Annotated in this window: 48 protein-coding genes and 8 pseudogenes; 31 read left to right on the forward strand and 25 right to left on the reverse strand. The window is 57.0% G+C overall.

Annotation, left to right across the window (positions count from 1 at the left end):
• Positions 1 to 481: 481 nt before the first annotated feature.
• The 3 genes from ASB65_RS15145 to ASB65_RS15155 form a co-directional block, all read right to left on the reverse strand.
• Entirely contained in the window at positions 482 to 898 is a 417-nt protein-coding gene (locus ASB65_RS15145; RefSeq protein ID WP_060724490.1) for a hypothetical protein, read from the reverse strand.
• A complete protein-coding gene (locus ASB65_RS15150) occupies positions 895 to 1161 on the reverse strand; it encodes a type II toxin-antitoxin system prevent-host-death family antitoxin (RefSeq protein WP_060724491.1) in 267 nt (88 codons plus the stop codon). The genes ASB65_RS15145 and ASB65_RS15150 overlap by 4 nt, the downstream gene beginning before the upstream one ends.
• A 132-nt stretch (positions 1162 to 1293) precedes the next feature.
• Positions 1294 to 1968 carry a type IV toxin-antitoxin system AbiEi family antitoxin domain-containing protein gene (locus ASB65_RS15155; RefSeq protein ID WP_060724492.1) on the reverse strand — a complete coding sequence of 225 codons (675 nt, stop codon included), beginning with the start codon at positions 1966 to 1968 and terminating at the stop codon, positions 1294 to 1296.
• A gap of 102 nt (positions 1969 to 2070) precedes the next feature.
• On the opposite strand from ASB65_RS15155, the gene ASB65_RS15160 reads away from it, so the two are divergent.
• Positions 2071 to 2604 carry a hypothetical protein gene (locus ASB65_RS15160; RefSeq protein ID WP_236734559.1) on the forward strand — a complete coding sequence of 178 codons (534 nt, stop codon included), beginning with the start codon at positions 2071 to 2073 and terminating at the stop codon, positions 2602 to 2604.
• Positions 2605 to 2625: 21 nt separating this feature from the next.
• On the opposite strand, the pseudogene ASB65_RS15165 reads toward ASB65_RS15160, so the two are convergent.
• Both ASB65_RS15165 and ASB65_RS28735 read right to left on the reverse strand, forming a co-directional pair.
• Positions 2626 to 3848, reverse strand: a pseudogene (locus ASB65_RS15165) (ATP-binding protein).
• A 242-nt stretch (positions 3849 to 4090) separates the two neighbouring features.
• Positions 4091 to 4195 (reverse strand): annotated as a pseudogene (locus tag ASB65_RS28735) (transposase); the annotation flags it as partial.
• A 179-nt stretch (positions 4196 to 4374) separates the two neighbouring features.
• Here ASB65_RS28735 and ASB65_RS27380 point away from each other — a divergent pair.
• From ASB65_RS27380 to ASB65_RS15180, 3 genes and pseudogenes are all read left to right on the forward strand, one after another.
• Positions 4375 to 5340, forward strand: coding sequence for a hypothetical protein (locus ASB65_RS27380; RefSeq protein ID WP_065695146.1), 966 nt, complete (start codon positions 4375 to 4377; stop codon positions 5338 to 5340).
• Between the two features lie 171 nt (positions 5341 to 5511).
• Positions 5512 to 5649: pseudogene (locus tag ASB65_RS28900) on the forward strand (type II toxin-antitoxin system RelE/ParE family toxin); the annotation flags it as partial.
• Positions 5642 to 5935: an addiction module antidote protein gene (locus ASB65_RS15180; RefSeq protein WP_060724532.1), complete on the forward strand. Its 294-nt coding sequence runs from the start codon at positions 5642 to 5644 to the stop codon at positions 5933 to 5935. The pseudogene ASB65_RS28900 and the gene ASB65_RS15180, both read left to right, overlap by 8 nt.
• A 200-nt stretch (positions 5936 to 6135) precedes the next feature.
• On the opposite strand, the gene ASB65_RS15185 is transcribed toward ASB65_RS15180, so the two are convergent.
• On the reverse strand, positions 6136 to 7128 hold the full coding sequence (locus tag ASB65_RS15185) for an alpha/beta fold hydrolase (RefSeq protein ID WP_060724495.1): 993 nt from the start codon (positions 7126 to 7128) through the stop codon (positions 6136 to 6138).
• 170 nt (positions 7129 to 7298) lie between these two features.
• Here ASB65_RS15185 and ASB65_RS15190 point away from each other — a divergent pair, with 170 nt between their 5' ends.
• From ASB65_RS15190 to ASB65_RS15210, 5 genes are all read left to right on the forward strand, one after another.
• On the forward strand, positions 7299 to 7718 hold the full coding sequence (locus ASB65_RS15190) for an Rrf2 family transcriptional regulator (RefSeq protein ID WP_060724496.1): 420 nt from the start codon (positions 7299 to 7301) through the stop codon (positions 7716 to 7718).
• A gap of 135 nt (positions 7719 to 7853) precedes the next feature.
• Entirely contained in the window at positions 7854 to 8867 is a 1014-nt protein-coding gene (locus ASB65_RS15195; RefSeq protein ID WP_060724533.1) for an IS110 family transposase, read from the forward strand.
• A gap of 385 nt (positions 8868 to 9252) precedes the next feature.
• Complete coding sequence (locus ASB65_RS15200; RefSeq protein ID WP_141681091.1) at positions 9253 to 9657, forward strand: hypothetical protein; 405 nt, start codon at positions 9253 to 9255, stop codon at positions 9655 to 9657.
• A gap of 105 nt (positions 9658 to 9762) precedes the next feature.
• Positions 9763 to 10152 (forward strand): antitoxin Xre-like helix-turn-helix domain-containing protein, encoded by a 390-nt coding sequence (locus tag ASB65_RS15205; RefSeq protein WP_060724498.1) that lies wholly within the window; start codon positions 9763 to 9765, stop codon positions 10150 to 10152.
• The gene (locus tag ASB65_RS15210; protein ID WP_060724499.1) at positions 10149 to 10844 is read left to right on the forward strand and encodes an RES family NAD+ phosphorylase; all 696 of its coding nucleotides are present in this window, start codon (positions 10149 to 10151) and stop codon (positions 10842 to 10844) included. Before ASB65_RS15205 ends, ASB65_RS15210 begins: the two co-directional genes overlap by 4 nt.
• A gap of 121 nt (positions 10845 to 10965) precedes the next feature.
• On the opposite strand, the gene rpsU is transcribed toward ASB65_RS15210, so the two are convergent.
• From rpsU to ASB65_RS15235, 5 genes are all read right to left on the reverse strand, one after another.
• Positions 10966 to 11196, reverse strand: a complete 231-nt coding sequence (gene rpsU, locus ASB65_RS15215; RefSeq protein ID WP_060724500.1) for a 30S ribosomal protein S21 — start codon at positions 11194 to 11196, stop codon at positions 10966 to 10968.
• 494 nt (positions 11197 to 11690) lie between these two features.
• On the reverse strand, positions 11691 to 11888 hold the full coding sequence (locus ASB65_RS15220; protein ID WP_060724501.1) for a hypothetical protein: 198 nt from the start codon (positions 11886 to 11888) through the stop codon (positions 11691 to 11693).
• Positions 11889 to 12010: 122 nt separating this feature from the next.
• Positions 12011 to 13360: a chloride channel protein gene (locus ASB65_RS15225; RefSeq protein WP_060724502.1), complete on the reverse strand. Its 1350-nt coding sequence runs from the start codon at positions 13358 to 13360 to the stop codon at positions 12011 to 12013.
• 420 nt (positions 13361 to 13780) lie between these two features.
• Positions 13781 to 14431 carry a glutaminyl-peptide cyclotransferase gene (locus tag ASB65_RS15230; RefSeq protein WP_060724503.1) on the reverse strand — a complete coding sequence of 217 codons (651 nt, stop codon included), beginning with the start codon at positions 14429 to 14431 and terminating at the stop codon, positions 13781 to 13783.
• Positions 14432 to 14440: 9 nt separating this feature from the next.
• A complete protein-coding gene (locus ASB65_RS15235) occupies positions 14441 to 15661 on the reverse strand; it encodes a hypothetical protein (RefSeq protein WP_060724504.1) in 1221 nt (406 codons plus the stop codon).
• Positions 15662 to 15776: 115 nt separating this feature from the next.
• Here ASB65_RS15235 and ASB65_RS27390 point away from each other — a divergent pair, with 115 nt between their 5' ends.
• The 3 genes from ASB65_RS27390 to ASB65_RS28520 all read left to right on the forward strand — a co-directional run bounded on the left by ASB65_RS27390 (position 15777) and on the right by ASB65_RS28520 (position 17296).
• Complete coding sequence (locus ASB65_RS27390) at positions 15777 to 15995, forward strand: hypothetical protein (protein ID WP_236734558.1); 219 nt, start codon at positions 15777 to 15779, stop codon at positions 15993 to 15995.
• A 62-nt stretch (positions 15996 to 16057) separates the two neighbouring features.
• A complete protein-coding gene (locus ASB65_RS15245; RefSeq protein ID WP_060724506.1) occupies positions 16058 to 16750 on the forward strand; it encodes a DUF899 domain-containing protein in 693 nt (230 codons plus the stop codon).
• Positions 16751 to 16804: 54 nt separating this feature from the next.
• The gene (locus tag ASB65_RS28520; protein ID WP_162266783.1) at positions 16805 to 17296 is read left to right on the forward strand and encodes an MFS transporter; all 492 of its coding nucleotides are present in this window, start codon (positions 16805 to 16807) and stop codon (positions 17294 to 17296) included.
• On the opposite strand, the gene ASB65_RS15250 is transcribed toward ASB65_RS28520, so the two are convergent.
• The 10 genes and pseudogenes from ASB65_RS15250 to ASB65_RS15290 form a co-directional block, all read right to left on the reverse strand.
• Positions 17245 to 17556, reverse strand: a complete 312-nt coding sequence (locus ASB65_RS15250; RefSeq protein ID WP_060724507.1) for a type II toxin-antitoxin system RelE/ParE family toxin — start codon at positions 17554 to 17556, stop codon at positions 17245 to 17247. The two genes, ASB65_RS28520 and ASB65_RS15250, sit on opposite strands and share 52 nt — an antisense overlap.
• Entirely contained in the window at positions 17553 to 17804 is a 252-nt protein-coding gene (locus ASB65_RS15255; RefSeq protein WP_060724508.1) for an antitoxin, read from the reverse strand. The genes ASB65_RS15250 and ASB65_RS15255 overlap by 4 nt, the downstream gene beginning before the upstream one ends.
• A 360-nt stretch (positions 17805 to 18164) precedes the next feature.
• Positions 18165 to 18359, reverse strand: a pseudogene (locus ASB65_RS15260) (alkene reductase); the annotation flags it as partial.
• An 815-nt stretch (positions 18360 to 19174) separates the two neighbouring features.
• On the reverse strand, positions 19175 to 19492 hold the full coding sequence (locus ASB65_RS15265; RefSeq protein ID WP_060724510.1) for an ATPase inhibitor subunit zeta: 318 nt from the start codon (positions 19490 to 19492) through the stop codon (positions 19175 to 19177).
• 81 nt (positions 19493 to 19573) lie between these two features.
• Complete coding sequence (locus ASB65_RS27395) at positions 19574 to 20053, reverse strand: pyridoxamine 5'-phosphate oxidase family protein (RefSeq protein WP_080868652.1); 480 nt, start codon at positions 20051 to 20053, stop codon at positions 19574 to 19576.
• 884 nt (positions 20054 to 20937) lie between these two features.
• Positions 20938 to 22152 carry a low temperature requirement protein A gene (locus ASB65_RS15275; protein WP_060724512.1) on the reverse strand — a complete coding sequence of 405 codons (1215 nt, stop codon included), beginning with the start codon at positions 22150 to 22152 and terminating at the stop codon, positions 20938 to 20940.
• A 14-nt stretch (positions 22153 to 22166) separates the two neighbouring features.
• The gene (locus ASB65_RS15280; RefSeq protein WP_060724513.1) at positions 22167 to 22436 is read right to left on the reverse strand and encodes a hypothetical protein; all 270 of its coding nucleotides are present in this window, start codon (positions 22434 to 22436) and stop codon (positions 22167 to 22169) included.
• 52 nt (positions 22437 to 22488) lie between these two features.
• A complete protein-coding gene (locus ASB65_RS15285) occupies positions 22489 to 24714 on the reverse strand; it encodes a mechanosensitive ion channel family protein (protein WP_162266784.1) in 2226 nt (741 codons plus the stop codon).
• A 38-nt stretch (positions 24715 to 24752) separates the two neighbouring features.
• Positions 24753 to 24893, reverse strand: coding sequence for a hypothetical protein (locus ASB65_RS28240; protein WP_153464147.1), 141 nt, complete (start codon positions 24891 to 24893; stop codon positions 24753 to 24755).
• A 72-nt stretch (positions 24894 to 24965) separates the two neighbouring features.
• Positions 24966 to 25739: an SDR family oxidoreductase gene (locus ASB65_RS15290; RefSeq protein ID WP_060724515.1), complete on the reverse strand. Its 774-nt coding sequence runs from the start codon at positions 25737 to 25739 to the stop codon at positions 24966 to 24968.
• Positions 25740 to 25882: 143 nt separating this feature from the next.
• Here ASB65_RS15290 and ASB65_RS28905 point away from each other — a divergent pair.
• Positions 25883 to 26070, forward strand: a pseudogene (locus tag ASB65_RS28905) (helix-turn-helix domain-containing protein); the annotation flags it as partial.
• Positions 26071 to 26269: 199 nt separating this feature from the next.
• On the opposite strand, the gene ASB65_RS15295 reads toward ASB65_RS28905, so the two are convergent.
• Positions 26270 to 29857 (reverse strand): autotransporter outer membrane beta-barrel domain-containing protein, encoded by a 3588-nt coding sequence (locus ASB65_RS15295; protein WP_060724516.1) that lies wholly within the window; start codon positions 29855 to 29857, stop codon positions 26270 to 26272.
• 342 nt (positions 29858 to 30199) lie between these two features.
• Here ASB65_RS15295 and ASB65_RS29220 point away from each other — a divergent pair, with 342 nt between their 5' ends.
• Both ASB65_RS29220 and ASB65_RS29225 read left to right on the forward strand, forming a co-directional pair.
• A complete protein-coding gene (locus ASB65_RS29220; protein ID WP_060724517.1) occupies positions 30200 to 30523 on the forward strand; it encodes a hypothetical protein in 324 nt (107 codons plus the stop codon).
• A gap of 117 nt (positions 30524 to 30640) precedes the next feature.
• A pseudogene (locus tag ASB65_RS29225) lies at positions 30641 to 30799 on the forward strand (ATP-binding protein); the annotation flags it as partial.
• Between the two features lie 107 nt (positions 30800 to 30906).
• Here the strand turns inward: ASB65_RS29225 and ASB65_RS15310 are convergent.
• On the reverse strand, positions 30907 to 32043 hold the full coding sequence (locus ASB65_RS15310; protein WP_060724519.1) for a sensor domain-containing diguanylate cyclase: 1137 nt from the start codon (positions 32041 to 32043) through the stop codon (positions 30907 to 30909).
• Between the two features lie 267 nt (positions 32044 to 32310).
• On the reverse strand, positions 32311 to 32940 hold the full coding sequence (locus tag ASB65_RS15315) for a TetR/AcrR family transcriptional regulator (protein WP_376905195.1): 630 nt from the start codon (positions 32938 to 32940) through the stop codon (positions 32311 to 32313).
• 67 nt (positions 32941 to 33007) lie between these two features.
• Between ASB65_RS15315 and ASB65_RS15320 the strand changes: the two genes are divergently transcribed.
• Entirely contained in the window at positions 33008 to 34201 is a 1194-nt protein-coding gene (locus tag ASB65_RS15320) for a serine hydrolase domain-containing protein (protein ID WP_060724535.1), read from the forward strand.
• Positions 34202 to 34597: 396 nt separating this feature from the next.
• Positions 34598 to 34720: a hypothetical protein gene (locus ASB65_RS29110; RefSeq protein ID WP_269085683.1), complete on the forward strand. Its 123-nt coding sequence runs from the start codon at positions 34598 to 34600 to the stop codon at positions 34718 to 34720.
• 603 nt (positions 34721 to 35323) lie between these two features.
• Here ASB65_RS29110 and ASB65_RS15325 read toward each other — a convergent pair.
• Positions 35324 to 35629: an NIPSNAP family protein gene (locus ASB65_RS15325; RefSeq protein WP_060724520.1), complete on the reverse strand. Its 306-nt coding sequence runs from the start codon at positions 35627 to 35629 to the stop codon at positions 35324 to 35326.
• 294 nt (positions 35630 to 35923) lie between these two features.
• Here ASB65_RS15325 and ASB65_RS15330 point away from each other — a divergent pair, with 294 nt between their 5' ends.
• The 14 genes and pseudogenes from ASB65_RS15330 to ASB65_RS15390 all read left to right on the forward strand — a co-directional run.
• Positions 35924 to 36712, forward strand: a complete 789-nt coding sequence (locus ASB65_RS15330) for a GntR family transcriptional regulator (protein ID WP_236734557.1) — start codon at positions 35924 to 35926, stop codon at positions 36710 to 36712.
• 30 nt (positions 36713 to 36742) lie between these two features.
• Entirely contained in the window at positions 36743 to 37858 is a 1116-nt protein-coding gene (locus ASB65_RS15335; protein WP_060724522.1) for an ABC transporter ATP-binding protein, read from the forward strand.
• A complete protein-coding gene (locus ASB65_RS15340) occupies positions 37855 to 38784 on the forward strand; it encodes an ABC transporter permease (RefSeq protein ID WP_060724523.1) in 930 nt (309 codons plus the stop codon). Before ASB65_RS15335 ends, ASB65_RS15340 begins: the two co-directional genes overlap by 4 nt.
• 11 nt (positions 38785 to 38795) lie before the next feature.
• Positions 38796 to 39677, forward strand: coding sequence for a carbohydrate ABC transporter permease (locus ASB65_RS15345; RefSeq protein ID WP_060724524.1), 882 nt, complete (start codon positions 38796 to 38798; stop codon positions 39675 to 39677).
• Between the two features lie 60 nt (positions 39678 to 39737).
• The gene (locus tag ASB65_RS15350; protein WP_060724525.1) at positions 39738 to 41267 is read left to right on the forward strand and encodes an extracellular solute-binding protein; all 1530 of its coding nucleotides are present in this window, start codon (positions 39738 to 39740) and stop codon (positions 41265 to 41267) included.
• 71 nt (positions 41268 to 41338) lie between these two features.
• A complete protein-coding gene (locus ASB65_RS15355) occupies positions 41339 to 43669 on the forward strand; it encodes an alginate lyase (protein WP_060724526.1) in 2331 nt (776 codons plus the stop codon).
• Between the two features lie 16 nt (positions 43670 to 43685).
• Entirely contained in the window at positions 43686 to 44435 is a 750-nt protein-coding gene (locus ASB65_RS15360; RefSeq protein WP_060724527.1) for an SDR family NAD(P)-dependent oxidoreductase, read from the forward strand.
• A gap of 16 nt (positions 44436 to 44451) precedes the next feature.
• The gene (locus ASB65_RS15365) at positions 44452 to 45621 is read left to right on the forward strand and encodes an SGNH/GDSL hydrolase family protein (RefSeq protein WP_060724536.1); all 1170 of its coding nucleotides are present in this window, start codon (positions 44452 to 44454) and stop codon (positions 45619 to 45621) included.
• Positions 45618 to 46652, forward strand: a complete 1035-nt coding sequence (locus ASB65_RS15370; RefSeq protein WP_060724528.1) for a hydroxyacid dehydrogenase — start codon at positions 45618 to 45620, stop codon at positions 46650 to 46652. The genes ASB65_RS15365 and ASB65_RS15370 overlap by 4 nt, the downstream gene beginning before the upstream one ends.
• On the forward strand, positions 46649 to 47446 hold the full coding sequence (locus ASB65_RS15375) for a sugar phosphate isomerase/epimerase family protein (RefSeq protein WP_060724529.1): 798 nt from the start codon (positions 46649 to 46651) through the stop codon (positions 47444 to 47446). The genes ASB65_RS15370 and ASB65_RS15375 overlap by 4 nt, the downstream gene beginning before the upstream one ends.
• Complete coding sequence (locus tag ASB65_RS15380) at positions 47446 to 48693, forward strand: glucarate dehydratase family protein (RefSeq protein WP_060724530.1); 1248 nt, start codon at positions 47446 to 47448, stop codon at positions 48691 to 48693. Before ASB65_RS15375 ends, ASB65_RS15380 begins: the two co-directional genes overlap by 1 nt.
• A gap of 189 nt (positions 48694 to 48882) precedes the next feature.
• A pseudogene (locus tag ASB65_RS15385) lies at positions 48883 to 49276 on the forward strand (IS110 family transposase); the annotation flags it as partial.
• A gap of 130 nt (positions 49277 to 49406) precedes the next feature.
• Positions 49407 to 49535 carry a hypothetical protein gene (locus tag ASB65_RS29115; RefSeq protein ID WP_262567170.1) on the forward strand — a complete coding sequence of 43 codons (129 nt, stop codon included), beginning with the start codon at positions 49407 to 49409 and terminating at the stop codon, positions 49533 to 49535.
• A 33-nt stretch (positions 49536 to 49568) separates the two neighbouring features.
• Positions 49569 to 49907 (forward strand): annotated as a pseudogene (locus tag ASB65_RS15390) (helix-turn-helix domain-containing protein); the annotation flags it as partial.
• Positions 49908 to 50034: the final 127 nt, after the last annotated feature.

A 50034-nucleotide genomic window follows, 5' to 3' on the forward strand; every position in this document is an offset into this window, starting at 1 on the left:
TATTACGATCGATCGCCATCAATTTTCACCACCTTTTCAATTCATTTTCCAATCAGATTCCCTCCGGTTCCACCTATAAATAAATCCATTAAACTATAAAAACCTATATAAAATCACCTGTTTATAACAGTGCCAAATTAGCTGCGCACAAACAGGCGGACTCCTTCAGTAAATCTCTCATCCCTCCCACAGCAATGGTGCGTTTTAATTATTTATATGTTTTGCGTTCACCCTCACATAAATTATATATTTTATCAGCCCTCTTCTTCCCCTGATTCAATTACAATCACCCAATCGTCGAACAGGTATTCTATTCCGTCAAATAAGTATAAATATAGGGATATATGTATTAATGTCGTACAGATAGGTAAAATATTTCAAGGCGCGGACTTGCCAGATCTGCCGAACGTGACACGTCAAGCGTGTATATTAAGGATCTGTCCGCTTTGTCGGATTGAGTTACCGAACATCGCACGGATCTTTATCGGCCACGGTAAACCTCGCTGGACGACCGACGACGTGCAATAAACTCCCGAAGGACGGGGAGAAAAAAAGCTTTACTGAACCGTCCCACAGGTGGCTCCGGCTCCAGGTAGAAAGAATGTCCGATAATGTCGCTGTTATACTCATCCAGAATGATCCAAAGCCGCATATCTGCATCAAGACCGGCCCGGCGCTTTTCAATCGCAGGGATCTCAATAGCAAAACGATCAGTTTCCGGATGCTTCGTCGTGATAGGAAAGAAAAGAACCATGTCGCCGTCCGCACGGGCGAGCCTCACGCCAACAACAACAGGTCGCCCCTTCCGACCTTCGGTTTCACCGCGGGAAGCCTCCCGGCTCCACAGATAAGGGTAGCGGATTACGACTGCAGTCTCGATCTCATCGAAACCGCTCACCGAACCATCTCTTCAGTTTCCGCATAAACCTCGACTGCTGCCTCAAATTCGTCCAGCAAAGCGTCAGGCATATTATCAATAGTGCCAACCGCACGCAGATCAGACTGCCGCATCAAACGTTCATAATCCTCAATATTAAGAAGGACCAGACGAGGCTTGTTGCGCTGGGTGATCGTCACCGGATGACGAAGTGCCTCGGCAATAATATCACCCGACTTTCTGGAAAGATCACTCGTCGTATAGGAATTACCTGAACCTGCCATCAATCGCACTCCCATCTTGCATCGCGACGATAGCACAGCCTCAAAAGAAAATCCATGAAATACAGCAATCCTGTAAATGCTGCATTAATTGCGCGCCGTAATGACTTGTCACCGCATTCGCTCAATCTCAGCTCACGAGTTTCTTTTCAGTGGCCTGACAGGCACAACTGTGCTTTCCAGCGCCCGGAGAAAGGCATTCGCAGCCTTGTGCTTGTACACCGGCTTCAATGCTGCAAAATCCTTACGTCGCAACCCGAAAAGGGCATCTTCCTTGATCCTCATACCAATCGTCAGCCATTCAAGCCCGCTCCACTCCACCTTGCGAAGCGCTACCAGATCCATAAGTGCCCGAAGAGGTCGGGCAACGAACGCAATCGAGCCGTTGAGCGGAACACGGTCAACACTCGTCATGAACCGATAATCGTTGATCGCCAGAGGATGATAGCTGAAGGTCCCGAACCCGGGCGTCGAAAAATCCTGGCTTTTGCGTCCGGGTGAAACACTGGCGGTAACAAACACCGCCTCCGGAATCCATCCATGGAACGACAGTGCTGTTTCGAAGGAGATATAGCTGCCCGGCACGAGGTTTTGGCCGACGGCAAACGGATGAACCGGGTAACGTCGATAGCGTCGCGCCAGCACATAACAACCACGCTTCAGGCGGATGAGGGACCCGTCTTTCAAAGCGCGGTTGACAAGGCCATAACGGCGCGCGTCACTGCCGCCCAGCAACTCGGCGAGTTGCCGGTCATTCAGAAAACTATCAGCCAATCCGGCTGCAGAAATCTGGTCCACCAACGAAGACATAATTCTTGATACTTCCAATTTGTGAAAGTTTCACGAATTTTTATAATTTTGCTACAGGTGCCGGAACCCGTTCCCGCCAGGACGCACCTGTTCAAGTATCGAGTGTTTTATGGCAAGGGTGGCAGGCGTATCGTCGGTTTCGACACGAACGCGGCAAAGGCGATCATCGTCATCTCGACGGCGCCGAGAGCATCCTTACCTGTTCACAACGACCAGTGCCCTCCTGTCCGATTTTCGGAAGGAGATAATCAAGAAGAGGCAGAAACCATGAGAGAAGCCTTGATTCAAATCAGAGCAGACAGCGAAACTGCCCTCGATGAGGCCTTTGACAGGGCAACCAGCGCCATGCGCTCAGGTAATCCCTCAGAGCCCGTGGCAGTCTTCACCTTCTCGTCGCCTGCACAGCTTTTTTCTGTCATCACACCCAAAAGGTGGGAGTTGATTGAACATCTTCAGAAGATCGGCCCATCCAGCATACGCGGACTTGCCCGATCCGTCGAACGTGACGTCAAGCGTGTACATGAGGACGTGTCCGCGTTGTCGGACTGGGGTATCTTCGAACAAACCGAAGACGGAAAGGTTCACGTACCCTACGATGTGATCCACGCGAATTTCGACCTCAGAGCGGCAGCCTGATCAGAGCGCTGATTGCTGCGCTCACCTCCACAAAACGGATAAAGGCGCGGCGGCTAACCTCTCGCCGAAGGGCACGAGATCAGAGCTGTCGTAAAGCACAACGCCATAGGCAAACCGATCCTTACACGCTTCGGCCAAGGTCCGCAGTCCAGCAAAATCGCTCGATTTCACCGTCGCGGACGCCTTGACCTCGATCCCGACGATCATGCCGTCGTCCCGTTCCAGGACGATATCCACCTCATGCATTTGTTGGTCACGAAAATGATATGGTGTCAGCCGCAGGTCGGACGCAGTCATGAGTTTCAGGACCTCGGCGAACACGAAGCTCTCCAGAAGCGCACCAAATACACCGCGGTCCGCCTTCACCCGATCAACGGTCAACCCACGCGCCGTAGCGAGGAGGCCGGAGTCGAGGAAATGCAGCTTCGGCGTTTTGGCGATCCGCTTCAGCACGTTCGTATACCAGGGTTGCAATGTCGAGACGAGAAAGACCTGCTCCAGTAGCGCGACATAGCGCTGTCCCGTTTTGTGACTGACGTTAATGCTGGAGCCGAACTGCGAATAATTGACCAATTGCCCGGAATGCTCCGCAAGCAGTCGAACGAATTTTGGCAGCTCGGTCAGCTTCTCGATCTCGGCAATGTCTCTGAGGTCGCGTGTCAGAACCGACGTCAGATACGATCTGGCCCAATCCTGCCGTCGCCATTCGCTCTCACGGCTGATCGCCTCGGGAAAACCGCCCAACAGCACAAGTTTGACAAGATCATCACCGACAATCGCCTCACGGTCCCCATGCAGTTTCCCTGCAAACAGGCGCTCAAGGAAATTCGGCGCCTGGCCTGTTATTTCCGCGCGAGCAAGAGGGAGCATCCGAATGGTTTCCATCCGGCCCGCCAGACTGTCCGCAACCCGCGGCAACGTAAGCACATTCGCAGACCCGGTCAGGAGGAAACGGCCGGGCCGATAGTCTTCGTCAACCGTCTTCTTGATTGCCAGCAACAGATCAGGCGCGCGCTGAATCTCATCGATGATGGCACGATCGAGACCGCGAATGAAACCAACCGGATCGGACCGCGCGGCATCAAGCACCGTCTGGTCATCGAGTGTGATATAGCTCCGCCCAGCCTCACCCATCTTCCGCACAAGGGTGGTCTTGCCCGCCCGGCGTGGCCCTACGATTTTAGGACCACCGGGGTGTCTGAAAGGGCCTCCACCACCCGATTCTCAACCAGACGCTCAAACATATCCGTTGCCAATTCCTTGCCGATTGGAATTATCAATCATGATAATTGGAAGTCAATGCCTCACCAATTGGTAATGGAAGAGCTGAAATCAGCCATCCGTCGCATCAGATCGGCTCGAGAACAACCGCAGCGACGCATGCGATAGCAAACCCTGCCGCATTCAGGATGCACATCATGTCCTTGCTCAGAACACGAGGGCAAAGTGCCAGATCGGCGCCCACGAAAGTGGAGATGCCCTACATGCCCGTCGCCTTGACGAGGTCATCGACGGATCTGGTCGAGACGCCCTGGATATAGACCTCCTGGATCACCGCCGCCAGAGCCTTCTTGGCCATGCGGCGCGGTTCGGTCCATGGGTGTTGATCAATGAGGGTTGGTATAGGCTCCGCCATTAAATCAGAGGCGAGAAATCGCACTTCAATTACCCTGCTGCACCGCAATAATGCTGGAGACGTTTATTGAATTTTCCGGTGACTGAAGTCTTTTCTGCCGGTGAGCCTTAAGCGTAATTTGCAAAGGGCTGAGAATGTTTGCCACTCCCAAGTCGAAGTCGGAAGACCTTGAAGCAATCGCGCGCTCGGGTGGGATGCTCCGCCGCATCATGGTGCGCATACCGACTTATCTTACCGACTTGCGCGAAAATCCGGCATGGCTACCGATGTTTATTCTTGCCCGAACGACCCTGTTTCGGCGGGCTCATTGGTTGTTGGCCAGGCCAGTTCCGCCCGTCAATGTATCCAAACCTTCCATCTTCGGCTCCCTCAAAGGGCAAGCCATTGCGCAAGAGCTGAAAGAAACAGGCATCTTTACCGGCCTTGTCCTGCCGAAGGAGATAAATCAGGAGATTGCCCGCTTTGCCGAAGAAACCCCGTGTTTTGGCAATTTTGACCGCAAGCTTGAATTCCGGTCCGGAGATCATGAGGAGGCCGAGCGCCGGTTTGGCCGCTCGATCCTGAGCGGTCACCATTTTGAACGAGTTCTCAATTGTAAGGCAGTGGCTGCCGTACAACAGGATCCACTCCTCCTCGACGTCGCAAGGCACTATCTGGGTGGTGAAGCTAAACTGATTACCACCCGAACATGGTGGAGTTTTCCGACAAAGACTGCTTCCGATACCGACCTCAGCCGTGCGTCGTTTAAGTATCATTTTGATCTCGATGACTGGCGTATGCTAAAATTTTTCTTTTATCTCTCTGATGTCGATGAGGGTGCAGGCCCACATGTGTATGTCCGCGGCAGTCATAGACGTCGGCGTTTGAAACATCAGTTGACCATGCTGGTTGGCCATCCGTCGGAGGAGGTCATCGAATACTACGGTGCTGACAGTCCCTTGACTGTGGTGGGGGGTGCCGGAACGGGTTTTGTCGAGGATCCTTTCGGCTTCCATATGGGTACTTTGGCAAAAGAAACCCCACGCCTGATGATGGAAGTGGGATTTGGTGTATCCAGGCCTTCGAGACGCCGCTATCACGGCGAACCGGTTATCCGATGATCGAAAGCCCTGGAGAAGATCACGACAGTTCAGCCAAAGAGGGCAGTCTCGCCTGCTGTCAGCCCCAAGCAGGGATAGACCTTGAATCAGGGAGGCGCTTCAGCAATCCCCGATGTCGCGTTCGTTCAACGCATCGTATTTCCGGATTTCGCCTCGCATTTTAACGCTCCCCCCGGCTCTCGCGTCTACTTTCAGAGACGGGGCAATGTTCTCATTGTGCTTTTATGCGGTGGCGACAAAGGATCGCAAGCCCGTGATATTGCCGCCGCGCATAAACTCGCCAGGGAATGGAGCGAAAAAGATGACTGAAAAACTGACCACCTATGATCCTGCTGCCGCTTTGGTCGACGATGAAGAAATCGCCGCGTTCATGGCCGACGCCTTCGAAACCGGCGATGCTGCCTATGTTGCAAAGGCGCTCGGCGTCGTCGCGCATGCTAAAGGCATGACCGAAATCTCGCGCAAAACAGGCCTGTCTCGCGAACAGCTTTATCGATCGTTCAGCGAGCGCGGTAACCCAACGCTCAAAACGACGTTGGCCGTTATGAGAGCACTCGGTGTTGATGTGACCGCCAAGGCCCATGCCGCGCAGTAACACGGTGGTCCGCATACGCGGCGGCAGAAACAAGCTACTGACAAAGCATCCGCTCGCCTGAGCCTTCCGCATCGAGCGGCAAGGATCAAGCGCGAAAGGTTCCCCTTTGGAGCCCCACCCCTCGTCGCCACGACGGCTTCCGGTCCCAGGTTGGACAATGCCGTCGCCTGAAGCGAATGACCGCAATTGGCGGATACCGTTCAAAAACTCGCAATGTCGCCTTGAACCCTTTCCAGAAACCTCAGGATCGCTTCCGAGACCTCTTTTGGCTTCTCTTGCTGAAGCCAGTGGCCTGCCTCAGGTATGATAAGCGATCCGCGGAGATCGGGAACAAGCGTAGGCATTTCCCCGATAATCTTGTCCATTCCCGGAATGCTGAGACCAGTGTCCCTTTCGCCGATCATGAACAGCACAGGAACCTTTATCGGTAGACCGGCGACAACATGCTGTAGCTCCCAATTCCGATCAAGATTGCGGTAGTAGTTCAATCCCCCTCGGAAACCCGATGCCTCGAAGTCCTGGACCAGGCGGTCGAACTCGGGGGCGGGCAACCAATCCGGCAGCGCAGCGGGCTCCGGCAGGCTATTCAGCAGACCTGTAGATCGGGAGACCATGCCAAAGGGATTGGGGGTGCCGTCGCCGGGCAAGCGGGGACCGGCATCGCCACTGGCCGCGAAGATCAGCTTGCGTAGCGTCAGCGCGACATCCTTATCGAATTCAGTCTCAGCTCCGTCGGGGTCTTGGAAGTAGAGGGTGTAAAGCAGGCTCTTCTCATCTTGAGGGAATATCCGCGAAGGAGGAAGTGGCGACAACCCCATCATTGGCACGCTCGAGGCGACAACAGCACGGAACCTGTCGGGCCGTATTAGCGCCGCCTGCCAAGCGATTGTCGCGCCCCAGTCATGGCCGACCACGACCGCTTGCTGTTCGCCGAGAGCGTCGAGAAGTGCCACAAGGTCACTTACTACGTGGAGAGCTGTATACTGGTCCGGACACTCTGGAGATTCTGTCTTGCCATATCCCCTCATATCCGGGGCGACGGCGCGATATCCTGCCGCTGCGAGGGCACCGATTTGGTGACGCCAAGCATATTTATTTTCAGGAAAGCCGTGGCAGAGCAGGACCAGTGGCCCTTGCCCGGCCTCAATGATGCTCATGCTGATTGTGGCAGTCGAAATAACGGTCTCTTCCATAGGAGCCTCCTGGATAAATGTCTGCCGGAACCAGGACAACATGTTGCACTGACAGGGCGAGAATGGACGAGCGAAGCTTACGATTCACCTCCCTTTTCGTAACTAGACATGTTACACAATAAACCTAAGGTCAAGTTACCGTAACAAATATTGTTGCAGAAAGATTAGGAATGAAGACCGACGGCCGTCTTGCAAGAATGCTGCACGTCCTAGTCCACATGGGTTTGCTAGGAGGCAGGGAGACATCTGAGCGGATTGCACAGATGCTGAACACAAACCCAGTTGTCGTTCGCCGCACTCTCGGTGCACTTCGCGCGAGTGGCATCGTAGAATCGGAAGGTGGTCGCGGCGGAGGGTGGAAGCTGATCCGTTCGCTTGATCAGATCACCGTGCTTGATGTTCAGCGCGCCTTGGTCGAAGGTCAAATGCTTCCCGCACCGCTGTCGAAGGACCATCCAAATTGTCCCGTCGAACGCGCCTCGAACGCCATCCTCGAACGGGCACATAGCCTCGCTGAAGCTGCGTTGGAAAAAGCCTACTCGGAAACAACGCTAGCACACATCGCTGAAACAGCCGTCGCAACAAAGTAGGCAGCGCTAGTCATGACCGCAATTGGCGCTTTGGAGCCACGACTGTCTGAACTGATGGGGTGGATGCCCCCTCTGGCCGGCATAGGCGTATGATGCCTGCCTAGCGCCATGGTGGCGCTCACGGAGGGAAAGCAGATGACACAGGTGCATATCCTTGCGATCGACCTCGCGAAGCGTAGCTTCCAAGTCTGTGGAACGGATCGCGGCGGGGCGGTTCTATTTAACCGGGTTCTCTCGCGAGCCCGATTACTACAGCTTTTGAACGAGCAGTCGCCATGCATCGTCGCGATGGAGGCTTGTGCCACCAGCCATTTCTGGGGCCGCTTTGCTCAAGGCTGTGGCCATGATGTGCGACTAATTCCGCCGATCTATGTGAAGCCGTTCGTCAAACGACAGAAGAACGACGCAGCCGATGCAGCGGCGATCGCGGAGGCTGCACAACGACCGAACATGCATTATGTCGAGGTCAAGAGCGCTGAACATCAAGCGCGTGCGGTGGCGTTTCGAACGCACCAGTGCTTCGTGCGCCAGCGTACCCAGCTCATCAATGCGTTGCGTGGGCATCTTGGCGAATTCGGGATCATCGTTGCTCAAGGACCCGCTAATCTCACTGCGGTAGTGGGCATTCTGGCCGATGAGGCAAATGATCTTCCTGCTGGAGTTAGAGAGATTGGCCAGCTTTATCTGGACCAGATCAGGCTGCTGACCGAGAAAATCGACGGGCTGATGCTGAAGCTTCGAGAAGCAACCAAGGCGAATAAAGATATGCGTCGACTTTGCACCGTTCCCGGCGTCGGACCCGTGACTGCCGGAGCGATCCTCGCGTTTGCTCCAGATCTTCGCGCATTTAGAAGTGGCCGGAATTTTGCTGCCTGGCTCGGCCTTGTACCCCGCCAGCATTCAACCGGAGGAAAGACCCGGCTGGGAGGCGTGAGCAAGATGGGGCAAACGGATATCCGTAAATTGCTCATCGTCGGAGCCATGAGCCTGATCCGCTGGATCGTGCGTAAGGGCGTGTTGCCGGACAATTGGCTGGGAGGCGTTCTGGGACGAAAGCCTCGAATGGTCGCGGCTGTTGCACTCGCAAACAAGATGGCCCGCATCATTTGGGCGATGATGACGAGGGAGCAGAATTACAGAATGGCGTGATCCGCTGTTTTTTTTCGAAGAGCAAGGCGGTGAATGCCTGGGGCCAAAAGCCCCGGTGAGAAGATCGACTGATGGAACGATGCGGAAAGGACTTCAATGTTCAGAATGGGGTAAACCAGTCCCGGCGCTCGAGCACAAAGCTCTCTGAACCGATGTGGCCTCTGTTCTTCGAACTGCATCCCGGCCCGTGGCTATTCAGGCCACATCAAGAGGCCTGACACACGACCGATAGAATTCCTCGTTCGCGGACTACCGTCAAAAAAATCTTCTTGCCAAACCGGGGGCATCCACACACGCCCCGCCGCGATCCGTTCCACAGACTTGGAAGCTACGCTTCGCGAGGTCGATCGCAAGGATATGCACCTGTGTCATCTGCTTTCCCTCCGTGAGCGCCACCATGGCGCTAGGCAGGCATCATACGCCTATGCCGGCCAGAGGGGGCATCCACCCCATCAGTTCAGTCTACACCATGCCGAGCGGGCGAGAGTTCTTCATAGGCTATCGAGATTTCAAAGATTTTTCCTACTCGCTCTGCGAACTCAACTTCGTTATGGCCCTCGCAAAGGTTGGTGAAAAAGGGATGATTTGTACGGCCGACCAGTTTATGGCCTTCGAGATGGCTCTATCTCAAGGCTCCGAAAACAAGGTCACAAAGGAGATCAGGACCAGTGGAACTGCTTTCCTTGTAGAACGGCCGAATAATACCTGGATGACGGTGATCCTCGCTGCCACCATGGGGCCGCAGAAACCGTTCAACGTGTGGGTCGAAACTTCCTCGCTCAAAAGGTGACAGCCAAGGCTCTTGCAGCGGGAGCCACTTCCCGATCAAATATCAGGCCATATGATCTTTACTTTAAGATCATATGGCCTATATTACGAATATCAGGAGGCCACTATGCAAATCGCCGTCAAGCCCCACAAACCTGCGGAACTCAATGCCGTTGCACTCAAGGCCTATGCCAAGGTCGCCGATGCATGGTCGCTGAGCCTGAGGGAAGCAGCGGGCCTCGCCGACATGTCGGAGAGCACATGGAAGCGCGCGCGCAAACCGGGGTTTACCGGCGAATTGACGAAGGACCAGTTGCTGCGCCTCAGTGCCGTGATCGGCATCTACAAGTCGCTCGAACTCTACTTCTCTGAGCAACTCTCCAGAAGCTGGTTCACGCGCCCGAACACGGGCCCGCTCTTCAGCGGCGCGCGGCCGGTCGACACCGCCATCGATGGCGGCCTTCCGCAAATTCTGGCGATCCGAACCTATCTCGACGCGCTGCGGGGCGGCGCATGAAGAAAACCGAACTGTCGGTTCGGGGACTGGTCCGCCTGCTGCCCGCAACCTACCACAAGCCGCCGGCGCTTCGCGGTCTGGTCGACAGCGACGAGGAACTGGAGGTTCTGGCCGAGATCGAAGGGTTGACCAGCGCCCGGTTGCTCGCCGAGCGCGGCCGCAATCCGCATCTCGATCCGCGAGAGCTTGCCTGGCGGCGGCGCAACCGTGATCTCAGAATCTACGGCGACACGCACGTCAATGCGGCCTTCACCTATACGCGGACAGGTGGCAACCGCTTCAACTCCGAAGATCGCGGTGCCTGGTATTGCGCCTGGGACGTGATGGTATCGGTTGCGGAGGTCGCATGGCACAGAACCCGCGAGCTTCGTTTCACCGGATCGTTCCACGACAACGCCCGTTATGTCGAACTGATCTCCGACTTCATCGGAGAATTCGACGACCTGACCGATGAACCCGAACACGCCGCGCTCAACCCGGACCCGGAGGTTGGCTATCTCGAGGGACAGGAACTGGCCGCCCGGTTGCGAAGAGATGGAAGCCGCGGCCTCATCTATCCCTCCGTCCGTGCGCCCGTCGGAAACTGCCTGGTTTGTTTCGATCCGGGGGCTGTCCAGAACGTCCGGCCCGGCGCATCCTGGAATCTGAGCTGGCAAGGCACGCCGGACTATTCGATCGTCGCTATCTCGTAGCAGCGACAAAGCACAGGTTTCCGGGAAATCATGCCGCGTCCTCGTTCTCTGCGTTCGTAGAGTACTCCAGCCTTGGTCAGGACGGCTCGAAAGGATGATCGAATGGCCACCGCAATCGTGGTCACTTGCCTTTTCCAGGCTTCGAGGGAAAAAGGCCTTCACGCTGCATCTGCTTACGGGCGAGCTTCCTTTGACGGCCGATTGCTTCAGCTTTTTCCCGCGCTTTCTTGATGGATGGTTTCTCGAAAGCTTCACGCAGACGCATTTCGCGGAAAACGCCCTCGCGCTGGAGCTTCTTCTTCAGAATACGCAACGCCTGATCGACGTTGTTGTCGCGTACTAAAACCTGCATATGGTCCTCACGAGGTCGTAAAAAACGGTGCGCCACCATACGCAATCTGACGTCGAATCCAAGGTCAACAGTCAATCAGTAATGACATTTTTTCGGTCCACACTTTCTGATCTTCAATCAAGGCGATCGCCCCTCATAAGACAACAGCGAAGAGCCTGCTTTCCCGATTCTGGCATAAGAAAGCGCCAGCGTAATGTCGCGGCCAACGCGTCGAACGAAATGTCAAAACCCGTCCCAAACTGTGTTTCGCCCGAAACATCCGCTTTGAATTTCCCGCCTCCGGCATGATGCATGGTTATGTCAGCACGTTTGAAGAACTCGTCGCTGTATGTCGTGACAAGTCCAGGAGCTTCCCACTAGTCCTCATTGGTCAGGGCGTTGCGAGTTCCCTCCCCCCTGAATTCGACGTGGAACCCGTCGAGAGAACGGTAGTCGCGGTTCTGAAAGCGTTTCAGCGGGATAGCGAGCCACTGTGTGTCACGGCCGGGGTTCAGTCACTGGGCGAAATCATCCTCCGGATCATTATGCGGATCGAAGAAAAACTTCGGGGACGTCAGCTTCAGGTTCAACCCTATGGAATCGCCCAGAGTCTGGCCGGGGAAGGGACCGGATACCGCCCTGAGCACGATGCCCTCTTCCGCTATTGGCAGATCAAGCGAAAAAACCTGATAAACAATTCTAAAATGTCCCATACGCTCTCCGGTCTATCGAGCGCGCTACACTCCGACGATGAAAGGCTGGAGGATGTCAGTCGTCTTTGCAAGGGTCTTCTTCCATACGCCACCCTATGCACGATGCCTCTACAGGCAGAAAATCAGGTGGCCGTCTGCTCCTTCTGGGCTGACCGGCGCGCGCGGATTGCTGCTGCGATGAACACTCGCGACAGGCCGTGATATAAGGGCTCGTGCGACAGAATTCTCGACGTCACGTACCCGATCATGGACACTGCCATGATCGGGATAACGGCCTGATGGTCACCCGTCATTTCCAGGATAATCACGAACGCGGTCATCGGTGCCTGAACGACACCGGAGAAGTAGCCTGCCATCCCCAGGATCGAGGCAAGCGCAATGCTCGTCCCAAGTAGTGTTCCCACTGAACTTCCTAATCCGGCGCCCACGGCCAATGAGGGCGCGAAGATGCCGCCCGGGATGCCCGAGAGCATCGACAGGAAGCTTGCCCCCAGCTTCCCGGCAAAGAATAACGCAGGCAGGGCATGCCCTTCGACAGCGTCTCTGGCTTGCTCGTAGCCGGTTCCGAAGGTAGTACCATTCGATGCTATGCCGATAGCAGCGACAGCCAGGCCGCAGAGCCCCGCCGCCGCCACTGCGCGACCGAGTGGCTGCGGATGTAGCCAACGCCGGATGCGTTGGCCAAAGTGCAAGGCAAAGCCACTGAAGCAAGCCCCGAGTGCGCCACCGCCGAATCCGCAGATGAGTACAAGGACCCAGTCCCTTGCTTGTGCAGGGGCAACCGACGCCTCTCCAAAGTAGTTGTAGCTGCCCGCGAGGCCGAGGGCTGCAAGGCCGGAAAGAATTACGGCGGTCAAAACGATACCGTTCGCACGCGCTTCGTAGTTCCTGCTCATCTCCTCGATTGCGAAGACAATTCCTGCGAGTGGCGTGTTGAACGCCGCCGCGATACCAGCCGCCGACCCGGCGAGAATCAATCCCCGCGCTTGCGTCATACCGCCGAACCGGGCAACGGCGAGCATGATCGACCCGCCGACCTGAACGGTTGGCCCTTCACGGCCAATCGAAGCGCCGCAAAACAAGCCCAATACGGTCAAAACGATTTTACCAAACGCAATCGGGAGCGACAGTAGCCGCCCCCGGTCTTCGTCCTCGTGAAGATGACGTGCGGCAATTGCCTGCGGAATTCCACTTCCCTGGGAGTTGGGAAAGAACTTCGCCGCAAGACAGGCAGACAGCATGAAACCCAGCGGAGTGATAAAAAGCGGAAAGAGAAAAGCGAATTCGCCGGATGATGTGAGTGAAGCGAATCCCTTTTGGGCAAGGTCTGCCATTTTGGCGAACGCAACGCTCACCACGCCGATCGCGATCGCGCCGAGCCAGAAAATGAACCTTGGTCGCCAGAGCGAAAACGATCCCCATATCACACGAGAACGACGGAAAAGCTTCGACTTGCGGTAGGTGACAGGCATCGGCGGCTCAGTATTAAGAACGGGAAAATGTCTTCTACGCCTATAGATACGAAACGTCACCCCGACGCGGTCGTTCTCGCCAGTGGTGCAGGAAAAAGGGTAGCATGTTTCCAGGTTGCGCCTGGCACTCATCTCTACCGCCAGCGGTGATGGGTGCTGCCTGTAAGCAAAACCTGATAATTCCACGGCGCACTGCTGTCACCAACCGAAACTTGCCATTTGATCGGTACCACGAACGGCAGAGCCGCTGTGGGGGCGGACTGTCGGCGACCCGGAACGACAGCACATGCAGGTGTCCCCGGCTGGCAACATCGTTCGGGCTGACGCTGCAAAGCGACAACCACTCTCACGCAGGCCAACGGTTACCGCCAAAAGGACGATAGAATAAAGATCGCACAAACCGGCGACCTGCTTCCTGTTTCACATTGCGGCTCCAGATCGCTTTGGCCTGCGTATCGCGCGAACTTTGGGACTATCCCCGGCCCCGCAGAAAAAACGATCCCGTCCGTCGGATTCAAGTCCGGAAACTGCCATTTCCGCTGGCATCTCCAACCGCTCCAGCACTTCACCGGTCGAAGGATCGATGCGGCGGACATCGCTTTGGTCGTTCTCCCATGTACCGTGCCAGAGTTCGCCGTCGACCCAGGTGACCCCGGTAACGAAGCGATCGGTTTCGATCGTGCGTAGTACCTTTCCCGTCTCGGGATCGATTTGATGGATTTTGCGGCCGCGATGTTGCCCGACCCACAGCGAACCTTCAGCCCAGGCAAGGCCGGAGTCGCCTCCATTGCCGGGGGCGGGAATCGTGGCAATCACCTCGCCGGTCCTGGGATCGACCTTCCGAATCACCGCTTCAGCAATCTGGAACAGGTACTCGCCATCGAATGCCGTGCCGGCATCGGCGGCAATATTGAGCGAGATCAGCATGTCCCCGCTGTCGGGATCAAACGCGTCCAGTTTTGCGCCTGTCGCCATCCAGACCCGGCGACCGTCAAAGCTGACCCCATGGACGTGATCCACTCCGGGAAAAGGGCCATATTCACGGATAATTTCGGCGGCTGTGTGTTTCATGCCCTCATCCTAGCCCAAAACGTCAACGGCGGGGAGTAACAAGCTTGTCGGGAACCCCGGTACACTCCTCGCAATCCAGCGACGGGCGCGTCCGTGGCCGAACCACTCCACCTTGTCATTTTTCACAAGGGTATCGAGCGCCCGCTGCACCGTGCGCGGGCTGACGTCGAGCGCCAGCGCCAGCGCGGAGCTGGACCAGGCCTCGCCATCGGCGAGAAGCGCCAGCACGTCGCCATGCTTGTCTTCGACGGGCGGCGCAAGCACCGCGACCGCGCCGCTGTCATGGGGCTCCAATACGAATCCCCGCGTGGTGGCGCGTATCTCCGTCAAGGGCCCGATTGCCTCACGCAGACGTCCGATCTCGACCCGCAGCCGAGCGCGATGCGATTCATCCGCCTCCCTTGCGCGAAAGGCACGGACGAGAAGCTCTTCCCGCGTGACATCTTCCGGCCAAGCTTCACCCAGCACGCGGATGAGCGCGAACAGCACCGGACGACTGGCGAGACGGACCATGGCTTTATCGACGCGCAGAACGTTCCGGCAAACATCGATGACGAGCGCGTTCGATGCAATGATCGCCTCGACCTCGTCGAGCTGAAGAAGCCGTTCTCCATCGCGCCCGACCAGACGCGCGGCTGGCACCTCGAAGGCCCGTACGGCTCTGTCGACTTCGGCTTTCAATGCAGCATTTCCAACGGCGGCCGCGGCGCTTTCTGCGCGACCGAGCGCATCATGAGCCGGCTTCGCGCGTATGCGGCGCATCGCGATGCCCGCGACTGCCAATTCGTAGCCTGCCCGCGATGTCATCGGCAACGCACCAGCATCGAGGCTGCCCAGAACCCGCTCGGCCTCGTCGAGACGGCCGATCAACAGCAAACGCCTTGCTTCGAGATAGCCGGCATGCGCGGCGTTCGCGACGTCTCCGAATGCCTCCAGCGTTGTCCGGGCGGCGGCGAGCCCGTCCATGGGACGGCCAAGGTCACGCAAGACCAACGCGATCTCTGCCTCCGCGACGTTGCATCGCACACGGGCCATGGGCTCCCGGCTGCCGAAAGCGCGCGCCGCGTTTCCCAGCAGTTCCTTCGCGCGTGCAAGGTCGCCGAGCTGCGCCATGGCAATGCCGCGCAGGGCGAGCGCCGGCGCATCGCCGCGAAGGGCGATGCGTTTGAGCGCTGCAAGCGGATCACCCGCCGCAAGCGCCCGCGCCGCGAAGGCCATCAGAGAGTCCATTGAAATCCCGTCACACTTGTTACTCACGTTCTCCCGCCGTTCGGACATATATTTTTGTCAGGTTAAGCGTCGCGGGACGGAATGTCGAACCTCAAAAGGGAATCCAGGAATGACAATGTCCCAACCAACGGGAAAACGCCCTTCGGAGACCTGGCGATCAGGCAATGTCTCAGGGTGGCTCGTTCTTGCAGCTTCACCAGCCTTCGCGTCGATGGCCTGGATTTCGGCGAACGACATGCAGGCGGGGATCTGCGCGTCCCCACCCGGCACGCTGCCCATCAGCGGCATGGCCTTCATGTACCTGCTGATGAGCCTCTTTCACCTGTCGCCCTAGCTGAAGCTCGCTTCCGCTTGCTGGCGGCAATATCCATCCCCAAAAACCCGAGGAGACTGACAATGAACCGCAAAATCGTTTCAGCCAAAGACTGGCTCGCCGCCCGGCGGGATTTTCTGAAAGCAGAGAAAGAGCTTACTCGACACCGGGACGAGGTTGCCCAAAAGCGGCTGGCACTGCCATGGGTACGGATCGAGAAGGAATATGGGTTCGATACGCTCGATGGCCCCCGAACGCTTGCCGATCTGTTCGATGGCCGATCGCAGCTTCTGGTGCAGCACTTCATGTTCGCGCCGGGATGGAAGGAGGGTTGCCCGAGCTGCTCTTTCATGGCCGATCACACCGATGGCATGAACAAGCATCTGGCGCATCACGACGTTACCATGATCGCCGTATCGCGGGCACCGCTCGCCGACATCGAGCCCTACCGTAAACGGATGGGCTGGCAGTTCAAATGGGTGTCGTCCTTCGGAAATGACTTCAATCACGATTTCCGTGTCAGCTTCACACCTGACGAAGTCGCCTCCGGCAGGATCGACTACAATTTCGGAGAGTGGCCGGAGCTGGGAGAGGAGTGGCCGGGCATCGGCGCCTTTTACAAGGACGACGCTGGCCAGGTCTTCCGCACCTACTCCACCTATGGGCGCGGCGTCGAGGCGATGATGGGTGCCTATCAGCTGCTCGATCTCGCCCCGAAGGGACGCAATGAAGCCGAAGGAATGGACTGGGTGCGCCGCCACGATCGGTACGAATAGCAGTCCTTGCGTTTGCCCGTGCGATTGCCGCGAGCGGTGACTGGAGGGGATATAATGCCCGAAACGGTTTCAAGGAAAAGCTCCTGGCCGATCTCGACATGCCTGTCGATCAGCTCACTGCCCGTCGTCAGCTTTGCCCTGATCAGCAGCGAATTGCGGCCAATGGCAATGCTCACGCCAATGGCCCGCGATCTCGGCGTTACGGAAGGCGCGGCGGGTCAGGTGGAGGTCCTTACACTGTTTCCGGGTATCGCAGCGCCGACGGTGGCGGTCGTCATCCCCCAATCTGGACCTTTGCGTTCTGGTTACCGATGGCGGCAGGGCACAGGCCCGGTTCCGGCGGGGCGGCTTCGGCCGCCTCGAACTGCAACGTTCTTCGAAGCGGAACAAGTCCTGGCTCTTGAAGGGATCAGAACTGGCGCCCCGCTTTTTGGCCACGCGATAACAACGATTTGTCGATTTCGCATTCAGGTAATCTCGCCTCCGTCCAAACGTCATTCGTTCAGACGATCAACCAAGCGCTTCATGAGATCCATTCGCTCATGAAGAATCGCCACGATGAGGGCGGGCGCATCCTCTCGAGGCAGGCAAAAGACGTAGTGATGTTGGCATCGCGCCATTCGTAACGCCGGATGAAGCACACTCATATCCTCGAAAGAACCTTTGCCCTCGGCGAGGGTTGCGATACCTCGCTCCAAACCCGAGACGTAGCGACGTACCTGGGCAGCACCCCATTGCGTACGTGTGTAGCGGATTACCGAACGTAGATCTGATTCCGCCTCCGCGGTAAGAATGTAGGCAGTCAAGCACGACCCTCGGCAATCTCCTCGTCGAGGATCTCACCTACGGTTTTGGTCGACAGTCTTCCGGCGAGCCCTTCATTGACGCGCCTGTTCACCAAGGTTTTCAACTCCTCCCAGGCTCGTTCTGCGTCTGTGTCACCTGGGAAGAGGCGCTCAAGTGCATACTGTTTGATTGTCTTGCCCTGCAAAGCGGCCAGCGCCTTCAGGCTTTGATGTTGTTGATCCGTTATGTCGATCGTCAATCGGCTCATGTGACGCACTCCTAAACTGAGAAAACCCACATTAACACATATGTTGGCATGTGGCCACCGCCGCCACCTCGGATCCGGTATCGCTTGGAGGGATATGTTATTTCGGAGAAGGCGCCGATGCCTCTATTTAATTTCCGCTCAAGCACAGGTCGCTAGACGTGCGCGTTGCAGGCAGAACCCAGCCGGTTCGGCGTGCCCCTTTCGGCCAGCCATCAAGACAAGGAAAAACTGAAAGCTGATTTAGCCCTCACTCGCTCCTTCTTCTCCAACTCTTGAATGCGACTTGTGACGCTTATATCCACCGCCCGGGGAAGCCTTCGAGTTCCACAAGGCCTGACTTGATAACACTCAGCACCGACAGCCCTGACCTTGTCGGCTGATCTGGGTGCCTTCGCTGACGATCAGTCCGGCTGACGCACGCTGCGCATAATATTCGGCCGTCGCCACGTCGCCGGCAGCCGCTCGCGAACGGGTCATGGGCGGCATGACGATACGATTGGGCAGATCAAGAGCACCGAGCTTATAGGGAGTAAACAGCACGAGGTTACCTTTCATTGTCGGGATAACTGAGGATTTGGAACCAGAACTCGATCTTACCGCCATTTGCGACGAGCAAGTCCCGATCACGCGCATCAAAGGCGACTGCTTCATCCTGAAGATCAGGCGCGATCATATTGGCGTGACAAGCCCGATAAACCGGGCATGCGGCAAATCATCTATTCTTCAAAGGGCATAATCAGAACCACTCGCTTTTGGCGAGACTGGCCCCGGCAGATAAACAGGCGCCCTCGCCCAATACCAGCGATGACGCCTGCCTGCTTTTACCTCATTCCGGCAGCAACCCTTTACTTGGCCGAAAACGGAAAGCGCCAGATGTTGGACAGTTCGCCACCCGGCTTCTGCGAGAATCAATAAATTCGCAAGTGATCCGCATTGACGGCAACGCCGACGTTCGCCGCACCAATGCTGGGTTCGAAGTCGAGCGCATCGATAATGTTCTGCCGCAAAGTATTGTCGTTCATGACCATTCTCCCTTTGCTCGTTATGAACCCGGTCATGATCGGAGAACTTGCGAGAACTGACATTGACCACGGTCAACCCGGCAACAGATTCTGGCCGCCCACGGGCTCCGGTTCGGCAAGTTTTCTCCTTTGCCAAAGCGGGCGCGAAACGACGAGCCCGCCAGCATATATCAGGCAAGGCGTGTGGAGACGCCGCGACGATCGGGATAAGGCACGGGCCCCGTCAGCGGCAACAAAAGAACGCGACAGTAAACAGTTTTAGGCCTGCTGCGTCCGCGTGGTGAGACAGACGAGTGCTGGCGGATCCGGCGAGTCCATGTGTCGTCGTAACGGCAACCGGCACCTGTGCTATTGCCCGATCGACGCTTCGACCTCGCGCACGGCATCGGCGAGATATTTATGCATTTTCTCTCGTATCAGATCATGTGCGTCCGACAGTCCCAGAACGCCGATATCGTGCTCCAGTTTTTTTAGGATACCTTCCTCCCCCCGAGAAAAATCGGTTTCGATTATCTCTTCAAGACAACGCTCAATATCCCGGCCAAGCAGCGTCGCCATCCAGTTCGCCAGCAATCTGTCGCGCCGTGCGCGAACCCTGAACGCCTTTTCTATCTGCATGACATATTGTTGTTCCGCCATTTTTTCGCGTTCGTCGTAGATCGTCACAATTCAGTCCTCCCGTGCTAATCTGTCGACATTCTCCCGTCAGCCTCGCTCCGGACCGAGCTGACATTCACCGCATCCATATCATTGCGGCGAAACCCGCTCAGGCTCACCCAGCCTCGCCTCTCTTCCACTTAAGGCGTTGATATCCAGGGCGAAGAATATATGCCGGGAAGCGGCGCGAAGAGGTTGTGGTTGCGGTTGCAGTTTCAGCCCACCCGGTTCCCACCAGTCAAAATGGTGCGAGAGAAGCGACCAGGCATGGAGCCGCTCCTCACCGGGCGGGTCTTCCTGGGGCAGTTCGCGGAAGGCCGCATCAACTATAACGCTCACCCATTGATGATCACCGCGGCTCTTGTCGACCTGCAAACAGGCGCGCGGGTTCGACCGAAGGAAATCCAGTTTTTTTCCTGGCATTGAAAAGGCGTAGAGCCTATTTCCGGAGTAAGCGTAGTATATCGGGACGACATAAGGGGTGCTGTCCTTCGCACATGCCATCCGCGCCAGTCTTCCGTCCCTGAGTACGGCCAGGCATTCATTGTGTGTCATTTCTCGCACAAGCATTGCTCCACCTCCCTGACTAAAAAATTAAACCCTTCCTTCTTGCGAAACAAAAAGCGGAAACGACGGTACCATGATTCAACTTCGGCGGCCCATTCCCGGCCCTTCCCAAGCCGGTCTTGACAGAGATGTCTCAGAGTATGGTCTTGCCGTTGAGACCTTTGTAACTCGTGCAAAGAGAAAATTTGCTCGCCTCACGCAGAGATTTGTTCGCTTCCTGTAATTTGAGCAACGTCTCACCACTCCTCCACTCGTCAAAATTCGCTGCGATCCAATGGATGCCCCGGTCGGAAACAGTAAAAATCATCCAGCCGTCGTCTCCGTGTCTATGGAGTTCGAAATCGGGCACCTGAAACGACTGCCTTTGCTCAAGATGCCTATCGCTCTTTTGCTAATGGGTTGGCCTGCTCTGTTCCTCACTTTAACGTTCTCGCATTCGGCTTCCTCGCTGTTTAACTGATCGAAAAACGATGGCAGCTGGACGAATGCCCGCGTTGATGCGCATCAATGGCTAACCGTATTTTTCCGAAGATCTGCCTTAGGTCACGAACCAAGCGAAGACATCCGTCTTATTTCGCCGGTACTGGCTAACCCAAAGGCCCTCGAGCGCATCGCCAAGGCTGACCCAATAGCGATCTCGATGCACTCATGCCTTGGAATTACGCGCCCTGAACGGCCTCAGCAAGGGTCCCTGCACCTGCAATCGCATAAAGCCGGATAGAACGGCTGGCAGCGCTTGGTTTCGAGGTGTTGAGATTCACGCGTTTTCCGTTACTGCGCGCGTTGTCGCCTAACGCAACACCTCGTCACGCGGGCCGAAGCCAACCATAGCGCCTTGGGCAAGACGATCACATTCTTACGACTAGGTGCCAAACGACACCCGGTCCTCAAAGTTTTACCTGCGCCTTGCCCGCCTCTCGTCGCATGCGGACCAACCGCCCCTCCCAGAAGCCAGCCGCCAGCATGACGATCGTGGTAAGCCAACCCATGGTCAGCAGATCGACGAATGGCGCGACAGAAAGGAGCGCCAGAAGCGCGACTACGCCGGCAATATGCGAAACCGGCAGGACGCCGTACACTACCTTCTTGTAGACGACGCTACCAAGCAGATAGATCGCCGGCCCGCCCGACAGGATCAGCGCATAGGCTGACTTGAGCCCGTCGTGGGGATGGGCAAGCACCAGATCGTTGCCGACTGCGGTCGCAATGATCCCGCCGACCAGGATGGCGTGGATGTAGTGGAAATATGCCCCGATCCGGCCAGGATCATCAGAGCGCGTGATCGCGGCGGTCGCGTCCTTGCTCGACGTGCCGAAATAAAGCCACCACATCGCGAGCGTGCCCAAGAACGTAGCGAGAAGCGCCGAGAGTGTCGGCACATCCCAGACCTCGGCGCGCGCCATGGTGGCGCCGGTCGCAAGCAGTGTCTCGCCCAGCGCAACGATCACGAAAAGCTGGCAACGCTCGGCGAGATGTCCGCCTTCGATCGTCCAGTCGCTCGTCTTAGAGCGTCCGAGGCCCGGTATGGCGAAACCGAACATCGGCGAAACATACTCGCAAGCTACCGCGACTGCCCAAAGAGCCATGCGTGCCTCATGCTCGACGAAGGCGCCGGTGATCCAGAAGACGGCGGCAATTGACACCCAACCCAACATACGCCGGTAGTTGGCCGCAAGCGGATGATCTGGACCCAACTCCCGGACGATATATGCCGTCCGCCCGACCTGGATCGCCACATATGCAAACGCGAAGACCAGCCCGCGCTCGCCGAAGGCGCCCGGAATCGCAGAGGCCATAAGGAGGCCAGCCAGCATGACGGCGAAGATCAGGCCGCGGATGCGCGGTGTCTCCGGGTCGAACCAGTTGGTGACCCAGCAGGTATATTGCCAGCCGAGCCAGACCGCGAACCAGAGGATCAGAGTCTCGATGACGCCCGTGGGGTTCAGATTGGTCAGCAGCTCCTGACTGAGCTGCGTCACCGCGAAGACATAAACGAGGTCGAAGAACAGCTCCTCGAACGTCACCCTCGCATGATGGCCATCGCGGCGCCTCAGAAGTGGATGACTGTGCGGAGCATTGCTGTTGCCGGTTGTGTTGGTCATGCTTGTCCCCATCCTCAGGAGCGTGAAATCTGCCAGATCACCAGGACCGCAAGAATCGTGGGTAGGACGAAAATGACAAGGAGGATCGGCAACTCATCCCGCACCGAGTAGCCCGCATAACTGACACCAACCCAGAGATTGGCGCTCGATATAACAAGCCAGGCGGGAATGAAGAGCTTGGCCGCCGTTGCGAGGCCGGTGGCATCACTACCCCACAGTTTTCCAAACAGCAGGAACACGCCGAGCTGAACGACACCTCCCGCAATAACCATCAGCATGTGCATTTTGTTTCCCCTATCCGTTGGTCTTCATCAGATGCGCACTGCATCTTCGTCGTCAGGCAGGTGCATTTGCCGCCGTTGTCTCCGGTGGACGTAACGGCATCGCGGCCGCTGCAGCGTCGGCCGCCGTGCCGGCTCCGGAACGAACGGTGACGGCGTTGGAAGCAAGCGAAAGACCCGCAGCCCTGAAGGCCGAAAGCAGCCGCTTCATGCCCTCGCGCTTCAGGATACTCGGATTGCCGGGACGCGACGTGAACTTGAAACGAACGACCATCGATGTCTCCGTGACAGTCTGGATTCCCTGCATTTTGAGAGGCACCAGGAACTCAGATCCAAACTCCGGATCTTCCAGCATGGCAAGCCCGACCTTCTTGGCAGTCTTGCGGATCAGCTCGGCGTCCGCGTCCCGCTCGAAGCGCAGTTCGAATTTGATCGTGCCCCAGTCACGACTGTAGTTCGTCACTGAGTTAATCTGGCCGAACGGGATGGTGTGGATTGGACCGTTGTGATGGCGCAGTCGAATGGAGCGGACCGAAATGTGCTCTACGGTGCCCATGAGCCCTCCAGTATCGATGTACTCGCCAATTCGAAACGCATCGTCAGCAATGAAAAAGATGCCGGATACCACGTCCTTTACCAGCGTCTGCGAACCGAAGGACAGGGCCAGGCCGAGAACACCGAAACCGGCAAGCAACGGGGCGACGTTGATGCCGGTTGACGTCAGCACCAGAAGGGCGGCTATGGCAAGGACCGCCCCCAAAGTCAGATTACGGATAACGGGCATGACCGTGGACATGCGGCTGGCCGGTTGCTTGTGCGCTTCGTCTTCGTCCTGTCCCGGAAGGGCGATGGCAGATGTCGGCGCGATCGTATCAAAATACCGCCAGAGACCGCTGCACAGCGTCCAGCTTGCGACAACCGCGAGGCCGAGGCGTTGGAGCCAGACAAACCAGCCCGTCACGACTGCTGTCTCGCCAGACATAAGCGGTTGCCAGAGGATGACGATCAAATGCAATCCGATCAGCCAGACCGCGCCCGAAACAGCGGTGCGAAGTCCCCACAGGAGGGTGGAATGTAGTCCGGCCGCACCGTTACGGGCAAGGTGTCCGAGAAGCGACCATGACCCCAGTGCGATGATCGGAACCGCGATAAGCACAATCTGCGTTGTTCCCGCCGCAAAACTCCACGCGGCGCTGTTGGGCGTACCGGCAACCAGAAAGCCTGCGAACCAAATCGCCAGTGCCGAAACCGCATAGAAATCCGGTAGGATATATCCGGCCATCCGCCGGAAAGTACCCGCATTGGTTCCGGTGAACGCGTTTCTGATATCGCGCCGCCCGGCGATAAACCACCAGAGTTTCAGCAGGGTCAGAACGGTCGACCCGATCAGAAACCAGCCTTCGATGGCACCCTTGTCCAGGGCGCGTGCATCGGCGAGCCTGACAGTTTCGCCAACGAGCGAGCCGATGGCGCCATAGGCGATGAACATCGCAAGATGCCAACGCGGACGTGCAATTCCAATAAGCGGCTCGCCATCCAGAAGTGGTGCAAGAAAAATTCTTCCAAACGCTGTGTACAGCGCCGTCACGGTGGCGATCGTCACCAGACCCGCCGCGATCTGAAAGGACAATGTTCCCCCTTCCAACAAAAGTCGGAGACCAACATAGGCAACTGCGACCAGGATCCCCACGGACACCAGATCCAATGCAAAGCGGCTGATGGTGTCCTTCATTCGACCGGGAAGCGCCAGCCGGTCACCGCGCGGATGGAATTTGCCGGGAAAGATGCGCCGAAACGAAAAGGCACCGAGTGCGCCTGCCGCTATGGCGAGAATAGCAGTCCCCACGTCGGTTAAGCCACTTCGGCCTTCGCCGGCGAGCGTCGTTTCCGTATCTGAAAAAACACCTGCGATCCCTGACGCCCCATTGAGAGCCAGCGTCGCTCCCCGGACAAAAGCGCGCGAAACCCCGCCCAGCGGCCCGGACGCCTGTCCTTCATCGACCGCCGCAACCGGGACGGCAGCCTCGGAAGCTTGGGCTTCCGTTGCATTTTGCCATTCGCCAGCGACGGGTCGCCCCGTCTGCGCAGCAGCGCCCAGCAAACGACCGATCTCCGCATCGCTCTGGCCCTGCCGGAGAATGACCGTGATTGGCCGTTCCTGAGCAAACGCGCCCACCACGGCAAACAGAAGCGTGACCGTGCAGGCGCAGGCGACAAAAACAGCCTTCCACCGCGGATCTCGCCGTTGCGGGCGAAACATCCGTTGATTTTCACCGGACAAATACCCGGCCGCCGCAATAGTGCGTAGGCTCCCCTCCCTCATGAAAACACGCTCGGATTTTTGGTGATACCCTTGCCGGCATAAGGAGGGAAGCCGATCCGCCGGACATAGCTCTTGGTCGCGTCGCTGACGAGATGTACGCACTCGGCATCAAGCGGTGACTGAAGGCAGTTTCTCATTGCGGGTTCCGACGTGAAAGGTTGGTTCCATAGAAACAAGGCGGCAGAGAGTTGCTTCGGCCGCCTTGCGGATCACTTCGTGGTGTAGCCACCGTTCACCAGAATCGTCTGGCCGGTCATCCACCAGCCGTCCGAGACAAGGAAGCGGATAAACGGGACGATATCCTCAATGTCGGTCAAGCCGGTCTTCGAGAAGTTCGACAATGCTGCCGCGGTCTTGTGGTAGGCGACCGCATCCGCACCCTCGGCCGGATAGAAGAAGGGCGTATCCATTGGACCGGGACCGATCGCCGTCACCGAGATGCCCCGCTCACCGAACTCCTTCGATGCCGCTCGCGTAAAATGCTCCACGGGCGCCTTCGTGCCGGCATAGGCAGCATAGAATGGCGTGAAGGCACCAAGCAGCGAGGTCACCACGTTGCAGATCTTCCCGTTGTCGTTGAGGTGCTTGCCGGCCTCCTTGATGAAGAAAAACGCGCTCTTCGAGTTCACCGCGGTCATCTCGTCGTATTCGGCTTCCGAGATCTCGACCATTGGCTTCTTCAGCACTTTGCCGACCGTGTTGATGGCGATGTCGGTGCCTCCCATCGCCGCCTTGGCGTCATTGAACAGTTTTTCGTTCGCGCCGGCCGTGGTGAGGTCGGCCTGAAAGGCAAAGGCTTCGGCGCCCGCTGCCTTGATCGCGGCAACCGTTTCGTCGGCCGCTGACTTCGTGGCGCTGGTGTTGTAGTGAACAGCGACAGCCTTTGCGCCCTGAGCGGCGAGATCGCGCGCGATAAGCCCGCCGAGGTTCTTCGCGCCACCGGCGATGAGAACGGTTTTCCCCCTGATGCTGTGATCGGTCATTTGTGTTATCTCCTTGGGTTTGCCTTGCGACCAACTGCGCGACCGCTTCCTGAAATGCAGAATATCGTCTATGGAATCTTCATAAAGACGGTCGTTCTGACATCACATGTCAGAGATGACGGACAATCGACGGAGTCAGCGTTTTGGACCGTATCGATCTGTTCCGTATCTTCGCCCGCGTCGTCGAGTGCGCCAGCTCCATCCGCGCTGCCGATACGCTCGGGCTGCCACATCGTCCGTATCGGCAGCTGTAATCGAGCTTGAAGGGCGGGTCGGCGCCCGTTTGCTTCATCGCACCACCCGGAAGATCTCTCCGACCCAGGACAGCACGGACCGTCGCAAAACATTTGCTCGTACCGAACCGGTCTCGACCATGGCCCGCATCTGGAGGTCCCCACAGTCCCAGGCGTTTTCGGGGGCGGACAAGCTGACCATATTCACCAACTCCGATTAAGACCTGATGCTCCGACCGCAAACATCTGTGATCCTCATCATCGACAGTTCGTAAAATGCACCGATGAGTAAGTAAGTTACCATTTCACGCGCAAGCCGACCCGTCCCTTGACGGAATAACTGTCGCCGAAGTCATTCAGGCTGGTCTGAACCAGACCTTCACCATAAATCGAGTACTTATCGTCATCCCAGCTATAGGTTCCCCCGACCCCCAGTCCGGCCCAGACACGATCATTGCGGCTGGCGAAGCTCACGCCCTGGACATCGACCCTCGTGCCGTCGAGGAACTCATAGTAGAGATTGCCAATGCCGTAGACGTGGGAGCGGTTGAGCAAGCCCTCGTCATTCTGCCACGCGCTTTCATGGTCGAGGGTCATACCGAGACGACCTTGCAGGCTTTCTCCACGGTCGAGGCTGACACGGGCGCCGAATGTGTCGGTAAACGCGTCGAAGTCGACATTGGAATAGACCAGCTGGGCCTGCGGTGTGACGGACCAGCCTGGATCGATGGCAATGCGCGTGCCGCTTTCCAACGACAGTGTATAGCCAAAACCGTCATTGTTGTCGGTGAGGTTCGTGCGGGCAAGGAGAGAGTTGAGATCGCTCGTGTACCAGGTCATCTGGCCCAGACCGTCCAGGTAGAAGCCATTCTCGCCATACCAGGTCAATGTGCCGCCAAGACCGTAACCGTCCGTGCTGATCTCACCATCGCCGTAAACAGAACTGGTGTCGGTTTTGCCATGGGCGTAATGGACTGTGAACCCGCCAATGAGTTTGCCGCTTTCCGTTTCCGCCAACAGCCCATCAATGCCGGCCTGAAGCTTGAAGACATTCTGGTCGTACTCGGCGGCCGCGGCGGAGAAACGCGGCTCGATGTGGTTATGCGCACCTTCAATGCGACCCCATACACCGTTTCCTTCGATCGCAACGCTTGCGTCTTCGGGAGCGGCATAAGGTGTGCCGACAGAAGTGCCATTACCGGCCCAGAAACGATTACCGACACGTTGCTGCAAGGTTTGGACGCCGTTCAGACCCAGCAATGCCTGAGGATATGCCTCATAGGTCGACACACCAGCCTGATAAAGCGGGGAGGTCGGTGTCGTCGGCGATGTCGGATTGGTCAATTGCGAACGCAAATACCAGTTGCCATCATTCGGTGTCGATGCGTCCCCCTGATAAAGCTGATAGGCGTAGGCGCCTGCAACGACCGCCTGCCTGTCGCCAATTGTGTAATCGCCAATGAGCGAGAAATACCCGTTGGAAGCACCGTTCACTTCGATGATACGGATACCTTCACTGGTCTGCGCACCCGTGCCTCCAACATTGTTGACGCCGACATTTGTCGTGCCCGATGTGTCGCCATTGACGATGACCATATCCGTCTTGGAGTTGTCGTCACCAAGAGCAACATCGAACAGCATCTGTCCGCCATTGCCGTTATAATTTCCACCGATGATGACAACATCGCCGACAGCATCATCTACCGTGGTGATGGTTCCGGCATTGGCCACATCGCCGCTGAACGAATAGACCCCGGTTCCTCCGCCCGTCCCGACGAATGTGGACGTCGAATCAATCGTTATGTTGCCGTCGAAATTGAGCGACGCCATGCCGTCAAGTCTAGACCCGTTGTCCAGGAACACACCGGTCGTTGCTTCATCCGGTTCGCCGACATGCCATACACCGTCATCAATCGACAGACTGGCTCCATCCAGATTGACAACTTCCCAATTGATGATCTTGCCGCCATTAGTCGTCGCCGTCACACCCTTAAGCGTAAGCGTATCGATCATGCCATCGGCAACCGAGGTATCATCACCGCCGTCCAGCACCTGAGAACCATCATACGCCGATGCGCTTACCATAGCTGTATCGGATCCGTCCTGACCGTAGAAGCCTCCCGCCAGAGTGCCGCCCGTCCAGGTGAACGTATCATTGCCTTCATGGTTTGTGACACCGTCGTTGCTTCGAGGGTCGTCTCTGTCGTCACCGACAATATTGCCGGTATAGGTTCCACCAGCCAGATTGAAGGTGTCATCGCCGAGGCCGAGGACCGCATCGCCGGTTACGGTGCCAGCGCTGTTAACCACGACATCGCCGCCGATCGTGTCCGAAGCAATAGGGTTACCCGCGACACCGCCGTCACGAATGGCAATTCCGGACGTTGCCGTGACCGTTGCGGAAGCTGCAATATCGACGGTCGAGCCGTTCGCTGCAATCGTCTGGATACCCGCACCCGCACCGCCACGCACCGCGCCACCGACGCTGACCAGCGAGGTGCCCGTACCCCTGTTCGACGCCAGAATGCCGGTTCTGCCAGCAACAGAACCCGCCGTCTGTCTTACAATCAGATCGGTGGCGCTGCTGGCATTACGCGAATAGACACCGTAGTCACCGGAGGCGATCACATCGCCGGACAGTGTAACCGTTGTTGAGCCGGTTCCCGCATTGTCTGCGAAAACACCATAGGTACCGCCTTTGACCGTTCCGGATGTCTGGCTTACAAAGATACTATCCGCTGTGGCCGCGTTATAAGCGTAAAGTCCAGCGCGTACGATTGCCGTGGCATCGCCGGAACTGATGATCGTCGTTGAGCCGCTTCCCTGGTTATTGGCATACATGCCGAACCAATTGCCGGAGATCGATCCCGCGGTCTGGGTAAGAATGATATCTGTCCCGGCTGTGGAATTGTAGGCATAGACACCAAAGGTGTCGTTATTTGCCGCACCAGCCTGGGTCTGGTTGATGATCCCGGCTGTTGTGATCGATATAGCGCCGGCCGCCCAATTATCGGCGCGGATGCCATGCGTATAACCGGTGATAGTGCTGCCGGCTGCCTGGGTAATCGTGATGCCTGTCGCGTTAGCGAAATTTTGCGCCCATATGCCGTTTTCGGTTGCACCGTCCACATCGCCGCCGACACTAATTGCGGTCGCCCCATATCCACGATTGGTTGTGGAAATTCCGTTATCCGCGCCAAAAATCGTCCCACCCGTCTGGCTAACGGTCAGGTCTGTTGCGAAGCCGTCGTTGGAAACATAGACACCATTACCGATGGTCCCAATCGCCGTGCCTGCGGATGTGACCGTTGTGGGACCTGTACCGGTATTGATGACATAGATACCGTCAATGCCGGTGATGCTACCGTTCGATGTTATTTCAACCGCACCGGAAACATCATTGATCGCCAAAACACCCTGCCCACCAGAGGACGTGATGGAAGACGCATTTCCGTCCGTTATGGCGATCCCTCCGATTGTCTCGACTCTGAGGGCCTCCCCAGAGGTTGACAAACCAAATCCTGGTTGTGTGACAACCGTTACGGGCGCAGAGGAAAAGATAACCGCTGACGGATCGCTACCTGTGGCAGCACCGGAACAGCTCCAGGTTTCAGGGCCAGCAGGATCGCAGCTACCTGCCAGCGATGGCGAAGACGAAATGAGCAGCGATATAAATGTCGCTGCCGAAACGGCCGATAACATTTTAAACGACAGCACCAAACGGGTTTCACAAGGCGCTATGCCACCGACGATCCCCTTATATTTTCCCACTCGGCCGCCACGGACGAGCGTGTTACTTGCTCTCGGATTTGTATAAGAAGTACCGAAGGAATTCTCGATCCCGATAGGGGGATGATTAACGAAAAATGCTGCAGGTGCGATCATTCCTGTCCCCCATTTCATTTCCATTCCCCTCGCTTGAAGCTGAAGAATGCTCCATTGCTGAACCATATCCCCGAATCGGATTCGCCCAATGGTTGCCTCAATGATTGAATTCAACATATTACTAAAATATGATCAACGGTGAACTTGGGGTTGCGTAACCGCTGGAAGACTGGAGAACAACACAGCTGAAATGCCTGCATCCAGCCACCTCACGTATTGTCTGCGGTGTAGCTGATGCGCATCCTTTCCTCTGCAGTGTTAACTATATATGGAACCGCCACTCCAAATTGGTTTCGGTTGTGTTAACCGTTGACAAACTTGGAGATTGGGTACGCTAACGACATGAGCTTCGTGTTCGGGAAATACTGGGAGCGGCTGCTTAAGGAAATCGCGGCCTGCGAAATGGCAATTCGAGAGATCGAAACCGATCTTCGAATCCGGGCAATGTCGAACGACGCCAACGACAGAGAGTTGGGCCTCCTGCGGCGACTAAAAGATGAAAAGGCCGATTTCCTGTATCGTAGCCAAAACCTTAGAGAAGCGTTCATTGCTTTGCTGGGTGAAAACGAAATCGCGATCGAAGGCGTCGATAATGAAGACGAGACGAATAACCTCACCATTCCAGCAAGTGAACTCCAGACCGTCGGAGCACCAGCACAGTTTTGAGCGCATGACCATGACCTTGCTGTCATAGATGCGTCCCTGGCGAATAGCCGTATGCTTCTCCGGCAACATCGCGTGATTGCCCATGATGCGATGAACCCGCTTGAGATCGACAACGGTCTTCCGATCCTCGATGAGTTCGGATACCTTCCGTTCAACGCCTCAGGCGGTGCGCTACTCTTCCACTTGCTGACCAAGCTTTATGAGCGCACCAGCGTCATCATCACTACCGATCTCAGCTTCAGCGAATGGGCTACCGTCTTCGGCGACACCAGGCTCAAAGCGTTACGATTCAAAGCACACTACGAAGCCATCCGCCAACTCAGCGAGAAAAAGCCGGAAATCTTCATTCGAAACCCAAGCCATGACATGTTGGGACCAAACACCTAGCCCACTTGCCGGATGCAATCTCGTCCTTCGTTCTTTGCCTGGTAAAGTGCGCGATCTGCACGTTCCATCAGCGCCGACAGATCCTCCCCTTTGTATGCAACCGCGATCCCAAAGCTCGCCGTTGGGCTCAATTCGTTCGAAAGGATACGGGGCGCCAATTCCTTGAAGGCGAGCCGGGCGGCCTCAGCAAAGATAGGTGCAGCGGCGGTCTGCCTCGGCGCAAGCATTATAGCAAATTCTTCTCCGCCCAAGCGGGCGATGATCGCATCACGAGGAGCCTTATCCCTGAGAACTTCGGAGAACGCTCGAATAACTCTGTCACCGCTGCTATGTCCGAAGCGGTCGTTGATCGACTTGAAGTGATCAAGGTCGCTCATGATCATCGAGACGCGTGCATCAGTGGTCTGCCGCTCCAATGCCTCGACGGCTCGCGCTTCAAATCCACGACGATTCAATAGTCCCGACAACGCATCGACCTGTGCATCCGATTTGATCCTTTCCATCACGTCGCTCGCGATCACCGCAAATATCCCTACTGCTGTCATCGCGGAGATTAGAGCATCCGAGATCGAAACAACCAGCCAATAAGCTCCTTCGAACCCGCCCTCCGCGTTGCCTGAAGCGAGCAAAAACAGGGGACGAAGAAGGAAGCCGACGCACGAAATCATTATCAAGCCAATGAGCACTTGCTCGATCGGGGTGCGATCTGGCAATTTCACCGCATCAAGCAGCATTACCAGACCGACTGCAGCGAGCCCGCAGTTTAGGTAAATAACTCGCAAAAGCAGGCTTTGCTCTACAAACTGATTATAATAGAGCGCACCCAATGCAATTCCAGCTATAGACAACAGTGTGAGATAGCGAGGGCGTTGTCCGCGCCGGCTAGCAAGTCCAATGGACAACAATATCATTGATAACATCAAAAACACGTTTGCCATCAGCCTCAGCACCGGATTCTCCAGCGCAAAAGCAAAGTAGAATATACCAAAACAGAGAGCTCTGATCGCGTAGGAAAGAACAAAGATCCCAATATAGGTAAGGTGCCGGTGGTGGTGCCAAAGCACGAACATGGATGCGCAGAATAGTGCAGGCATGCTCGTATTCAAAAGTCCGATGACGTCTTGATAGCTCATATCTGACCGCACATGGTGCCCCGCCCTTGCACCTGTCTTCACTCGTTAGGTTTGAGATAACACGGCTGATGTAAATACCAGGTAAACTCGCGCGTAAGAGGTCACAAACGTTAACGCAGAGGCTCTTACGATATTCGACTGGGCTGAGCGATCCCAGCCCCACCCTCGACGCAAGGGGAGCAACACAGGCGCGGAAGCTTGCTCCACCGATATCGCAAAAAACTACGCCGCGGACTTGGACACTGCCGCGCGGATGCGAAATCAACGCTACAGGCGATGCCGCTCGATCTCGGAGACGGCGTGGGCAGCAAGTGCAGACAGCGCCCTCTCCGACGCGCCGTCCTGTGCCTGCACAGACATGCCCTGGATTATGGCGCCAACGAAGCGCGCAAGTGAATCAACATCCGTCCCGCACCTCAGCTGCCCCTCATCGATCCCCCGGCTGATACGTGCCCGGATGAGGTTGAGTGTTGTGGCGCGCAAACTGGCGACATGGCGCGCGACCGCCTGGTTTTCTGTCGCACAGGTCAGGACCGCCGTCGAAACCATACATCCATGCGGGCGACCCCGTTCGGTGAACTCCCGCGCCGATTCCCGAAGAACGCGCGTCAGCGCAACCGCGACATCACTTTCTTCGAGTGCGTCGGCGGTCGAGGCGCCAATGTGCTTCTGATACCATGCCAACGCCTCTCGATAGAGATCAGCCTTCGAGTTGAACGCAGCGTAGAGGCTTTGCGGCGTAATGCCCATCCGTGCCGTCAGATCCGCAACGGAGGCGCCTTCGTAGCCCAGCCGCCAGAACGTCTCCGCGGCCTTGGCCAGCGCCTCCTCTCGATCGAAGGCGCGTGGACGGCCGCGGGGTCGACGGCCGGGTTCGCTATTTTTCACAACGGTCACTCTAGAAATATCCTTTCAGCTGCGCTATTACGGAACGATTACTCCGTATATACGAGGTTTGATCAACATGCGCATCCCTCTCGTCGCCGCTGCACTTGCTGCCGCCAGCGCAGCCTTAAGCGAACCTGCAACCGATCCCGCGCTTGAGGTACGCCTCAATTCCGTGATAGATCGGGCGCTTTCCGAAAAACGGGTCGTCGGTGCTGTCGTCCTCGTCGCGAAAGACGGCAAGATCGTCTATCACCGCGCCGCCGGTTATGCCGATCGGGAAGCTGGCGTCGAAATGCGAGAGGACGCGATCTTCCGGCTGGCCTCTATTACCAAGCCTTTCGTGACTGCAGCCGCCATGCGGCTGGTCGAGGAAGGCAAGCTCGACCTCGACGCACCGGTGACGCGCTGGCTGCCCGATTTCCGCCCGGCGTTGTCGGACGGTTCAGCTCCGGAAATTACAGTCCGCCACCTTCTGACCCACACATCGGGGCTGGGCTATGCGTTCCTCGAACCTGCGGGCGGACCATATCACAAGCTGAACATCTCCGACGGGCTCGATCAGCCGGGCCTTTCGCTGGAGGAGAACTTGAACCGTCTGTCGGCCGCTCCGTTGAATTTTGTACCCGGCACAGGTTGGCGATATTCGCTCGGCATCGATGTTGTGGGCGGTGTGCTCGAAAAAATCGAAGGGCGTAGCCTCTCTGAAATCATTCGCGACAAGATAACAATACCGCTCGGCATCAACGATACAGATTTCTCTGTGCGTGACGCCTCTCGGCTTGCCAAAGCCTATGCGGATGGCAGTCCCGAGCCGGTACCGATGACTGACGGAATAGCCGTTCCGATCATGGGGCTTGCCGCGACTTTCGCGCCGTCCCGGATTCTCAATGCCAAATCTTATCAATCGGGCGGTGCGGGCATGGCTGGCTCGGCAAGCGACGTTCTGCACTTTCTCGAAGCAATTCGTACCGGCGGCGCGCCGATCCTGAAGACTGAGACAGTCGAGACGATGCTCAAGGATCAGGTCGGACCGCAGGCTGAAACCCAAGGCCTTGGCTGGGGCTTCGGATATGGTTGGGCGGTGCTTGACGACCCGACACTGACAGCCACACCTCAGGCAACCGGCACGCTGCAATGGGGAGGAGCCTACGGCCACTACTGGTTCATCGATCGCAAGAACGGCTTGTCAGTGATTGCGCTGACAAATACCGCATTCGAGGGCATGGCCGGAGCGTTTCCCACTCGCGTGAGAGACGCCGTCTACGAATAGTATCGAAGCATATTGAGGCGGATCCGTAGTAATACGTCGCGCTTGGTGAGACAGAAGACGCAGTGTCCCTCCACGACGGCTGCGATATCTTGTCATCCCTAAGCCAGCACGTCCTCGGCTGCTTCGTAAAAGCGCTGGCGTCAACGCGGCCGACAATAGAAATTCCCGGTGTGTCAGCAATTTGGAAAAACTCCCTATGTGACAACGGCGCATAACCACCGCGTCAATCTCCTATCTCTAATGTCGATAGTTCTCGCCGTCGCTGCTGCTGGTGACAACCAACTTCTCTTGGGGCGATTTTACAGTTGCCTTCGTTGGCTGTGTGCTGGGCATTACATTCCTCGGGTCCGCTCTCTCGGTTTCCTGCTTGTCAGAACCTTCTGGTGGGAGAGAACAATGCTGATCTTGGCGTCGATCCTGTTAGGCGTTCCCGAACTCGTGTCGTCGCTCGCAGGACTGCTTTTGGCCGTTCCTGTATTGGGGCGGCAATTCACCGCCGCCAGACAGGCAAAGGCGTGAGAGTTGAGCGTCATCGTTTCTCTGCGGGGAGCCAAGGATGGCCGATTATCGTTAACCGTCGGTTAATCCGCCAAAGTAGTGCTAAGTGATGCGGCGAGCTTGCTCAACAATCTCGACGGCTTCCATCGCCTTATCGGCTTGCTACGCAGCTATCAGCGCCCTGTTTTGCGCACTCATACCGAAGAAAACAAATGGACGGGTACACGGGCATAGCACGCCGGCACTTTCTCTCATTAGTCAGGGTAGAGTCTCCCGGCGGCTCATATACGGGTCTACATAGAGGGCGCATGACGTTTGAACGCTTTCCCCTCGGCGGCACCTGTTGCATGCGGCGGGGCGGATTTCAGAACTTTAAATGACGAAGGGACAGGCATGTACCTCTCCCTCGCTTTTAGTCTCCTGTCGCTCCAACCGGAGGAAGGATCGAGTTTTGGGCAAATCTGGTACTCGGGAAGATGATTCCGAGCACGAGCAAGTAGACGATGTAGGCAATCAAAAAAGCAACGAGAATGCCGAGGAAGGCGTAAAAACTACTGACGCTGTCTCACTCGTCTTCCATTCATAGAACAAATGCCGGCTGATCCCGAGTCCCTGCGAAACCCTTTAACCCCATACCGGACGCATAAAGGACCTCTCGTAGCTGACGATGCTACGATTGCGCTTGTCCAATTCATAAGCTGCGATGCACTCGGGGTCAGACGCCATCCTGATCCGATAGTCCTCGTAGGCAGCAAGACTTGGGAAGCTGAACAGAGCCAGCGCAATATTGTTGGCACCCTCGCTCGGCAGAAAATATCCATGATGCATCCCGCCCATGCGATTGACGATCGGGATCCAGAGCCGTGCATACTCCTCGAACGCGGAAAGCTTGTGCGGGTCAATGATGTATCTGAGGTAACAGGTAATCAATCAAGAAACTCCTTCGACAATGTATTCGCGTTAGGCATGCGCCTCCCTGCTTTTGGGCCCGTCGTCTGCGAAGAGCAAGTTCGAAATCGAGTTGCCGATTGTCGCTCCAGCACCGTCTTGACAAGACATGCGGAGGGCCTTGCGCAAGATTGCGGCGCTGTGGGCTGAGATCCGAACCGTCGCAGAAGTTTGTGTCCCGGCGCTCCAGGACAGTTTTTAAAGCTTCGCGGTTGACACGCGTCAGGGCATAAAATATATCAAATACGAATCTAATATCTCAGTTTGGTAACTTATATGTCTGAATTCATGGAATTCCCTTCTCTCCCCCTCTCCGAACTCGTTACACCACGGGAGCTGCCGGCCGATGGAACAATGACCAATCGAATTCATGCACTGCTTCGAAAACTGATCGTTGAGGTGAAGTTGCTTCCAGGACGCGCGCTCTCGGAAAAAGAAATTGCAACGTTACTACAGGTCAGCAAGACGCCCGTCCGCGAGGCTATCATCAGGCTTGCGGAAGAAGGATTTGTTACGGTCGTACCACAAGGCGGCACCTATATTTCGCCGATTGACGTGCAGCGCTACATGGAAGCCTGCTTCATTCGCTTCAAGCTAGAGGAAGGCGCTGTCATCGAGGCGACGAAGCGTCATTCCATTGAAGATATCGCACGCCTGAAAACCTGCATATCTCGGCAACGCACTGCGGCGGAAGACGAGCAGTTCACCGACTTTTTCCTGCTGGATGAAGAGTTCCACCGCACGATCTTTGCAGCCGCTCGCCTTCCGGGCGCGTGGAGCGTCGTCAATCAGGCCAAAGGTGAAATGGACCGGATGCGCCACCTAAAGCGCGTTTTTGCGGTCCGCCGCACCGAAAAGGTGATCGAGGAGCACGAAGCGATCGTTAGCGCGATCGAGTCGGGCGATGTCGAGGCGGCACGCGAAGCCGTCCAGCGCCATCTCGGATCTCTCGAAACCAAGATAGCAGAACTGTCCAAAAACCCGAAGATCTGGACTTTCATCGAGCAGGTCAACACGCGCGTTACGAGGAAGCGCATTTCACGGGGGTCGAAGACGCCTGACTGAACATTCAAGGCTTTTGAGGAGGGGCCTTTCATGTCTGCAGTTCAAATCAACGATGTCGTCAAGCGCTATGGCGCCCTCGAAGTCGTTCACAGTATCAATCTTTCCATACAGCCGCAGGAATTCGTTGTACTCGTTGGTCCCTCGGGATGCGGGAAATCCACCACGTTGCGGATGCTCGCGGGGCTGGAAGACATTTCAGACGGCACGGTTTCAATGGACGGCCGGGTGGTCAACAAGGTCGCCCCCAAAGACCGCGATGTCGCCATGGTGTTCCAGAACTACGCGCTCTACCCCCATCTGAGCGTGGCTGAGAACATCGCCTTCGGCCTGCGCGTCAGGGGCGAGAAGCGCTCCGCTGTTGACAAAGCCGTTGCGGAAGCCGCACAGATATTGGGACTTACCGAATATCTGGCCCGCAAGCCGGCCGATCTTTCCGGCGGCCAACGCCAGCGCGTCGCCATGGGCCGCGCCATCGTGCGCCGACCAAAAATCTTCCTGTTCGACGAGCCGCTCTCGAACCTCGACGCCAAGTTGCGCACCCACATGCGCGCCGAGATCAAGCTGCTGCACAAGCGAATGCATGCCACCAGCATCTATGTCACCCACGACCAGGTGGAGGCCATGACGCTCGCTGACCGCATCGTCATCATGAATGGCGGCCATATCGAACAGGTCGGCGCGCCGATGGAGGTGTTTCTCGAGCCGGCAAACATCTTCGTCGCGAGCTTCATTGGCTCGCCACCGATGAACCTTCTCGATGGAACCATCGAAAAGCAGGATGGGACGATGAAGGTCAAGCTCACGGGCAGCTCCGGGCAGCGATTCAGCATTCCCGATGCCTTCGCGAAGTACGCAACCGAAGGACAGGCCGTCAAGCTCGGCCTGCGGCCGGAAATCATGTCGGTGGAAGATGGCGATGGCCGCGAGGTTCTCAATTGCAGCATCGACCTTGTGGAGCCTTTGGGCGCTGAAGCGCTGTTGCATGGAACGGCCGATGGCCAGCCATTTATCGCCAAAGCCGAAACGCTCTATGGCGACCATGCCCTCAATGGCGTCAGCCGGCTTTCCATCGATACCGCACGAGTCCACGTCTTTGATGCGGCGACTGGAAGATCGCTCAAAGTCCGGGGTGGAGCGCAGCCATGAAACGGGATTTTCAAGGGCGCCTTCACGACCTTCAGGAAGACATGCGCCGCGACTGGCAGCTCTACCTCCTGCTGGCGCCAATGCTCATCTGGTTTGCGGTTTTCCTCTACAAACCCATGTACGGGCTGGTCATCGCATTCCAGGATTTCTCGATCTTCCGCGGCATCGAAAAAAGCCCCTGGGTCGGTTTTGCGAATTTCGCGGAACTCTTCCACAACGACATGTTCGTGCGCTCCTTCTGGAACACCATCACCATCAGCAGCTTCGGCCTGATCTTCGCCTTCCCGGTGCCAATCATTCTGGCCCTGATGTTCAACGAGGTTCAGAGCGGCATTGCCCGTAGCTGGGCTCAGACTGTCGTTTACCTACCGCACTTCATTTCTGTGGTGATCGTCGCCGGCATCGTCATCAATTTCCTCTCGCCCTCGATCGGCATCGTCAATCTCATGCTGAAAGGCTTGGGGTTTGAGCCGATCTATTTCCTGACCCAGCCGGAATGGTTCCGTCCCGTCTATATCGGCTCATCGGTCTGGAAGGAGGCAGGCTTCGAATCCATCGTCTATCTCGCCGCCATCGCCGGCGTGAGCCCGACGCTTTACGAGTCCGCCCGGGTGGATGGCGCGTCGCGCTGGCAGATGATGTGGCGTATCACCCTGCCCTGCATCCTGCCGACGATCGTGATCATGCTGATCATCCGGATCGGCAATCTCGTCGAAGTCGGGTTCGAATATATCATCCTGCTCTATCGCCCATCCACCTACGAGACGGCGGACGTCGTTTCCACCTTCATCTACCGCACCGGCCTCCAGGGCACCCAATACGATCTGGCGACTGCCGCCGGCCTGTTCAACGCGGTCATCGCCTTCGTCCTCGTTTATTCGGCAAATCGCATCAGCCGAAAAGTCTCGTCGACATCGCTGTGGTGAGGAGCTGAAACATGGCAAACTTCAATCTTTATTCCCGTGGCGACAGGATTTTCGGCCGGGTAAACGCCATTCTTCTTGGCCTGTTCGTCCTGTCGACGCTCTATCCCTTTCTCTATGTGTTGTCGGTCTCGCTCTCCTCGGGGGCTGCGGTCACGGCTGGCCGCGTCACGCTCTGGCCGGTCGACGTTACGCTTGCCGCCTATGACCGTGTCTTGTCCGACAGGATGTTCTGGGTCGCCTATGGCAACACCTTCATCTACACGTTCGGCGGCACGCTCATGAGCCTGCTCATCATGATCCCCGGGGCTTATGCCCTTTCGCGCAAACGCCTGCGTGGCCGCACCTTCTTCAACGTCGCCATCGCGTTTACGCTCTGGTTCAACGCCGGTATGATCCCGTTCTTCCTGAATATGCGCGATCTCGGGCTTCTCGACAGCCGTTTCGGCATCATCCTCGGTTTCGCGGCCAATGCCTTTAACGTCATCCTGCTGCGCAATTTTTTCGAAGCCGTACCGAAATCCTTCGAAGAAGCCGCCAAGATGGATGGCGCCAGCGAATTGCAACTGCTGTGGAAGGTGTTCATTCCGCTGTCGAAGCCCGCAATCGTCACGGTCGCGCTGTTCTGCATCGTGTCGCGCTGGAACGGTTATTTCTGGGCCATGGTGCTGCTGCGCGGCGAGGAGAAGATTCCGCTTCAGGTCTATCTGAAGCGCATCATCGTTGATCTCAACTCCAACGACGAATTCGCCTCGAGCCTGCTCACCGCCCATTATTCGTTCGAGACGGTGACATCAGCGATCATGATCGCGTCCATCATTCCCGTCCTCATCATTTACCCCTACGCGCAGAAGTATTTCACCAAAGGAATTCTGCTGGGCGGAGTCAAAGAGTAGCAGCACAAGGGAGGACAACCTGTGAGAGCACTACGAAAAGGCGCGCCCCTACTGGCGTTGATGACAGCCGTATCCCTGGCCTTGCCGGTATCGGCGCAGGATTCAGGTAAGATCACCGAAGACCCACTGGAACTGACCATCCATTTCCACTTCCGCGACAAATACGTTTATTCGGAAAAATGGCCAGTGGAGCAAAAGGCCGCGGAAATCACCAATATTCACGTCCGCAACGTGGCGTCGCTGGCAACCACCAGCAGTCGCGACGCCTTCAATCTTCTGATCGCCTCCGGCAATCTTCCCGATATCGTTGGCGGCGACGCCACCGGCGGTTTGAAGGAAGACTTCATCCGTTACGGGCTGGAGGGCGCGTTCATTCCGCTCGATGAGCTGATCGAGGACAACGCCCCCAATCTCAAGGCGTTTTTCGACAGCCACAAGGAAATCCGCAACGCCATCTCCGGACCGGACGGCAAGCTTTATTTCATTCCTTATGTGCCTGATGGTAAGTTCTCGCGCGGCTGGTTCATCCGCCAGGACTGGCTCGACAAGCTTGGCCTGAAGCAGCCGGAAACACCGGAAGAGGTCTACGAGGTTCTGAAAGCCTTTCGCGACAAAGACCCGAACGGCAACGGCCTCAAGGATGAGGTGCCTTATTTTGCCCGCGAGGAAATCGATGCCGTCCGCCTCATCAATCTGTGGAACGCACGCGTTTCGGGATCGGAGCGTTATGGCGACTTTGCCGTCTATGACGGAAAACTGCGTCACCCCTGGGCGGAACAAAACTACAAGACCGGCATTTCCAATGTCGCCAAGTGGTACAAGGAAGGCCTGATCGACAAGGAGATATTCACCCGCGGCGCCCGCTCGCGCGAATATCTGCTGGGCAACAATCTCGGCGGCATGACACATGACTGGTTCGCCAGCACCTCGACCTACAATGACGCCCTGTCGCCGAAGATCAAGGGCTTTGCGCTGAAGCCCATGCTTCCACCCAAGACCGTCTCGGGCCAACGCTTCGAGGATTCGCGTCGCCTGCGTGTCCAGCCCGTCGGCTGGGCGATTTCGGCGACCAATGAACACCCGCTCGAAACCATCAAATATTTCGACTTCTGGTTCTCGCAACAGGGCCGCATCCTGTCGAATTTCGGTGTCGAGGGCCTCACCTACGAAATGGTCGACGGCAAACCGCAGTTCAAGAAGGAAATTCTCGACAACAAGGATCCGGTCAATGCCCAGCTATGGGCAGTCGGTGCGGCAATCCCGCGCGGATACTGGATGGATTACGAATATGAGCGCCAGTGGACGAACGAGATCGCGCTTGAAGGCATCGACCTGTACGAGAAGTGCAACTGCCTCAAGGACGAGTTCATGGGCGTTTCCCTGAACGCCGAGGAAAAGGCGACTTTCGACCGCTACTGGCCGAGCATCCTCACCTACATGACCGAGATGCAGCAGACGTGGATTCTCGGCGCGCAGGACGTCGATACCGGCTGGGAGGCCTACAAAAAGCGCCTTACCGCCCTTGGTTACGACGAGGTGATCAAGATGATGCAATCGGCCTATGACCGCCAGTACAAGGCGGCGCAATAAACCCTTCGACCATGATGGCGGCTTTATCGCCGCCATCCTTTCCCATCTGTTTTCATAGGAGTTAGAGCGCAATGCGTCCCTCTGCCCCGGCTATTTCCAGACAGACACTTCTCGATGAACCCCGCCCGGGCTCATTGACCATTGGCTACGAGCCGAGCGAAGATGCCCAACCGACGGAGAACCCTCCGCGTTTTTCATGGCTGCCCGATATCGATGACGGCGCGCGTTACGTGCTGCGCATTTCGACCGATCCCGGCTTTGCGGACAAAAAAACGCTCGTCTTCGAAGATCTCGCCTGGAATTTCTTCACACCGGATGAAGCGCTACCGGAGGGCCACTATCACTGGTGTTATGCACTTTGGGATCAGAAATCCGCAACCGCGCATTCCAACTGGAGCATCGTGCGCAGTTTCGAGATCCGTGCCGCACTGCCGAAAACACCGCTGCCCGGCAGGTCTGCCCGCCACGCCGCCGCGCAAACCAACCACCCTCGGCTGTGGCTAAACTCCGAGCAGTTGAGTGCCTTCACCGACGCCGTAGCAAATGACACAAACCATTGCGGCTGGGCAGAATTTTACGAAAAATCGGTCGAACCGTGGGTCGACCGGCCGGTCATGCCGGAACCACAGCCTTATCCCAACAATATGCGTGTCGCTACGCTCTGGCGGCAAATGTATATAGATTGCCAGGAAGTGATCTACGCGATCCGGCATCTGGCCATTGCCGGGCGCGTGCTTGGACGCGACGATCTTCTCGATGCGTCTCGCAAATGGCTGCTGGCGGTTGCCGCCTGGGACGCGAAGGGTGCCACCTCCCGCGCCTATAATGACGAGGCAGCGTTCCGCGTCGTCGTCGCACTCGCCTGGGGGTATGACTGGCTTTACGATCATCTGAACGAAGACGAGCGCAAGACCGTGCGGTCTGTTCTTCTCGAACGGACGCGGGAAATTGCCGACCATGTCATCGCGCACGCCCGCATTCACGTCTTTCCCTATGACAGCCATGCGGTGCGCTCGCTTTCGGCCGTACTGACACCGGCCTGCATCGCGCTTCAGGGCGACAGCGATGAAGCCGGAGAATGGCTCGACTATACCGTCGAATTCCTTGCTACTCTCTATTCTCCATGGGCCGGAACCGACGGCGGCTGGGCGGAAGGTCCGCATTACTGGATGACAGGCATGGCCTATCTCATCGAGGCGGCCAACCTGATCCGTTCCTATATCGGTTACGACCTTTATCAACGGCCGTTTTTCCGGAATACCGGCCGCTTCCCGCTTTACACCAAAGCGCCCGGAACCCGTCGTGCCAACTTCGGCGACGACTCCACGCTCGGCGATCTTCCCGGCCTAAAACTCGGCTACAACGTCCGGCAGTTCGCCGGCGTCACCGGCAATGGCCATTACCAATGGTATTTCGATCACATCAAGACTGATGCGACGGGCACAGAAATGGCCTTTTACAATTACGGCTGGTGGGATCTGAAGTTCGACGATCTCGTCTATCGTCACGATTACCCGCAGGTGGACGCCGTGTCACCTGCCAACCTGCCGGCACTCGCCGTTTTCGATGACATCGGCTGGGCCACCATCCAGAAACATATGGAAGACCCGGAACGGCATCTGCAGTTCGTCTTCAAATCCAGCCCCTATGGCTCGCTCAGCCATAGCCACGGCGACCAGAACGCCTTTGTGCTTTATGCCCATGGCGAGGATCTGGTGATTCAGTCCGGATACTACGTGGCGTTCAATTCGCAGATGCATTTGAACTGGCGGCGTCAGACACGGTCGAAAAACGCCGTTCTGATCGGCGGAAAAGGCCAATATGCGGAAAAGGACAAGGCCCTTGCCCGCCGCGCCGCAGGCCGCATCGTCACGGTCGAGGAAAAACCCGGACATGTTCGTATCGTGGGCGATGCGACCGCCGCCTATGAGGTTGCAAACCCGCTGGTTCAAAAGGTGCTGCGCGAGACCCACTTCGTCAATGACAGCTATTTCGTGATTGTCGACGAAGTCGAATGTTCTGAACCCCAGGAACTGCAATGGCTTTGCCATACACTTGGAGCGCCGCAGACCGGCAAGTCAAGCTTCCGCTACAATGGCCAAAAAGCGGGCTTCTACGGACAGTTCGTTTACTCTTCGGGCGGCACGCCGCAAATTGCCGCCGTGGAAGGTTTTCCCGATATCGACCCCAAAGAATTCGAAGGGCTCGATATTCACCACCATGTCTGCGCCACGGTTCCGGCCGCCAGCCGACATCGCCTTGTCACGCTTCTGGTGCCTTACAGCCTGAAGGAACCCAAGCGAATTTTCAGCTTCATCGATGATCAGGGTTTTTCCACTGACATCTACTTCAGCGATGTCGATGACGAGCGTTTCAAGCTCTCCCTTCCCAAGCAGTTCTAACATACGAGGTTTTCCAATGCAGCGTTTTACCAACAGGACCGTTGTTGTCGCCGGAGCCGGTCGGGATATCGGCCGGGCATGCGCCATCCGTTTCGCACAGGAGGGCGCCAATGTCGTTCTTACCTATAACGGCGCGGCAGAGGGTGCGGCCACAGCTGTTTCCGAAATCAAAAAACTTGGCCGCTCTGCTCTGGCGATCAAGGCAGATCTCACAAACGCCGCCGAAGTCGAGGCTGCGATTTCTGCGGCTGCCGACAAGTTTGGAGAGATCCACGGCCTCGTCCATGTTGCCGGCGGCTTAATTGCCCGCAAGGCAATTGCAGATATGGACGAGGCATTCTGGCATCAGGTTCTCGACGTCAATCTGACATCGCTGTTCCTGACGGCCAAGGCCGCATTGCCGAAAATGGCCAAAGGCGGTGCGATCGTCACTTTCTCGTCGCAGGCTGGCCGTGATGGCGGTGGCCCGGGCGCTCTTGCCTACGCCACCTCCAAGGGCGCCGTGATGACCTTCACCCGCGGACTTGCCAAGGAAGTCGGCCCTGATATCCGCGTCAATGCCGTTTGCCCAGGCATGATCTCCACCACCTTCCACGACACCTTCACCAAGCCGGAGGTGCGCGAACGGGTGGCCGGCGCGACGTCGCTCAAGCGCGAAGGGTCGAGCGAAGACGTTGCCGGTCTGGTAGCCTTCCTTGCATCTGACGATGCCGCCTATGTCACCGGCGCCTGCTACGACATCAATGGCGGCGTCCTATTCTCCTGATGATCTGGATCGCCTCATGTCGGTAACGCTCCCCCGGGCTGGCCGGATTGCCATTCTCGGCACCTCGCTCGTCCAGCAGAACCATATTGGTGACGCCAGCTCGCTTGCCACATCGGCACGCGGCTGGATGAGCTGGGCCGAGGTTCTGTCGCACGGCAGGCTTTGCTGCCCAGTCCATCACGATCCTTCCGCATCGCCCGGCTGGGAGCCGAGCAACCGGCCGGGCATCAGCCGCTTCTTTTCCGGTCTCAATTTCGGAGTTTCCGGCCAAAAGGCGGTCGAGATCGAACGCCGGCTGCCGCGGTTGCTGCAATCGGATTTCGATCTGATCATCCTCGACGCCGGCACCAACGACATGATGGTGGAAACGCGCCAGACGATTGCCGACACGCGGGCAAGGATCGCCTCAGTCCTGCTCGCCGCCGGAAAGACCGTCATTTTGCTTCCCATTCTGGCGCGAAGCACTGGAAAATGGCCGGCGGGCGGCCCAGAACGGGCAAAGGCGCACTGGATCAACCGGCAGAGCATCGAATTTGCAGCTAACAACGCCAATTGTCATGTCTTCGACTGGAACGCGGCGTGGATCGATCCTGACAGCGAATTCGGCGAGCCATATCCTGGCTATTCCGATGACGGAACCCATTTTTCCGTGCCCGGCGCCTTTGCAGTCGGGCAAGTGCTGGCGAACTATCTCGAAACGATCGTGCCACATGCGCCGGCCCGGCTCCTGTCAAAGGACGATCGCTTTGATCCGGTAAACAATCCAGCCGGCAATCTTGCATCGGATCTCTTGGCCCGAACCGTCACCGAAACGGGTGAGCAGAACCATCGTCTCGGCGGGCAGCTTGTCCACCCCGGCGCGGGCGTTTGGGTGGAAGCAATCTGCGATGTGGAGGTACCGGCGCATGATGGTGTCCTTGGAATATCGCTGCGACTGAGAGATGTCGCAGCCGAAGGACAGGCGATGACAGCGCTGGCGCCGTTCCGTGCCGATGACGGTAGGCTCTTTTCATTTCCATCCAGACAGTGGAATGGCGCGTTGAGGACCCCTCCCCTGAAACTACGGCCGGGCAAAACACCGCCAGAACTTTTTCTCGATGTGATCCTGCAACCCGGTTCTCAACCGATCGAGATCGATGTTTCCGGCATCGATATCCACCCCATTTCAAATCCGGTGCGCGCATGACACATTCTCAGGACAAACCACGCCTGCTGATCGCCATGCGCAGCGAGCTTCCAGAAGGGTTCTTCGGTCCGCGAGAATGGGCAAGGCTGAATGCCGTAACACACATCATTCCGGGTTTTCCCTATACGGATTTCGACACGGCTGATGGTACCGAAGCTCTCGCCGAAGCTGACATTCTGCTCGCTGCCTGGGGTACGCCATCCCTCACACGCGAACGCCTTGCGCGCGCGCCACGGCTGAAAATGTTGGCCTATGCGGCATCATCGGTGCGTAGGGTGGCGCCCGCAGAATTCTGGGAGACGTCGGATGTCCTTGTCACGACAGCGGCTTCCGCCATGGCTGTGCCGGTTGCCGAATTCACCTATGCGGCAATCATCATGTGCAACAAGGATGTATTTCGGCTGCGGGATGAACACAGGGCAGAGCGCGGCACCGGCGTTTTTGGCAGCAGGCGCGGCAGAAGCCTCCCCTATCTCGGCAATCATGCCCGCAAGGTCGGCATTGTCGGCGCTTCGCGCATCGGGCGACTGGTGATGGAGATGCTGGCGCGCGGGAAATTCGAGATTGTCGTCTACGATCCCTTTCTCTCAGCAGAAGAAGCAGCCTCCCTCGGCGCGAGGAAAACGGAGTTGGACGAACTTCTGGCATGGTCCGATGTGGTCTCGCTGCACGCGCCGATCCTGCCGGAAACGCACCATATGATAGGCGCCCGCGAACTGGCGCTGATGACCGACCATGCCGTCTTCATCAATACGGCAAGGGGCTGGCTAGTCGACCACGATGCATTGCTGGCCGAGGCGTTTTCCGGGCGGTTGCGCATCCTTATTGACACGCCGGAACCCGAGCCCCTGCCAACAGACAGCCCGTTTTACGATTTGCCCAATGTCGTGCTCACCCCCCATATAGCTGGCGCACTGGGCAATGAATTGCGCGCACTTTCCAATCTGACCATTACCGAGATTGAACGCTTCGTCACGGGACTTCCGCCGCTCCACCCCGTCCATAAGCAGGATATGGAGCGTATGGCATGAGTGGTTCCGATTATTGCTTTTCGACCCTCGGCTGCTCCGAACTTAACCTGCATGAGACGGCCGATCTGGCAGAGCGCCATGGCATAACAAGCATCGAATTACGCGCATTATCAGGCACCATCGACCTCATAGCCGCACTCACTGCCGAATTTGGCACACCTGCCCGATTTGCCGTCTTCCTGAGCGAACGTAACCTCAGGGTTGCCGCTCTTAATACATCCTTACGGTTATTCGGGAGCGATAGTCTCTCCGAGATTGAGCCCTTCATCGACTGGGCAGAGGCTGCCAACGTCGCCAATCTGCGGATATTCGACGGCGGCAAGAAAATTGGGGCAGAAGATTTGGACCGTTCAGCGGCACTGCTGGACGATTGGCACGCTGTTAGACAGACAGGTGGACTGAACGTCGACCTGATGATCGAAACCCATGATGCGCTTTCGGAATTCGGACAGCTTCTCACCTTCGTCAAGCAGGTGCCGGCCGCCCGGATATTGTGGGATACCCACCACACCTGGGCAAAAGGCTCCGATCTCAAAATGGTTTGGCGTGAGATCGAAAGAAACGTCGTGCATCTGCACGTCAAGGACAGCAGGATGGATAGCGACGGAGAACGGCGCTATCTGATGCCAGGGCAAGGCGATTTTCCCATCGCAGAGTTGCTTTCACTTCTTCAGCCGGATGAACGGCAAATCCCTCTCAGTCTGGAATGGGAACGCCACTGGCATCCCCAACTGCCACCGCTCGAAGATGCGCTCAAGGCTGCGCACAGTTGGTGGCGACAAGGAGTCACCTGATGCGCATAGCCGAAATTCACCTCACACCGGTCGCCATCCCCGATAGGCCACTTTTGAATTGCAAAGGTGTCCATCAGCCCTATGCACTGCGCACGGTCATTGAGGTCATATGCGATGATGGTACGGTTGGTCTCGGGGAAAGTTACGGCAGTATCAAAGCGCTGGAAGGGCTGCGACGCGTTGCTCCGGCACTCATCGGACTGGATCCATTTCATCTGCACGAACTGAAGTCCCGAATCATAGCCGCCTTGCCGGGCGGTGGCGGTATCAATGCCAAATCAGCCGTTGCCGATCACAAGCTGACAGATGTGGTTGCATCTGCCTTTGAAGTTCCCTGTCTTGACATTCAGGGCAAGCTCCTCGGTCGCCCGGTATGCGACCTCCTCGGCGGTGCTGTTCGGACCAATGTACCATTCAGCGCCTATCTGTTTTTCAAGTTTGCGGGGCATATCGGAGAGGCGCCGGACGAATGGGGAGAGGTCCTGACACCTGACCAGATGGTTGGGGAAGCGCGCAGAATGGTCGAGAGCCACGGCTTCCAATCGCTGAAGCTCAAGGGCGGCGTACTCCATCCCGACCTTGAAATCGAAACTATGCTGAAGCTTCGGGAAGCCTTTCCGCGTCATCCTTTGCGCATTGACCCGAATGGAGGCTGGACGGTCGAGACTGCGATCCATGTCGCGCGCAAGCTTGAGCACGTTCTGGAGTATCTGGAAGACCCGGTCCTGGGCATGGACCACATGGCGCAAGTGGCCGCCGCAACCTCAATTCCTCTCGCGACAAACATGATCGTGCTGGAATTCGATCACATTGCCGCGGCCTTTAAAAAAAGGGCGGTAAAGATAGTGCTTTCCGATCATCACTACTGGGGCGGCCTTCGCGCCGCATCCCATCTTGCAAAAATCTGCGAGGTGCTGGACCTGGGTCTTTCGATGCATTCCAACTCACATCTTGGCATCACACTCGCGGCGATGGTCCACGCCGCAGCTGCGACACCAAATCTCACCTTCGACTGCGACACCCACTACCCTTGGACGGCTACAGACATAATCGAGGGGACGCCCTTCACGTTCCGCGACGGGAAGCTCGGTTTGCCAACAAAACCAGGACTTGGCGTATCACTGGACCGGAACAAACTCGCGTGTCTTGCGGCACTTTATGACGAATGCAGTCTGAAGGAACGCGACGACACGGCTTACATGAAGCTTTTTGATCCCGATTACACAAGACTCGTGCCGCGTTGGTGAGGTTGTGTAAGTCTCCCGAAGTCACCGCACTCCGGCCATTCTGGCGTCCAAGACGCTTTCCGTTGCATCCACATGGGGTAAGCCATACCCCTTCGGATTCGGACATGATTTGGAAGGTGGCTGTTCCCCGATAAGATGAGGTACGGGCTCTCGACTGGACGCCGGGCCCAGCATCAAAGGAGAACGGCCATGGAAGAGTATATCGGCCTCAATGTATCTATGAAAGAGACTGCAGTCGCGATCCGCCGGGATGGTGTGCGTGTCTGGCACGGGAAATACGCATCAGATCCTCACGCCATTGCCGAACTGGTCCGTAAACGGGCACCGATAGTGAACCGCGTGGTGTTTGAAACAGGGCCGCTCTCGGTGTTGTTCTATCATGCATGCGCTTCGAGCCGAGGGCCTGCGTGTCATCTGCATTGATGCGCGACACGCTAAAGCGGCTCTCGACATGGCGACGAACAAAACGGACGCGAACGACGCCGATGGGCTGGCCCGTCTGGCGGAAGTGGGATTCTTTCGCGAAGTCCGTGTGAAGGGGTTCGACAGCATGTTAGCGCGCACGCTTGTCGCGGCCCGCACCTTGGTGGCCGCCAAAATCGACTTCCGTGTATTCCTCAGACATGAACGACGATTCCTCGATAATCCTTTGGCTCGGCCAGACGGAATGCTAACATTAAAGCTCTGTTGAAGGTCAAGCGCCGAAACGGCCCTTGACGGCGAAGGCCTCCAAGGAGGCGCAGGAGTTTGCCACGCAGTGGCTATCGACCTACAACAACGAACGTCCCAATATGGGCATCGGCGGCATCACGCCCGCACAGAAACTGAAAATGGCCGCGTGAATTCTACCGCGGAGCCCCGTTGAAAACGGGGGGATTACCGCACGAGCACTGAGCGACGATCTTCGATTACGGGTATTGAAAGCGTCTGCGGCGGGTATGCCTGCACGGCAGGCCGCCGCCCGGTTCGGGGTTGGGATTTCGACGGCGATCCGGTGGATCGCACGAGCGAGTGACGGTGAACCTACGTCCCGGCCGCAAGGCTGGCGACGGCCATCGGTCCTTGATGCACATGAAACGTTTGTCGTGGCCATGATCGACGACCGGAAGGACGTGACGCTCGATGAAATGGTCGAGCGTCTGTCTGTTGAGCGGCAAGTAGGTATCAGCCGAAGCGCGCTCGGCGCCTGGCTGCGGGGCCGCGGCTGGACGTTTAAAAAACGTATGGCCCGCCCGTCTGCAAGAGGATTATACGGTGTTCTGATCAGTCTGCGTCAACGTATACGGTCTCATGGGTAACTCCCATGGCCAAGATGGACATCCGCACGTTCAGAGCCCCATA

The sequence above is a fragment of the Agrobacterium tumefaciens str. B6 genome (assembly GCF_001541315.1).
Classification (GTDB): Bacteria; Pseudomonadota; Alphaproteobacteria; order Rhizobiales; family Rhizobiaceae; genus Agrobacterium; species Agrobacterium radiobacter.

Excerpts from the sequence above, each read along its gene's own strand:
- ASB65_RS15360 (WP_060724527.1), top strand. The coding sequence starts at position 43,686 with ATGCAGCGTTTTACCAACAGGACCGTTGTTGTCGCCGGAGCCGGTCGG.
- ASB65_RS15280 (WP_060724513.1), bottom strand. The coding sequence starts at position 22,436 with ATGCACATGCTGATGGTTATTGCGGGAGGTGTCGTTCAGCTCGGCGTG.
- ASB65_RS29220 (WP_060724517.1), top strand. The coding sequence starts at position 30,200 with ATGAGCTTCGTGTTCGGGAAATACTGGGAGCGGCTGCTTAAGGAAATC.
- ASB65_RS15335 (WP_060724522.1), top strand. The coding sequence starts at position 36,743 with ATGTCTGCAGTTCAAATCAACGATGTCGTCAAGCGCTATGGCGCCCTC.
- ASB65_RS15230 (WP_060724503.1), bottom strand. The coding sequence starts at position 14,431 with ATGAAACACACAGCCGCCGAAATTATCCGTGAATATGGCCCTTTTCCC.
- ASB65_RS15185 (WP_060724495.1), bottom strand. The coding sequence starts at position 7,128 with ATGGAAGAGACCGTTATTTCGACTGCCACAATCAGCATGAGCATCATT.
- ASB65_RS15235 (WP_060724504.1), bottom strand. The coding sequence starts at position 15,661 with ATGGACTCTCTGATGGCCTTCGCGGCGCGGGCGCTTGCGGCGGGTGAT.
- ASB65_RS15190 (WP_060724496.1), top strand. The coding sequence starts at position 7,299 with ATGAAGACCGACGGCCGTCTTGCAAGAATGCTGCACGTCCTAGTCCAC.
- ASB65_RS15350 (WP_060724525.1), top strand. The coding sequence starts at position 39,738 with ATGACAGCCGTATCCCTGGCCTTGCCGGTATCGGCGCAGGATTCAGGT.
- ASB65_RS15255 (WP_060724508.1), bottom strand. The coding sequence starts at position 17,804 with ATGAGCCGATTGACGATCGACATAACGGATCAACAACATCAAAGCCTG.
- ASB65_RS28520 (WP_162266783.1), top strand. The coding sequence starts at position 16,805 with ATGCCCGAAACGGTTTCAAGGAAAAGCTCCTGGCCGATCTCGACATGC.
- rpsU (WP_060724500.1), bottom strand. The coding sequence starts at position 11,196 with ATGCAGGTTTTAGTACGCGACAACAACGTCGATCAGGCGTTGCGTATT.
- ASB65_RS15290 (WP_060724515.1), bottom strand. The coding sequence starts at position 25,739 with ATGACCGATCACAGCATCAGGGGGAAAACCGTTCTCATCGCCGGTGGC.
- ASB65_RS15275 (WP_060724512.1), bottom strand. The coding sequence starts at position 22,152 with ATGACCAACACAACCGGCAACAGCAATGCTCCGCACAGTCATCCACTT.
- ASB65_RS15295 (WP_060724516.1), bottom strand. The coding sequence starts at position 29,857 with ATGATCGCACCTGCAGCATTTTTCGTTAATCATCCCCCTATCGGGATC.
- ASB65_RS27390 (WP_236734558.1), top strand. The coding sequence starts at position 15,777 with ATGTCCCAACCAACGGGAAAACGCCCTTCGGAGACCTGGCGATCAGGC.
- ASB65_RS15375 (WP_060724529.1), top strand. The coding sequence starts at position 46,649 with ATGAGTGGTTCCGATTATTGCTTTTCGACCCTCGGCTGCTCCGAACTT.
- ASB65_RS15340 (WP_060724523.1), top strand. The coding sequence starts at position 37,855 with ATGAAACGGGATTTTCAAGGGCGCCTTCACGACCTTCAGGAAGACATG.
- ASB65_RS27380 (WP_065695146.1), top strand. The coding sequence starts at position 4,375 with ATGTTTGCCACTCCCAAGTCGAAGTCGGAAGACCTTGAAGCAATCGCG.
- ASB65_RS15220 (WP_060724501.1), bottom strand. The coding sequence starts at position 11,888 with ATGGGACATTTTAGAATTGTTTATCAGGTTTTTTCGCTTGATCTGCCA.
- ASB65_RS28240 (WP_153464147.1), bottom strand. The coding sequence starts at position 24,893 with ATGAGAAACTGCCTTCAGTCACCGCTTGATGCCGAGTGCGTACATCTC.
- ASB65_RS15370 (WP_060724528.1), top strand. The coding sequence starts at position 45,618 with ATGACACATTCTCAGGACAAACCACGCCTGCTGATCGCCATGCGCAGC.
- ASB65_RS15225 (WP_060724502.1), bottom strand. The coding sequence starts at position 13,360 with ATGCCTGTCACCTACCGCAAGTCGAAGCTTTTCCGTCGTTCTCGTGTG.
- ASB65_RS15345 (WP_060724524.1), top strand. The coding sequence starts at position 38,796 with ATGGCAAACTTCAATCTTTATTCCCGTGGCGACAGGATTTTCGGCCGG.
- ASB65_RS15180 (WP_060724532.1), top strand. The coding sequence starts at position 5,642 with ATGACTGAAAAACTGACCACCTATGATCCTGCTGCCGCTTTGGTCGAC.
- ASB65_RS15210 (WP_060724499.1), top strand. The coding sequence starts at position 10,149 with ATGAAGAAAACCGAACTGTCGGTTCGGGGACTGGTCCGCCTGCTGCCC.
- ASB65_RS15155 (WP_060724492.1), bottom strand. The coding sequence starts at position 1,968 with ATGTCTTCGTTGGTGGACCAGATTTCTGCAGCCGGATTGGCTGATAGT.
- ASB65_RS15310 (WP_060724519.1), bottom strand. The coding sequence starts at position 32,043 with ATGAGCTATCAAGACGTCATCGGACTTTTGAATACGAGCATGCCTGCA.
- ASB65_RS15380 (WP_060724530.1), top strand. The coding sequence starts at position 47,446 with ATGCGCATAGCCGAAATTCACCTCACACCGGTCGCCATCCCCGATAGG.
- ASB65_RS15245 (WP_060724506.1), top strand. The coding sequence starts at position 16,058 with ATGAACCGCAAAATCGTTTCAGCCAAAGACTGGCTCGCCGCCCGGCGG.
- ASB65_RS15355 (WP_060724526.1), top strand. The coding sequence starts at position 41,339 with ATGCGTCCCTCTGCCCCGGCTATTTCCAGACAGACACTTCTCGATGAA.
- ASB65_RS15320 (WP_060724535.1), top strand. The coding sequence starts at position 33,008 with ATGCGCATCCCTCTCGTCGCCGCTGCACTTGCTGCCGCCAGCGCAGCC.
- ASB65_RS15195 (WP_060724533.1), top strand. The coding sequence starts at position 7,854 with ATGACACAGGTGCATATCCTTGCGATCGACCTCGCGAAGCGTAGCTTC.
- ASB65_RS15150 (WP_060724491.1), bottom strand. The coding sequence starts at position 1,161 with ATGGCAGGTTCAGGTAATTCCTATACGACGAGTGATCTTTCCAGAAAG.
- ASB65_RS29110 (WP_269085683.1), top strand. The coding sequence starts at position 34,598 with ATGCTGATCTTGGCGTCGATCCTGTTAGGCGTTCCCGAACTCGTGTCG.
- ASB65_RS27395 (WP_080868652.1), bottom strand. The coding sequence starts at position 20,053 with ATGCTTGTGCGAGAAATGACACACAATGAATGCCTGGCCGTACTCAGG.
- ASB65_RS15330 (WP_236734557.1), top strand. The coding sequence starts at position 35,924 with ATGTCTGAATTCATGGAATTCCCTTCTCTCCCCCTCTCCGAACTCGTT.
- ASB65_RS15205 (WP_060724498.1), top strand. The coding sequence starts at position 9,763 with ATGCAAATCGCCGTCAAGCCCCACAAACCTGCGGAACTCAATGCCGTT.
- ASB65_RS15365 (WP_060724536.1), top strand. The coding sequence starts at position 44,452 with ATGTCGGTAACGCTCCCCCGGGCTGGCCGGATTGCCATTCTCGGCACC.